At 39.2% G+C, this 57,671-nt stretch carries 50 protein-coding genes (1 of these 50 only partly in view); 25 read left to right on the top strand and 25 right to left on the bottom strand.

Annotated elements, in window-relative coordinates:
• Positions 1-345, top strand: partial view of a DUF6265 family protein gene (locus ACXACJ_RS07175; RefSeq protein WP_475133665.1) — the 3' portion only. Its footprint begins 114 nt before the window's first position; 345 of the gene's 459 nt are visible here — the last part of the coding sequence; its start codon lies beyond the left edge, outside the window; its stop codon occupies positions 343-345.
• 66 nt (positions 346-411) lie between these two features.
• On the opposite strand, the gene ACXACJ_RS07170 is transcribed toward ACXACJ_RS07175, so the two are convergent.
• Entirely contained in the window at positions 412-3,096 is a 2,685-nt protein-coding gene (locus ACXACJ_RS07170) for an ABC transporter permease (protein WP_475133664.1), read from the bottom strand.
• Positions 3,096-3,425, bottom strand: a complete 330-nt coding sequence (locus tag ACXACJ_RS07165) for a PadR family transcriptional regulator (RefSeq protein ID WP_475133663.1) — start codon at positions 3,423-3,425, stop codon at positions 3,096-3,098. Before ACXACJ_RS07165 ends, ACXACJ_RS07170 begins: the two co-directional genes overlap by 1 nt.
• A 195-nt stretch (positions 3,426-3,620) precedes the next feature.
• On the opposite strand from ACXACJ_RS07165, the gene ACXACJ_RS07160 reads away from it, so the two are divergent.
• Positions 3,621-7,007, top strand: coding sequence for a DEAD/DEAH box helicase (locus tag ACXACJ_RS07160; RefSeq protein ID WP_475133662.1), 3,387 nt, complete (start codon positions 3,621-3,623; stop codon positions 7,005-7,007).
• Between the two features lie 130 nt (positions 7,008-7,137).
• Here ACXACJ_RS07160 and ACXACJ_RS07155 read toward each other — a convergent pair whose 3' ends face one another.
• From ACXACJ_RS07155 to ACXACJ_RS07130, 6 genes are all read right to left on the bottom strand, one after another.
• Positions 7,138-8,529 (bottom strand): alpha/beta hydrolase family protein, encoded by a 1,392-nt coding sequence (locus tag ACXACJ_RS07155; RefSeq protein WP_475133661.1) that lies wholly within the window; start codon positions 8,527-8,529, stop codon positions 7,138-7,140.
• A 106-nt stretch (positions 8,530-8,635) separates the two neighbouring features.
• On the bottom strand, positions 8,636-9,220 hold the full coding sequence (locus tag ACXACJ_RS07150) for a hypothetical protein (protein ID WP_475133660.1): 585 nt from the start codon (positions 9,218-9,220) through the stop codon (positions 8,636-8,638).
• Positions 9,210-9,710: an RNA polymerase sigma factor gene (locus ACXACJ_RS07145; protein WP_475133659.1), complete on the bottom strand. Its 501-nt coding sequence runs from the start codon at positions 9,708-9,710 to the stop codon at positions 9,210-9,212. Before ACXACJ_RS07145 ends, ACXACJ_RS07150 begins: the two co-directional genes overlap by 11 nt.
• Before the next feature lie 180 nt (positions 9,711-9,890).
• Positions 9,891-11,036 (bottom strand): ABC transporter permease, encoded by a 1,146-nt coding sequence (locus ACXACJ_RS07140; RefSeq protein ID WP_475133658.1) that lies wholly within the window; start codon positions 11,034-11,036, stop codon positions 9,891-9,893.
• Between the two features lie 33 nt (positions 11,037-11,069).
• Positions 11,070-12,281 (bottom strand): ABC transporter permease, encoded by a 1,212-nt coding sequence (locus tag ACXACJ_RS07135; protein ID WP_475133657.1) that lies wholly within the window; start codon positions 12,279-12,281, stop codon positions 11,070-11,072.
• A 16-nt stretch (positions 12,282-12,297) separates the two neighbouring features.
• Complete coding sequence (locus ACXACJ_RS07130; protein WP_475133656.1) at positions 12,298-14,679, bottom strand: ABC transporter permease; 2,382 nt, start codon at positions 14,677-14,679, stop codon at positions 12,298-12,300.
• Positions 14,680-14,920: 241 nt separating this feature from the next.
• Here ACXACJ_RS07130 and ACXACJ_RS07125 point away from each other — a divergent pair, with 241 nt between their 5' ends.
• The 3 genes from ACXACJ_RS07125 (at position 14,921) to lspA (ending at position 18,277) form a co-directional block, all read left to right on the top strand.
• On the top strand, positions 14,921-16,291 hold the full coding sequence (locus ACXACJ_RS07125) for a sigma-54-dependent transcriptional regulator (RefSeq protein ID WP_475133655.1): 1,371 nt from the start codon (positions 14,921-14,923) through the stop codon (positions 16,289-16,291).
• Positions 16,281-17,633 carry a sensor histidine kinase gene (locus ACXACJ_RS07120; RefSeq protein WP_475133654.1) on the top strand — a complete coding sequence of 451 codons (1,353 nt, stop codon included), beginning with the start codon at positions 16,281-16,283 and terminating at the stop codon, positions 17,631-17,633. The genes ACXACJ_RS07125 and ACXACJ_RS07120 overlap by 11 nt, the downstream gene beginning before the upstream one ends.
• A gap of 122 nt (positions 17,634-17,755) precedes the next feature.
• Complete coding sequence (gene lspA, locus ACXACJ_RS07115) at positions 17,756-18,277, top strand: signal peptidase II (RefSeq protein ID WP_475133652.1); 522 nt, start codon at positions 17,756-17,758, stop codon at positions 18,275-18,277.
• A 7-nt stretch (positions 18,278-18,284) separates the two neighbouring features.
• On the opposite strand, the gene ACXACJ_RS07110 is transcribed toward lspA, so the two are convergent.
• The 4 genes from ACXACJ_RS07110 to ACXACJ_RS07095 form a co-directional block, all read right to left on the bottom strand.
• The gene (locus tag ACXACJ_RS07110) at positions 18,285-18,440 is read right to left on the bottom strand and encodes a hypothetical protein (RefSeq protein ID WP_475133651.1); all 156 of its coding nucleotides are present in this window, start codon (positions 18,438-18,440) and stop codon (positions 18,285-18,287) included.
• A 45-nt stretch (positions 18,441-18,485) separates the two neighbouring features.
• Complete coding sequence (locus ACXACJ_RS07105; protein ID WP_475133650.1) at positions 18,486-19,322, bottom strand: dienelactone hydrolase family protein; 837 nt, start codon at positions 19,320-19,322, stop codon at positions 18,486-18,488.
• Between the two features lie 225 nt (positions 19,323-19,547).
• The gene (locus ACXACJ_RS07100; protein ID WP_475133649.1) at positions 19,548-19,730 is read right to left on the bottom strand and encodes a hypothetical protein; all 183 of its coding nucleotides are present in this window, start codon (positions 19,728-19,730) and stop codon (positions 19,548-19,550) included.
• A 4-nt stretch (positions 19,731-19,734) separates the two neighbouring features.
• The gene (locus tag ACXACJ_RS07095) at positions 19,735-20,238 is read right to left on the bottom strand and encodes a hypothetical protein (RefSeq protein ID WP_475133648.1); all 504 of its coding nucleotides are present in this window, start codon (positions 20,236-20,238) and stop codon (positions 19,735-19,737) included.
• Between the two features lie 198 nt (positions 20,239-20,436).
• Here ACXACJ_RS07095 and ACXACJ_RS07090 point away from each other — a divergent pair, with 198 nt between their 5' ends.
• From ACXACJ_RS07090 to ACXACJ_RS07070, 5 genes are all read left to right on the top strand, one after another.
• Positions 20,437-20,706 carry a rhodanese-like domain-containing protein gene (locus tag ACXACJ_RS07090; protein WP_475133647.1) on the top strand — a complete coding sequence of 90 codons (270 nt, stop codon included), beginning with the start codon at positions 20,437-20,439 and terminating at the stop codon, positions 20,704-20,706.
• Positions 20,703-21,023 (top strand): rhodanese-like domain-containing protein, encoded by a 321-nt coding sequence (locus ACXACJ_RS07085; protein ID WP_475133646.1) that lies wholly within the window; start codon positions 20,703-20,705, stop codon positions 21,021-21,023. Before ACXACJ_RS07090 ends, ACXACJ_RS07085 begins: the two co-directional genes overlap by 4 nt.
• Positions 21,024-21,223: 200 nt before the next feature.
• A complete protein-coding gene (locus ACXACJ_RS07080; protein ID WP_475133645.1) occupies positions 21,224-22,594 on the top strand; it encodes a cytochrome ubiquinol oxidase subunit I in 1,371 nt (456 codons plus the stop codon).
• 4 nt (positions 22,595-22,598) lie between these two features.
• Positions 22,599-23,636, top strand: a complete 1,038-nt coding sequence (gene cydB / locus ACXACJ_RS07075) for a cytochrome d ubiquinol oxidase subunit II (protein ID WP_475133644.1) — start codon at positions 22,599-22,601, stop codon at positions 23,634-23,636.
• A gap of 96 nt (positions 23,637-23,732) precedes the next feature.
• Positions 23,733-24,533 carry a sulfite exporter TauE/SafE family protein gene (locus tag ACXACJ_RS07070; RefSeq protein ID WP_475133643.1) on the top strand — a complete coding sequence of 267 codons (801 nt, stop codon included), beginning with the start codon at positions 23,733-23,735 and terminating at the stop codon, positions 24,531-24,533.
• A 116-nt stretch (positions 24,534-24,649) separates the two neighbouring features.
• Here ACXACJ_RS07070 and ACXACJ_RS07065 read toward each other — a convergent pair whose 3' ends face one another.
• Together ACXACJ_RS07065 and ACXACJ_RS07060 are read right to left on the bottom strand one after the other, a co-directional pair.
• Positions 24,650-25,987 carry a dipeptidase gene (locus tag ACXACJ_RS07065; protein ID WP_475133642.1) on the bottom strand — a complete coding sequence of 446 codons (1,338 nt, stop codon included), beginning with the start codon at positions 25,985-25,987 and terminating at the stop codon, positions 24,650-24,652.
• A gap of 187 nt (positions 25,988-26,174) precedes the next feature.
• Positions 26,175-28,637, bottom strand: a complete 2,463-nt coding sequence (locus tag ACXACJ_RS07060; protein ID WP_475133641.1) for an ABC transporter permease — start codon at positions 28,635-28,637, stop codon at positions 26,175-26,177.
• Positions 28,638-29,049: 412 nt separating this feature from the next.
• Here ACXACJ_RS07060 and ACXACJ_RS07055 point away from each other — a divergent pair, with 412 nt between their 5' ends.
• Positions 29,050-30,273, top strand: a complete 1,224-nt coding sequence (locus ACXACJ_RS07055; RefSeq protein ID WP_475133640.1) for a DEAD/DEAH box helicase — start codon at positions 29,050-29,052, stop codon at positions 30,271-30,273.
• Between the two features lie 69 nt (positions 30,274-30,342).
• Here ACXACJ_RS07055 and dinB read toward each other — a convergent pair whose 3' ends face one another.
• The 5 genes from dinB to ACXACJ_RS07030 all read right to left on the bottom strand — a co-directional run bounded on the left by dinB (position 30,343) and on the right by ACXACJ_RS07030 (position 36,536).
• Entirely contained in the window at positions 30,343-31,554 is a 1,212-nt protein-coding gene (gene dinB, locus ACXACJ_RS07050) for a DNA polymerase IV (protein ID WP_475133639.1), read from the bottom strand.
• Positions 31,555-31,578: 24 nt separating this feature from the next.
• Positions 31,579-32,145, bottom strand: coding sequence for a 2'-5' RNA ligase family protein (locus tag ACXACJ_RS07045; RefSeq protein WP_475133638.1), 567 nt, complete (start codon positions 32,143-32,145; stop codon positions 31,579-31,581).
• Between the two features lie 105 nt (positions 32,146-32,250).
• Positions 32,251-33,459 (bottom strand): BaiN/RdsA family NAD(P)/FAD-dependent oxidoreductase, encoded by a 1,209-nt coding sequence (locus tag ACXACJ_RS07040; protein WP_475133637.1) that lies wholly within the window; start codon positions 33,457-33,459, stop codon positions 32,251-32,253.
• A 123-nt stretch (positions 33,460-33,582) separates the two neighbouring features.
• A complete protein-coding gene (locus ACXACJ_RS07035) occupies positions 33,583-36,210 on the bottom strand; it encodes an ABC transporter permease (protein ID WP_475133636.1) in 2,628 nt (875 codons plus the stop codon).
• Entirely contained in the window at positions 36,207-36,536 is a 330-nt protein-coding gene (locus ACXACJ_RS07030) for a PadR family transcriptional regulator (RefSeq protein ID WP_475133635.1), read from the bottom strand. The genes ACXACJ_RS07035 and ACXACJ_RS07030 overlap by 4 nt, the downstream gene beginning before the upstream one ends.
• Before the next feature lie 355 nt (positions 36,537-36,891).
• Between ACXACJ_RS07030 and ACXACJ_RS07025 the strand changes: the two genes are divergently transcribed.
• The 3 genes from ACXACJ_RS07025 (at position 36,892) to ACXACJ_RS07015 (ending at position 38,624) form a co-directional block, all read left to right on the top strand.
• The gene (locus ACXACJ_RS07025) at positions 36,892-37,083 is read left to right on the top strand and encodes a CsbD family protein (protein WP_475133634.1); all 192 of its coding nucleotides are present in this window, start codon (positions 36,892-36,894) and stop codon (positions 37,081-37,083) included.
• 103 nt (positions 37,084-37,186) lie between these two features.
• Entirely contained in the window at positions 37,187-37,747 is a 561-nt protein-coding gene (locus ACXACJ_RS07020) for a type 1 glutamine amidotransferase domain-containing protein (protein WP_475133633.1), read from the top strand.
• 166 nt (positions 37,748-37,913) lie between these two features.
• Positions 37,914-38,624 carry a flavodoxin family protein gene (locus ACXACJ_RS07015; protein ID WP_475133632.1) on the top strand — a complete coding sequence of 237 codons (711 nt, stop codon included), beginning with the start codon at positions 37,914-37,916 and terminating at the stop codon, positions 38,622-38,624.
• Positions 38,625-38,645: 21 nt separating this feature from the next.
• On the opposite strand, the gene ACXACJ_RS07010 is transcribed toward ACXACJ_RS07015, so the two are convergent.
• A complete protein-coding gene (locus ACXACJ_RS07010; protein WP_475133631.1) occupies positions 38,646-39,059 on the bottom strand; it encodes an OmpA family protein in 414 nt (137 codons plus the stop codon).
• Positions 39,060-39,160: 101 nt separating this feature from the next.
• On the opposite strand from ACXACJ_RS07010, the gene ACXACJ_RS07005 reads away from it, so the two are divergent.
• Together ACXACJ_RS07005 and ACXACJ_RS07000 are read left to right on the top strand one after the other, a co-directional pair.
• Positions 39,161-39,649 (top strand): gluconokinase, encoded by a 489-nt coding sequence (locus ACXACJ_RS07005; protein WP_475133630.1) that lies wholly within the window; start codon positions 39,161-39,163, stop codon positions 39,647-39,649.
• 32 nt (positions 39,650-39,681) lie between these two features.
• Positions 39,682-41,031: a GntP family permease gene (locus ACXACJ_RS07000; RefSeq protein WP_475133629.1), complete on the top strand. Its 1,350-nt coding sequence runs from the start codon at positions 39,682-39,684 to the stop codon at positions 41,029-41,031.
• Here ACXACJ_RS07000 and gndA read toward each other — a convergent pair whose 3' ends face one another.
• The gene (gndA, locus tag ACXACJ_RS06995) at positions 41,032-42,429 is read right to left on the bottom strand and encodes an NADP-dependent phosphogluconate dehydrogenase (protein WP_475133628.1); all 1,398 of its coding nucleotides are present in this window, start codon (positions 42,427-42,429) and stop codon (positions 41,032-41,034) included.
• A gap of 130 nt (positions 42,430-42,559) precedes the next feature.
• On the opposite strand from gndA, the gene zwf reads away from it, so the two are divergent.
• From zwf to ACXACJ_RS06975, 4 genes are all read left to right on the top strand, one after another.
• A complete protein-coding gene (gene zwf / locus ACXACJ_RS06990; protein ID WP_475133627.1) occupies positions 42,560-44,089 on the top strand; it encodes a glucose-6-phosphate dehydrogenase in 1,530 nt (509 codons plus the stop codon).
• A gap of 1 nt (position 44,090) precedes the next feature.
• The gene (gene pgl / locus ACXACJ_RS06985) at positions 44,091-44,801 is read left to right on the top strand and encodes a 6-phosphogluconolactonase (protein WP_475133626.1); all 711 of its coding nucleotides are present in this window, start codon (positions 44,091-44,093) and stop codon (positions 44,799-44,801) included.
• 71 nt (positions 44,802-44,872) lie between these two features.
• Positions 44,873-45,211 carry a PadR family transcriptional regulator gene (locus ACXACJ_RS06980; RefSeq protein WP_475133625.1) on the top strand — a complete coding sequence of 113 codons (339 nt, stop codon included), beginning with the start codon at positions 44,873-44,875 and terminating at the stop codon, positions 45,209-45,211.
• Positions 45,208-47,790 (top strand): ABC transporter permease, encoded by a 2,583-nt coding sequence (locus tag ACXACJ_RS06975; RefSeq protein ID WP_475133624.1) that lies wholly within the window; start codon positions 45,208-45,210, stop codon positions 47,788-47,790. Before ACXACJ_RS06980 ends, ACXACJ_RS06975 begins: the two co-directional genes overlap by 4 nt.
• 79 nt (positions 47,791-47,869) lie before the next feature.
• Here ACXACJ_RS06975 and ACXACJ_RS06970 read toward each other — a convergent pair whose 3' ends face one another.
• Both ACXACJ_RS06970 and ACXACJ_RS06965 read right to left on the bottom strand, forming a co-directional pair.
• A complete protein-coding gene (locus tag ACXACJ_RS06970; RefSeq protein ID WP_475133623.1) occupies positions 47,870-48,781 on the bottom strand; it encodes a hydroxypyruvate isomerase family protein in 912 nt (303 codons plus the stop codon).
• A gap of 88 nt (positions 48,782-48,869) precedes the next feature.
• Positions 48,870-49,778, bottom strand: coding sequence for an AraC family transcriptional regulator (locus ACXACJ_RS06965; protein ID WP_475133622.1), 909 nt, complete (start codon positions 49,776-49,778; stop codon positions 48,870-48,872).
• 247 nt (positions 49,779-50,025) lie between these two features.
• Between ACXACJ_RS06965 and ACXACJ_RS06960 the strand changes: the two genes are divergently transcribed.
• The 5 genes from ACXACJ_RS06960 to ACXACJ_RS06940 all read left to right on the top strand — a co-directional run bounded on the left by ACXACJ_RS06960 (position 50,026) and on the right by ACXACJ_RS06940 (position 55,343).
• Positions 50,026-51,549: an aldehyde dehydrogenase family protein gene (locus ACXACJ_RS06960; RefSeq protein WP_475133621.1), complete on the top strand. Its 1,524-nt coding sequence runs from the start codon at positions 50,026-50,028 to the stop codon at positions 51,547-51,549.
• 6 nt (positions 51,550-51,555) lie between these two features.
• Entirely contained in the window at positions 51,556-51,936 is a 381-nt protein-coding gene (locus ACXACJ_RS06955; RefSeq protein WP_475133620.1) for a DUF779 domain-containing protein, read from the top strand.
• 77 nt (positions 51,937-52,013) lie between these two features.
• Positions 52,014-52,793, top strand: a complete 780-nt coding sequence (locus tag ACXACJ_RS06950; RefSeq protein WP_475133619.1) for a hypothetical protein — start codon at positions 52,014-52,016, stop codon at positions 52,791-52,793.
• Between the two features lie 360 nt (positions 52,794-53,153).
• The gene (locus tag ACXACJ_RS06945; RefSeq protein ID WP_475133618.1) at positions 53,154-54,809 is read left to right on the top strand and encodes an amidase; all 1,656 of its coding nucleotides are present in this window, start codon (positions 53,154-53,156) and stop codon (positions 54,807-54,809) included.
• A gap of 66 nt (positions 54,810-54,875) precedes the next feature.
• Positions 54,876-55,343: a hypothetical protein gene (locus ACXACJ_RS06940; protein WP_475133617.1), complete on the top strand. Its 468-nt coding sequence runs from the start codon at positions 54,876-54,878 to the stop codon at positions 55,341-55,343.
• Here the strand turns inward: ACXACJ_RS06940 and ACXACJ_RS06935 are convergent.
• Together ACXACJ_RS06935 and ACXACJ_RS06930 are read right to left on the bottom strand one after the other, a co-directional pair.
• Positions 55,326-55,901, bottom strand: a complete 576-nt coding sequence (locus ACXACJ_RS06935; RefSeq protein ID WP_475133616.1) for a VTT domain-containing protein — start codon at positions 55,899-55,901, stop codon at positions 55,326-55,328. The genes ACXACJ_RS06940 and ACXACJ_RS06935 overlap by 18 nt on opposite strands.
• Positions 55,902-56,124: 223 nt before the next feature.
• Positions 56,125-57,474 (bottom strand): M24 family metallopeptidase, encoded by a 1,350-nt coding sequence (locus tag ACXACJ_RS06930; protein WP_475133615.1) that lies wholly within the window; start codon positions 57,472-57,474, stop codon positions 56,125-56,127.
• Between the last annotated feature and the right edge of the window lie 197 nt (positions 57,475-57,671).

Here is a 57,671-nt window from a genome sequence, read left to right as displayed (position 1 = left end):
ACCAATACAAAAGTTGGTTCTTCCGCTTTTGAAATTTGGAAGAAGGAATCGGACAGCCTGTTTTCAGGCATCGGTTTTTCAATGAAAGGTCAGGATACAACTTTTAAAGAATTGCTTAAACTGGAAATTAAAGAGGGTCAAGCTTTCTATGTAGCTGATGTAAAGGAAAATGCAGAACCCACTTTTTTCAAAATCAAATCAATAGATTCTCAAGGCTTTAAGGCCGAAAATCCGGATCATGACTTTCCAAAAGTTATAGAATATAGATTAAATGAATCAGAACTGACTGCCGTAGTTTCGGATGGCGCTGATCAGAAGTTGAGGTTTGTCTTTAGAAAACCATAATATTTTGAAAATCAGTACTTAAACAAAAGCCAGAGACAGCATTCTGATCTCTGGCTTTTTTTATTTCTACTCAGCTCTAAGAGCCCGAACTGGATTGATGCGAGAAGCACGAATGGCATGATATCCAATTACCAGAATCATCAGCAAAAATGCCAAAGCTCCGCTCAAAATAAATACCACAACTCCAATCTGAATCCGGTAGGCAAAGTCGCTGAGCCATTGATTCATAATATACCAAGTGGCAGGGATGGAAATGAAAAATGCCACTATCAGTTGCAAACTAAATTGCTTCAATAGAATATTCATAATAGTGACAGGCGAAGCGCCAAGCACTTTTCTAATTCCTATCTCCTTCACTTTTGTATTCACCATCAAAATAGTTAAACCAAGCAAACCAAAAGAAGCGATCAGAATACTGATTACGGTAGCTATCCCTGCAATTTTGTTTACCCTTGCTTCATTTTCGTATTGATGTCTAAGCTTTTCATCCACAAATTCATATACCAATTCTTCATTCTTAAAGGTTTTCGCCCAAGCTGTTTCTAGAGCAGTTTGAACATCTAAAAGGTTTTCTCCAGAATAGTTAAAGAATATCTTGGGAATTGGGTTACTACTAATGGTAATGTCTGAAATTCCTTTAAAAATCATTTCACCGTTTTGGGTGATAACCAAAGGCTCAACCTTCGTGTGCAACGATTGAAAATTGAAGTCTTCCGTTACGCCAATAATCCTGTGGTTGCTGAATTCAGAACCGGGCAATTTTTTACCAATCGGATCTTCTAAGCCAAAATAATCGGCTGCCGCTTGATTGATAATGATAGATTCGCGTTCGTCTAAATCCAATTCAGGATTAAAATCTCTTCCTTCTTTAATTTTGATATCAAAACCCGAAATGTAATAAGGGTCGGTAATCAATAAGTAAAACTGCCTGAACTGATCTTGATTGTCTGTAAAACCCGCATGCGTCCAGCCTGAGCTTCCGAAAATATGAGTTCCTGCGCCAATATGAGAAATTTGAGGATTCTGCTCCAGCTCAGCTTTCAACAATTTGGCATTTTCAAACCCTGAGTTGATCTGATCAAAAACCCTTCGTTCCGAAGAGCTTGGATATAGATTGACAGATACCATTGCATTTTGCTCATATCCCAAATCTTTCGACTGCAAAAAACCGAGCTGCTGTCTCATAATTAGCGTTCCAGAAATCAAGAAAATGGTGAGCAAAAGTTGAAAAACTACTAGTGATTTTCTTAACCAATTTGCTCCTGAAGCACTTTGCCCCCCTCCTCTCAATACAGCAGTTAATTTAAGTTTAGAAAGCACGAAGGCAGGATAAATGCCAGTAGCAAACCCAACGGTTAAAGCTATCGCTAAATAAAGTAAAACACTGCTAGAATTAAACGGGAGTACAAGTTCAGTGCTGGCTAAGTCGTTAAACGTTGGCAAAGCTAAATTTGCTAAAACCACACCTATGATGGTAGCAAAAAGTGCAATCAAGATACTTTCAGAAAGATATTGCCAAACCAAACCCGATTTCTGTGCTCCCACAACTTTACGAACGCCAACTTCTTTCGCTCTTTTAATAGATTGCCCGGTTGAAAGGGTTGTATAGTTGATACAAGCAATTACTAAAACCAATAAGCCTATGGTTCCCAATACATAAATGTATTTTGGGTTGCCCACAGGAACCTCCCCTGTTGGGAATTCTGGATTTAAATGAATATCCGTTAAGGGTTGCAAACCGAGTTCGAAAGTACCTTCTTCCAGTTCATCGCCTAAAACCGTTTCAATCATCTGGGGCAGTTTGGCTTCAACTTGCTGTGCGGCAGTGCCTTCTTTTAACAGCACATAGGTTTCGGGTGAAATATTGAACCAATTATTGAGCGCTCCTTTGGAGTAAAACAGCTCTTTATTTTCGTTGGAAATCACCATATCCAACTGAAAACCAGAATTGAGCGGTGGATTTTGAATAACAGCTGAAACGGTATAATTCCTTTTTTCTTCACCAATTTGAAGCACCAAGGTTTTACCTATAGCTTCTTGTTCTCCGAAATACTTGGTGGCGTAGCGTTCACTTAAAACAATCGAATTTCTGTCTTCCAACGGATTTTGCTGCCTTCCTCTAACCACAGGAAAACTGAAAACATTAAAGAAATCGGGACTGGTAAAAATCACCACTTCATTCAATCGATTTTCACCTTCACCCACCAAATACTGAGCTCGATCAAACTGAACAGCTGATTCAACTTCCGGCATATTGGCTTTAAGCGCTGGAGCTAAAGGCAAAGCCGATTCGGTGTAGAAGAAAGTTTGACCATGACCATAGTCTTCTCGAGCCCAAACCCTATAAATTCTATCGCCTTTTTCATGAAAAGCATCGTATGTCAATTCTTGCTGAACATACAATGAGATGAGAATAAAGCACGCCAAACCAATGGCGATACTTCCAATGTTTAAAATGGTGTTGGTTTTCTGCTTCCAGAGCACTCTGGCAGCAATTTTAAAATTGTTGCGTGTCATACTAATGATATTTGAGTTTAACCTTTGTGTTGTTTTAATATTCGACCATTTGAAAAACCGCAGCACATCCCAGATGAAAAGGAGACGCGCTTTTTGATATCCATTGGCATCGCACCTTACTTCGAAAAGCTCGTACAAGTCACCTTCAATTTCTTCGAGAAACTGAGGCTTGCAGTAGAACTTTAAAAAGCGCTGTGCCCAACTTGGTGGATTTATATTGACCTTATTATCCATCAATTGCCAAAAGATATGTCTGGTATTCTATCGTAAAGCTTCAACCTGAGTGATTGCGCTTCGTCCAAAGCTTTTTTACCGTATTGTGTAAGTTCGAAAATGCGCTTTCTCCGGCCTCCCCTTTCATTGGTTGCTCCACCCATATAGGATTTCACAAAACCCTTTTCTTCCAATCTTCTTAATGCTGAATGAATCGCACTGATATTCACTGTTCGGCTCGTCTCCTTTTTAATTTCATCCATAATGCCAACTCCGTAAGCTTCAGGATAAAGCGCGCCTGTGGTCAGTAATACCAGTTCTTCAAACTCACCTAAATATGTTCCTTTCATAGTATAAGGATTATTAGTTACACAAATATAAAAGAAATATTTCTTTCACTTATGTACAAGTAATAAAATTAACAATCTGAAGAAATTTGAACCGTTGAAATGTCCTTTTGATTCTCGCGCTAATTGATTTAGAATTGTAGTGATAATGGATTTCAATACTTAAGTTGCGGGTCCAAGTATTTTCTGCACCTGTTCATGACACAACCTTCGGATAATTCACTTTCTGAAACCTATAATCACCGATTTGCCTTTGCGCCAAATGGGCTTGAAAGTGCTAAATCCTATCTCAACCTTCATTTTTTGGGTTTTATTCATGATCATACAGGCGAGATTCTACGCGTGCATCCTGAGGCTATCGATATAGATTTGGCTTCTTTTCAAATCCATGATCAAGGTTCACTTCATCAGGTTACTGTGGTTCAAAACCAGCATAGAATCGAGCTATTTTGCGACTGTGACTCCACGAGTTCGCGGTTATGTGTTCACGAAGCCAAAGCATTAGCTGCCATTTTCAGAAATGAAGATTTCCTGATCTTCTTTGATGCTAAACTTAGATTTAATCAACTGAAACAAACCGCCAAACTCTACGGATTAGAAAATGAAACCGATTTGGATTCCTATTTCCAGGTTCGTTATTCTCAGTTTCAGTTGTCTATTCTACCGGTAGAAAAAGGTTTGATTCCTCTTTCGAAAGAAAGCCTCCAAGCCATGGAACAAAAAGTGGTTCCAGAATCGGATTCGCCATCAGAATTGAACAAGCCTAATCCCGAAGATTGTTTCATTCTGATAAAGCAGCACAAATATTATAAGCACCTTCAACTTGAAATTTGCCTTTCGCCTAGAACGAAAGAAGGGAAAATCAAAAATCCTGTAAATGCTCTGAACATTCAGGATTTTATATGGAACCTTACCAATCCCGATGAACTGAAATTTATGGTGGCTGTGGACCGTTTTAGAAGTAAGGCAGAAGCAGATATTGCAGAAGCGGATTTGATTGCTTTAAAAGCCTTGGTCAAGAACCCTTTAAGTTACCCATTTTTTGTTCATGACGCTGAAATTTCAGAGAACTTAGTAGCCAATGCCATTTCAGAAATTCATTTGGGTGAAACCCATTGTGAATTCGCACTACATGTAAATCAGGGAAAAGGCGTATATGAGTTATCGCTTCAAATTAAAATTGATAACAAACAATATGAGTTTAAAGATTTTGAAGTAAAGTACGCCTACTTTCTAAAAATGGGCAATCAACTGTTTTTGATAGACAGTTTGCCTGTGCTGAAGCTCATTCATATTCTGAAAGAAAAAGCAAGTAACCTGATTGTTCACGCTTCCAAATTCAAAACTTTTAAAGCAGAGTTTCTGGATAAAATCGATGAGAAAATCAAAGTAGAATATCAGCACATTCCCGTAGCCAACACCAAACAATTGACACGCTATGGCTTTGTTGATGACTTGGAACAGTTGGTTTATCTTTCTGATTTTGGCCGATATGTGATGATCATCCCCGTGATGCGGTACAGCGATGTTGAGGTTTCAATTCGCTCACATCGGCAGGTTTATGGTGTAGACGACCGTGGAAAGCAATTTTTGGTGAAACGGGATACAGAAAGAGAAATCGCATTTCTTTCCACTTTGGTGAAGCAACACCCTGAATTTAGAGAACAACTGGAAAATCCGCTTCAATATTTGTATCTCCATAAACGCGATTTTTTAGATGAGAATTGGTTTCTGAACGCCTTTGAAGCTTGGCGTGAAAGCGGCATTACCATTTTAGGTTTCAATCAACTAAAGAATAATAAGATCAACCCTTTCAAAGGCAAAATTGACATCAAGGTATTGAGCGGCCAAAATTGGTTTAATGTAGATGTGAACGTTAGCTATGGCAAAAAACACGCTTCTATTAAAAAAGTACATGTAGCGGTAAAAAATAAGAGCAAGTATGTTCAGCTAGACGATGGCACTTATGGCATTTTACCAGAAGAATGGATTGAGAAATTCGCGGAGTATTTTCAAGAAGGTGAAATTTTTGACGATGAAAACCTGATCATTCCAAAAGTTAATTTCACTGCGATAGACCGTCTTTTTGAAGCCCAAATGCTGGATGAGCCTGCTTTTGAAGAAGTTCAGCTTTATCGCTCCAAAATGGAAAATTTCAGTTCAATTGAAAATATCGATGTACCCGCTGAACTAAAAGGAGAACTCAGACCCTACCAACGCGAAGGGCTGAATTGGCTTAATTTTCTGGACAACTTCAACTTTGGCGGCTGTTTAGCTGATGATATGGGTTTGGGAAAGTCCATTCAGATTATTGCTTTCATGCTTTTACAAAGCCAAAAAGTAGAGCAAAACACTAACCTTTTGGTTGTCCCAACCACTCTTATTTTCAATTGGAAAGCGGAAATCAAAAAGTTTGCGCCTAACCTAAAAGTGCTGACTTTACAAGGGCCAGACCGAACAAAAGATTCTGACGAATTCAGCAAAAATGAAGTGGTTTTGATCTCGTACAATACGCTCATTACCGATATAAACTATTTAAAGAAATTCACTTTCAACTATATCTTTTTAGATGAATCTCAGCAGATTAAAAATCCAGAATCTCAACGATACAAAGCGGCTAGACTGTTGAAAGCCAGAAATAGAATTGCGATTACAGGAACGCCTGTTGAAAACAACACCTTCGATTTATACAGCCAATTTTCATTTGCTTGCCCTGGTCTTTTGGGGAGCAAGCAGCGGTTCAAATTCTTGTATTCTGTTCCTATTGATAAGTTCAAAAGCAGTAATAATGCGCGGGATTTGCAGCAAAAAGTTTCACCTTTTCTACTTAGAAGAACCAAGCAACAGGTAGCTCAAGAATTGCCCGAAAAGACAGAACAGGTGCTTTATTGCGAAATGGGCAAAGAGCAGCGAAAAGTTTATGATGCTTATGAAAAGGAATTCAGAGAGTACATTTCTGCCACAGCTGATGAAGAAATAGAAAAGCATCCTATGAATGCGCTGAAAGGGTTAACCAAATTGAGGCAAATTTGTAATTCGGCCAAACTGCTCAAAGCTGAAGATCTTTCAACCGAAGAAACTTCATCTAAAATTCAATCCCTTTTAGAACAGATAGAAACCAATGCTGAACATCATAAAATGCTTGTTTTCTCTCAATTCGTAAGCATGCTCGATCTGATTCAAACTGAATTAAATCAGCGTAATATTAAATATGTTGTGCTTACGGGCAGCACCAAAAACCGTGAAGAAGTAGTTGCTCGTTTCCAAAACGACCCCGAAATCAAGGTATTTCTGATCAGTTTGAAAGCCGGTGGAACAGGGCTTAATTTAACTGAAGCAGATTATGTTTATCTGGTTGACCCATGGTGGAATCCAGCGGTAGAAAATCAGGCGATTGACCGCGCACATCGTATTGGTCAACAGAAGAATGTAACCGCCATCCGTATGATTTGCCCAAATACTGTTGAAGAAAAAATCATGCAGTTACAAAGCCACAAGAAGGATTTGGTTGACAAATTGATTATCGATGAACCTACTTTTTTGTCGAGCTTTACAAAAGTTGAGCTTCTAAAATTGTTGAATTGAAATAAAAGACCGTCTCAAAAAAGTGGAATTGCTCGTATAAACCTCGATTCGTTTATTGCTAACTCGAAAAGCTTTTAAGGTGAAATCATTGCCGATCACTATGCAGCATTTTGAGACGACCTCTAACTATCTATTTCACACGCTTTAAAATCCAGTTAGAAATATCTTCTAAAACCACTGGGGAAAGCGTTTGATCAATCTTTGAATATTCATTCATTTGACCTGTTTTACTTTCTTGGAACATGTGATTTAATCCTGGATAAGTCTTAATGGTAAAATCCTCATTGCCTGCCTGTTCCAAGGCTTTGCGTATTCCATTTTGATTAGGCTCAGCTTCTACTTGAACATCGTTTGTGCCATTTAATGACAGTACAGGGATTTTCAATTTCGCATATTCATCGGCTGGGTTGTAGTTATAGAAATAGCGAATCCAAAGCGTGGTGCGGGCAGTGACCAAATCCGAAACAACCTTTTCGCGGCTCGCCTCAGGAACCATGGTTTGAATAAAATCAGAGTTCAGGTAAAACTCCTTTAGTTCCCTTCTCACTTCTTCGATTTCCCCGTCTTTTCTGGCAATTTCAATGGCTTCGCGAACATATTTTTCATAAGCAGCTTCATCAGCTACAGGAAAACCGCGCATTGTAATTCCTTGTCTGGTAGAAAGCTCAGCACCAGAAATACCTGTTCCGGCCATAGAAACTACGAATGCTACATCATGCGTTTCATTGGCTACTTTAGGTGCAATAATTCCACCTTCACTATGGCCAATAATTCCAATGTGCTTTGCATCGATTTCTTTTCTACCTTTCAAATACGCAATTGCATTTTCAGCATCCTCGGCAAAATCTGCTGTAGTAGCTTCTGTGAAATTCCCTGAAGAACCGTTCACTCCCCTATCATCGTAACGCAAAACTGCAATGCCTTTTCGGGTAAGGTAATCGGCTAAAACCAAAAATGATTTATGGCCGAAAATTTCTTGGTCTCTGTTTTGAGGACCGCTACCTGTGATTAAGAGTACTGCGGGAAATCTACCTTCTCCCTGAGGTAAAGTAAGTGTTCCCGCTAAAGTGACTTTTGCCTTTTCATTTCTAAAAGAAACTTCTTCTACACGGTAAGGAAATGGAGCTTCTGGTTCTTGAGGTCGCTTTTTTCTTGGTGCCACCTCAATTTCCTCATTCCTTAAGGATAAAGGAACCGAATTCACATTTTCAAAGAAATGACCTTTAAACTCACCCGTTTCTGAATTTAGAATGCCTTTGTACTCAAATCCAAAAGTGGTGCCGTCAATGTGTAAACTATCGTTTTTGAAACTTGTAGACTTTGTTTTAACACCTTTTACTCCCTGCGTTGGAATGTCCATTGTGCTAGAATAGAACGTTCCTTCCTTCTGGATATGGAAGATGAAAACCATCTCACTTTCTCCCAATTGAACCTTTCCACTCCAATCGCCTTCGATATTCTGTGCTTTTAAACTCAGGCTCAAACTTATACTGAGCATGATGATGCATATTATTCTTCCCATAATTGTGTTGTTTTGATTTTATAATTCGGGCATAGCTTCGCCAGCATGGCCAAAAGCAGCCTTGATTTTAATTGATAAATAAGATTTTGAAATTGACTAGAGCGCTTTAGTCGATATCGAGTTCGTTAACAAGCTTTTCTCTCATTCTCACTAACTGATTCTTTTTGCCCATATGAACCTTGCGGTGTTCCCAACGGGAAAGGAAAAGGCCCAAAACGAAAAACGCGGTTACTAGTATGAGCGAAGTTCCGAATCCATTTCGCTCGTATATTGTGTAGATGGAAAATCCAGCCACAAATATGTAATACCCCAACATTGACTTTGAAAGCTTAACTCTGTAGTTAATGTTCTCGATGGCGTTGTCCAAATCTCCTAAAATAGATAAATCCGTTTGCCGATCGTTTTTAATACGCTTGATACGTAACCCAAGAATATAGAAGCCAACCAGAACCATTGCCATTCCAAAAGCCATCCCAAGATAGTTTTGGCTATTTTTCATGTAATGAGTAATTATAACGAAGCTTCCTGAAGCCATATTTACCACGATGAGCAAAAGCTCAATCCAATTTGTGGTACGCTTGGTGCCCTGCTTTTTAGCCATAATTCTTCGATGTAAGCCCTCATGATCAATCGCATAAAGCGTTTGATTATTCTGAGCATCCCATATTTTTTTCATCTCTTCAAACTCCATGTTTTTCAGATTTTTTGATCAAATGTTTTTTGATACGGTTAATTTTTACGCCCACATTACTTTCTGAAATCCCCATCATTTGGGCCATTTCTTTATAACTGAAACCATCGAGCAACAGTAGCGTAAGCGAGCGATCTACCGCATTGAGTTGGGCAATTTGTTCGTAGAGCCACGATAATCTCGGATCTGGATGATCCATTTCCTTCAATAAACCGTGATCTTCCACCATAGGCTCATGGGTATCGTGGTACCGTCCCACCCTTGTTGTCCATTTGATGGCTACATTGAGCGCAATCCGATAAAGCCAAGTACTTACTGCAGATTGTTCTTTGAAATTGGGCACCGACCTCCAAATCTGGATGGTTATTTCCTGAAAAAGGTCTTCTCTATCTTCCGCAGTAAAGGCGTAAGCCCTTATTACTTTAAAGAGAAGCCCTTTATGAAGGCTTAGCCAATGATCGAATATTTGATTGCGTTCGTGTTCTGTCATTTTGCTTTCACTCACTTATACTAGTACCTGCAAAGCGGTGAATTCTTACATGAGGAAGAAAAAAAGTGAAAAATATGAAAAATGAATTAATCCAAAGCATGAGCAAGCCCTGAATTCGGGCAATAAAAAAGGCTCAAGAATAATCCTGAGCCCTTCAAGGTTAAGTAATCAAAACAGCAACTATTCGCTTCTCAATGATTTTATTGGATTGCTGTTGGCCGCTTTCATGGTTCTGTAACTCACCGTAAGAATGGAAATGATGAGTGTACCCACGCCTGCCAAAAGAAATACGCCAATGCCAATGCTTACGCGATATTTGAAATTTTCTAACCAATTGCTCATAATGAAATATGCCACAGGAGCCGCCACCAGAAAAGCCAGTAAAACTTGCTTTGTAAATGAGCTGGAAAGCAGGTAGAAAATCGTCCATTCGCTGGCACCCAATACTTTTCTGATGCCTAATTCTTTTACTCTTTTTTGAACAGTGAAAGAAGCCAAACCAAATAAGCCCAAACAAGCAATGAAAATGCTGAGGCCCGCTCCCGCTTTGAAAATATCCATAGCGCGTGATTCAGTTTGGTAGAATAAATCGAGCTGCTTATCTAGAAAATGGTATTCCATGGCGGTTCTCTGATCGAACTGCTCGTGAACTTTCATGGCGCTTGCGATTACATCATCAGCATTGCCAGAGAACTTCAAAGTGAAGTAGTCAATCACAGAAGCCTGATTGTTCCAAGCTCCAATGATGATCGGCTCAATTTCCTCATGCAATGATTTAAAGTTGAAGTCTTTAAATACGCCAATCACGGTATAATTCCCGGCTCCATCTCCATTAAACTGAATTGTGCTGCCTATTGGATTTTCAAGCCCTAAGGTTCTTACTGCGGTTTCGTTCAGCAAAATTTTAGTACTATCGGACTGGTCATTTCCTGAGAAATATTCACCATCCACCAATTCAAAGTCATAAGCTTTCACCATGTTTTCATCAAAGCTCATGTAGAAAACCTTAGTAGAATCGCTCGACCCCATTTTACTTACGGTAAAATCATCAATGCCTTTCCAATCGCCAGGCACTTTTGAAGAAACTCCTGTAACCTGAACACCTGGGATTTTTTCGAATTCAGAACGCATGGTTTTAAACACCGGACGAACCGCACCATTGTTGATGTCAATCACCAGAAGATTATCTTCATTGAAACCAAGGTTTTTACTTTGAACGAAGTTCATTTGTTGGGTTACCACAATCGTACAAATCACCATAACTATGGAAAGGAAGAACTGAAAAACGACCAACATCTTTCTTAAGTTAACCGAACCACCAGCCATTTTTTCGCCTTTGAGAACATCCGTTGGCTTAAATCAAGTCATGAAAACTGCAGGGTAAATTCCAGATAAAATTCCCACAGCACCGGTTGTAATCAGCAATAATGGAAGATGTTGATTCAAGTTGCTCCAGCTAAATTCAAAAGTCTTTCCTGTTAAATCATTGAACAAAGGCATAATCAAATCGATTAACCCAATGCTAATCACCAAAGCGATAAGGGCAATCATGAATGATTCCACCAAAAACTGAAAAACCAATTGTTGCTTCACCGCACCAACTACTTTTCTAACACCAATTTCTTTTGCCCTGAAAACTGATTTTGAAGTAGCCAAATTCATGTAGTTCACGGCAGCAATAACCAAAAGGAAAATGGCAATAAATGTAAAAATGGTGCTGTAACTTTTATCTCCTCGATTATCATCCACAGCATATTCAACTCCTTTTGAACCAAAGTGAATATCGGCCAAAGACTGCAGTTTAAAGTTCACCAAATCCTTCATTTGAGGCCCCATTCTTTCATCTGAAATAGAATTCAGTTTCGATTCAACCGCCTTTAAATCTGCATTAGGAGACATCAGTAAATAAGAACTGCCGCCAAAGCTATTCCATGAAGTCTGTTTGTTTTGCCAACCACGGTTCGTAAGGTTAATTGTAATCAGTACATCAAATTGAAGATGTGAGTTCTCTGGAACATCTTCAGCAATACCCGTAATTTGAAATTCTCCCGCAAAGGGAGCTTTAACGATTGTACCAATTACGTCTGTTGTGCCGAAAAGCTTAATGGCTTCAGATTCGGTTATGACCATTGAATTGGGCTGAGCCAAAACTTGTGAACGCTCTCCCCTAAGCAATTCGAAACTGAAAATCTTGAAGAAATTATTATCGACTATATAATAGCCTCTTTCCGAAAAGCGTCTTCCTTCAATGTTTAAATCCAAATGCCCACCAACCTGTTGAAGCGTGGTGTAGTTTTCAACTTCAGGCAGTTCTTCAGCCATCGATTTGGCTTGAATTACAGGATTAGCACCAAAGAATCTATCTCCTTCACTTTCTTTTTGAACGGTAAGAATTCGCGCAATCCTGTCTGAATCTGCGTGAAACTTATCGAAGCTATTTTCATCATTTACATAAGTAAAAAGTAGTGTAGCCCCAGTGATACCAATAGCCAGACCAAGGATATTGATAAGAGCATAGCCTTTGCTTCTCCAAAGGGTTCTAATTGCGATTTTAAAGTAGTTTTTGAACATAGTATTGTTGTTTTGATTATTCTGATCTTAATGAATTGATTGGGCTCGCTTTTGCAGCTTTTATAGCCTGAAAACAAACGGTGATTAGCACTATCAAAAGTGCGAGGCTCACTGCCAATAAAAAAGGTAAAACTCCTATTGAGATTCGATATGCGAAGTCTGAGAGCCACTTTTGTCCCGCTACAATAGCCAAAGGAATCGCCACGAATAATGAAACGGCAAGCACCATCAAGAATTCCTTCAATACAATAAACCCGATGTTGGATTGTGATGCACCAAGCACCTTTCTAATCCCTATTTCTTTCACTTTTCTTTCGATTACAAAGGTCACCATTCCGAAAAGCCCTAGAGCCGTAAGCACAATACTTATTACTGAAAAGAAGCTTGTCGCCTTTACCATTCTGTTTTCGTTTTGATAGAATCTGGCAAAATCGTCATTCACAAAACTGTACTCGAATGATGTTTCTGGCTCAAATTCATTCCATTTACTCTCAAGGTAAGCCAATGTCTGCTCAATGTTTTCTGCCTTCAATTGCACAGACATATTCCAGAAATTCCTAACTCCAATTCTAAAAGCAACAGGATTGATTTTCTGGTGAAGCTTTTGAAAATGAAAGTCTTTTACCACACCGATAATCCGCATGCCCGGATACTTATTACTGTACAAAGCCACTTCATCTTTCAAAGGATTTTCCAGCCCCAGCTGATTGACAAAAGCTTCATTGACAATCAATGCACTGGAATCCGAAGCGGTGTTTATATCAAAATCGCGACCTTCTAAAATTTGTAAATCGTAGGTTTTGATAAAGTCGAAATCAACACCAAAAATCGTGGTGACCGCACTTAAATCTGGATTGGCTTTTGAAAGCATCGGCCCAGAATTATTCGTTCCTCCAGAACCCAACACATCTGTACTGACCGATGATGATACGATACTAGGGTATTGATTGATTTCCTGCTGAAATGCTCGGTAATTCTTCCTCAAGTTTTTGGTTTGAATATCGAAAGTGATGACTTGATCCTTATTGAAACCCAAATCCTTATGGTGCATAAAGTTATTTTGTCTGTAAGCAATCGCAGTTACAGCCACCAGAAATACAGAAATCACAAACTGAATCAGCATTAAGGTTTTTCGTGCTCTTCCTCCTTTAAGCGATTCTCTGGCTGAAGACTTTAAAGCTTTTGATGGCTGAAAAGATGACAGCACAATAGCAGGATAAAGCCCTGAAAAAAGAGCGGTGAACAAAGCGATAAGCGCTAAGAAAGGAATAAGTCCTTCTTCAAAAAGCGTTGTTATCTCAAAATCCTTACCTGTAAGTTGATTGAAAGAAGGTAAACTTAAATCGATTACCAAAACGGCAAGAACAGCAGACACAAAAGTGATGAGAAAAGCTTCTCCCAAAAATTGGCGAATCAATTGGCTTCTTTGAGCGCCCAAAACCTTCCGTACGCCAACTTCGAGCGAACGCCTTGCTCCTTTGGCTGTTTGAAGATTTACATAATTGATGCAAGCGACCAACAAGATGACAATGGCAATGAAGAAAAGTGTTTTGGTGGAATTGGCATTGCCAGAACGAAAAGACATAAACTGAATATCGCTAGTACCCAAATACATATCGGAAATGGGTACGAAACCATAACTGAATTCTCCATCGTAATCTGGTTCTTCCTTTAGTTTCTCGTTTTTAAGCGTTTCAATTTGATTGATGTCTGCCCCATTTTCAGTTTTCACATAGGTATAAACCGAATACTGATAGCCTTTCGATAATTGAGTACCATCGGAAAGGCGCATTTTCCATGGAATAATCGCTTCAAATTGAATGTGTGAAGTTTTAATGTCTTGAGCAATTCCTCTTACGATCAGATCTGTTGAAAAGGAAGAACCTGCCATGGTCAGCGTTTTGCCCATCGCGTCTTCGTCTCCAAAAAGGGCTTTTGCAGTCTTTTCAGTAATCACTACCGCAGAAGGATCTGAAAGCACAGTTTCGGCATTCCCTTCGACCAAAGGAAAACCGTAGAAACTGAAAAAATTCTCTGTGGCGAAAAGATAATCCAAATTGATCTTCTTCTCGGTTTGACCTTCGGGCACGAAATCGGCAGCTGAATTTCTGATCATTGCTGCTTCTTTTACTCCTGAATAATTAGCCGCTAAATCCTGAAAATCGCTCTCAATAGAAAGCCCTACTTTTCTTTCATTAGCCCCGGTTTGCTTTCCATATAAGAAGTAAATATTCTCTCTGTCAGGCATAAACTGATCGAATGAATATTCATACTTAACATAAATAAGCAGAAGCAAACTACACGAAATCCCCAAGGTTAAGCCAATCAGATTGGTAGCTGTAACCACCTTATTCTTGGTGAGATTTCGGATAGCGAGTTTAAAATAATTCTTGAGCATGGCTTAAAGAATTTAGTTGTGTTGTTTTGAGTTGTCCACCTGTGTGCCATTCCAATACCAACTTATAAAATCCCTGATTGGAAGCGATTAACACGGTTTTAAGCAAAACATAAAATTAGTTTTTGTCCAGCCGTAAAACATCAATGCCCAAAAATGGGCACTTTTCAATAACTTCGACTAGCCTTGTTGGCGAGAAATCCGCATTTTTCGACTTGGCACAATTATCTCCAAAAAGCCAGATATGAAAAACAAAGGGCGCATACTGATTGTAGACGATGATAACTACGTAATGCTTTCCATCAGAATTCTGTTGGAACAGCAATATACCGATGTTCGAGGTATCAATAATCCCGAACAGATTCCTTCGGCCCTTTCCGAAAATCAGTATGATGTCATCATTCTTGACATGAACTTTCAGCCAGGCGTAACCACTGGCAACGATGGACTCAAGTATTTAAAACTCATTAAAGAATTATCGCCCGAAACTTCCGTTGTTTTCATAACCGCCTATGGAGAAATCAATTTGGCAGTTGAAGCCATTAAAGAAGGCGCTTTCGACTTTATCATAAAACCTTGGCAGAACGAAAAACTATTGAGCACGGTAGCTGCCGCTTTCAGACTGCATGAGTTGAACGAAAAAATCAAACAGCTTACTTCTCAAAAAACGGTTTTGAAATCGATGCTCGATGCACCATTTTCTGAAATCATTGGAGAATCGGAAAGCATTAAAAAAGTCTTCAACCAAATTGAAAAGGTTGCCGCAACTGATGCCAATGTTTTAATTACGGGCGAAAATGGAACGGGAAAAGAACTGGTAGCCAGGGCCATTCATAGAGCTTCTATGCGTTCTCAGGAAGTTTTTGTGAGTGTGGATATGGGCGCTATCACCGAAACGCTTTTTGAAAGTGAGCTTTTCGGGCATACTAAAGGAGCCTTTACCGATGCAAAAACCGACCGAATGAGCAAGTTTGAAGCGGCTCATCATGGCACTATATTTTTGGATGAAATCGGTAACCTTATCAAGCCATTGCAAGCCAAAATGCTGCGGGTTATTCAGGACAGAAAAATTACGCCAGTAGGTTCGAATGACAACCGAGATATTGACATTCGATTGATCTGCGCTACCAATGCAAACCTTTCTCAAATGGTTTCTGAAGATGAATTCAGGCAGGATTTATTGTTTCGAATCAACACGGTGGAAATCAAACTTCCTCCGCTTCGCGAACGTATTGAGGACATTCCATTGTTGGCCGATTATTTTCTGAATTCCTTCAAAACGAAATATGGGAAGAAAGGCCTTTTTGTACCAGACTATGTACTCAAAAAGCTTCAGAAGTACGACTGGCCTGGCAATATCCGTGAACTTCAACATACCATAGAAAGGGCTGTAATCATGAGCGATGGCAAACAGCTTCATGTTCAGGATTTCAGTTTAATGGATCAAAATCAAAGCAACGACATGGATTTTGAAAGCTTCAATCTTGAAGAACTTGAGAAATGGGCTGTTCAGGAGTGTATCAAAAAGCATCAAGGTAATATTAGCAATGCAGCTCAGGAATTAGGCTTGAGTAGAGGTGCGATGTATCGAAGAATGGAGAAATATGAGCTATAAAAACTTCGCCCTGCAAATCATAATTAGGCTAATACTCGTTACAGCAGGCCTTTTTGGAATTCTATATTTCACACTGACTTTCACTAATTATATTCGGCTATTTTTTACCGTTCTATTTACACTCATAGCCATTATTGAGCTTTTCTATTACTTGCTGAAAACCAATAGAGATACTACTCAATTTTTAGAGGCTATTATACATAACGACTTCACACAAAAGTATTCAGCGGCCAACAAGGGCAAGAGCTTCGGAAAGTTATACGAGACTTTTAATCGGGTGAACGAAAAGTTTCATGAGGTTTCCCAACGTGAAGCTTCTGAATACCATTACATCATAACTTTAATTCAACAGCTCAAAATTGGAGTACTTTCTTATGATGAAAAAGGAAGAATCCATTTGGCCAATGAAGCCTTGAAAAACATGCTTGGCAAAGATGAATTGATCAATTTGGACAGTATTCAAAAGGTAAGCTCCAATTTGGTTCAAACTTTTAGTGGATTAAAAGTCAATGAATCGCGAGTTGAAAAAATTCAAATCAACGGTAAAGAGTATCAGCTTTCCATCAGTGTTTCGGAATTTAAACTTAGAATGAAGCATTACCGCTTGGTTTCTATTCAAGACATTCGAGGCGCTCTTGATAAAAACGAAATGATGGCCTGGCAAAAGCTGATTCGTGTTTTGACCCACGAAATTATGAATTCAGTAGCGCCTATCACTTCCCTCTCTTCTACCCTCAACATGATGATAGCCAATGCTCAGAAAAACCAAGAGGCTTTGACAGAGCAGCAACTTCAATCCATTCATGATGGTTTGGATGCCATTGAAAACCGAAGCGGTGGTTTGATGAATTTCACCCAAGCCTACAGAAGCCTGACCCGAATTCCTTTGCCGAACATCAAACCTGTGAATGGCCAAATTTATTTCCAAAGAATCGTTTCGCTTTTTCAACCTACACTCGCCTCTACTGGTATTGATTTTCAAATCTCAATTCCTAAAGGTGACTTTACTTTGAACTTCGATCCAGATTTGATGGAACAAGTCATCATCAATTTGCTAAAGAATGCCAAAGAGGCTTTAGAAGGAAAAGAAAAGGCTTTCATCAGATTAACAGCTGCTCCACTAAACCAACCATCAAATTGGGAGATTCGAGTTGAAGACAATGCAGGTGGAATGACCAAGGAAGTTGAAGAAAACTTGTTCATTCCGTTTTACACAACCAAGCAAAATGGCTCTGGCGTTGGGCTCAGTTTGGTAAAACAAATTGTTCATGCTCATCATGGAGAGATTGAGTTGAACATTGATGAGAAGCAGGGAATTACCTCATTTACCATCATTCTATAGGTAATTTTCAACAGCTGAGGAGTGTCAGAATCGAGGTTTCAATTATTTGATTCGAACTTTTAGAAGGTTTAGCTCGAAACATGACCTCTGATTGATTAGTTTAGCAGCCATAAAATTATTGCATGAAGTCGAATACCACCCGTATCATAGCCATTTTAGCCATTATCATTCTCAATATCGGTTGCGATCAAGTAACAAAAGTGATTACCCGAAAAGAAATTGCGGAACACGAAAGAATTGAGGTAATCGGTGAAAACTTGATTCTGACCAAAGTGGAAAATACAGGAGCATTTTTAGGAATGGGTTCTTCCCTTTCTCCCTTCATGAAGCAATTGTTGCTTTTAGGGCTTCCTGCTGCGGTAATGATCGGGCTTTTCGTTTTCTTATTGAGAAAGCAAAACCTTACCAAACTTTCCATTGTTGGCCTATCATTTATTGTTGGAGGCGGAATCGGCAACCTTTACGACCGCATTTTATATGGTTCGGTTACTGATATGATTTTCATGGATTTTGAATTTGCGCATACTGGCATTTTCAACATGGCCGATGTATCGGTTATGGTGGGAACTGGGCTTATTTTGTTAGAACAATTTTTAACAAGAAAGGAAAATAAGAACCCTGAAGAAATCAGTACCCAAGGCTGATTAAGGTTTAAAAAATCATCCAGAGCAATAACGCCACAATTAGAATTATTGCCAGCCAACTGAACGCTTTGGGCTGGGAAGGAAATTCATACTGACAGATTGGGCAAACTTTGGCTTTGGCATCAATTTCCATAGCGCAGGAAGGGCATTCTTTTTTCTTCATAAGAAAATGGCTTGGAAGAAATTCTCCCAAGCCCAAGTAAGCTTTTTATTTAAACGATTCTTTCAAAAAAGCCTTCATTCTTTCCCAAGAATCTTCATCAGCCTCTTTGTTATACTTCAATGGCAAATTGAATTTTTCGCCCAAAGAGTTTGCAGCTTTACTGGTATAAGCATGCACAGCTCCAGGATAATCAATGTACTCATAGTCTGCATTTGCAGCATCCATACTTGCCTTAAAAGCCTCAACGGTTTCTTTTGGAACAAATGGGTCATCCGCACCATTCATTACCAAAACGCGAGCTTTCAACTTTCCTTCTTCTGGTTGAATTGGCAATTGAACACCGCTATGGAACGCAACAACAGCATCAAGATCGTAACCAGCGTTGGCCATGCTTAGCACCACGCTTCCACCAAAACAATAGCCGATGGCAGCAATTTTCGATTGATCTACATGTGGATCGTTTTTAAGCGTTTCGATTGCCTTTTCAAAACGGGCTTTCGCCTCATCTAGGTTAGCAAACACCTGCCCTGAGAATTTACCAGCGTCATTTGGATGCGCAGCTTGCTTACCATCACCATACATATCGACAGCGATTGCCACATAGCCCAATTTGGCAAGCATATCGGCTCTTTCTCGAACGTATTCATTGTGTCCCCACCATTCGTGAACCACGAGCACACCAGGTCGTTTGCCTTCTATATCAGCATCGTAAGCGATGTACCCCTTCATTTGCGTAGAATCTGTAGCGTAAGTAACCTCTTTACCTACAATCCCCTTTGGCTCAGCTTCAGTAGCGGTTTTCTCCTTTTTCTCCGCGCTTCCGCAAGAAGAAAGCAGAAGGATTACTGCCAAAAATTGAAGTTTAGTTTTCAGTTTGTTCATATGTTTTGATTTGATTTCTGATGATTTAATAAGGACCATTCGAAAATATTATCCTCTCGATCGTGTAACCGCAAAATTAGTAGAAGGTTTATGCATCCGTGTTATCAAAACAATTTCAGTTTATAAAATTTTCCGAAAGCCAAACACTTTGAAGATCTTATTCCTTTATACCAAAGGGCACCTAAAAAACCTAAAAATCAAATTCATAACGATTAGCAGATAGAACTATTTATTAAAGTCGCTTCCTTTGGATTTACTGCTAATCGTTGGTTTTGGTGGCGGTGGTGTGGTTTTTCCGAAATCGCTAATCGCATTTAGCTTGTCAATTCCTTCAAAATCCTGATCAGATATATGTTTTTTTGATAAATCAGGTTTCAGCTCCTTTTTTGGGTTGGTTTCCTCTTTCATAATTCTAAAGATTTATATCAACATCGTAATTCAATTTAAAGAAGGTCTTTGTCTTCATTTCTGCATTTTTTATCACGCCTTTGGTATTCTGAATGGTTACATCCTCTTCAAAAAAATACACTTTCTTCATTCTTTCTCTTAATTGAAAAAACAGTTCTAAGCTTTGTTCTTCATTAATTTGTTCAGAATCGTACCTATACCATAGCTTTTCAAATTCAAGGTTAAGCTCGTTGGATTCGATATATTTATCTCTTGCCTCCTTAATGTACTTGGAGTAAGGGAAATAGGGTTTTAAAACCAAAATCACATTCGAAATGGCCACTATGCCTGCCCATACATAAGAAAACTTATTCCAGACAGCCCAAGTAGCCACACTACCTGACGATGCAAAGGCAAGTATGATATTAATGACTCTTTCTCTTTCTTGAAGAGCCTTCATCATTTCTTCAAGCACAAAATTCTTATAAATAGAATTCTGAAAATTTCTCCAAATCTTATCCCTTGTCATAAGTATTAAAAATCTATTTGGGTCAAATCAAAAAATACTACTTTCTAAAATACACAATACCACTCATTAAATTCAATTCCAATCAATTCTTCTTCGTTTGGATTCCTTTTCACTTGACATTTCTATGTAACAATTGTTACGCTTGATTTTTAAAAAGCAAGCTTCATTTGTGTGTTGAAATTGAAAAACAAGAGAAAAATGAATCATAAATCATCTAATCAAAACGTAATTGATGTTCGCACTTTAGGTGAATATTTAGGTGCTCATGCTGAAGGAGCAATCAATATTCCTTTGAATGAAATTGAAAGTAGAGTTGAGGAAATTCGAGCCATGGAAGGTCGAATTTTACTTTGCTGTGCTTCTGGAAATCGCAGCGGAATGGCCCAGGCTATTCTTTCACAACACAATATTGAATGTGAAAATGCTGGTCCTTGGTATACTGTTCAACCTTCATTTCAAGCCTTATGATTGCCACTATCAAACAGCTCTTCGGTTTAAAACCTGCAACAGATTTTAAAGCTTTAGTAAATGAGGGAGCCATAATTCTTGATGTAAGAACCAAACAAGAATTCAGTAGCGGGCATGTTAAAGGTGCTGTCAATATTCCTGTTGATCAGCTTTCTCGAGAATTAAAAAAATTGAAGAACAAGCAACAACCCATTATTACATGTTGTGCCTCGGGTATGAGAAGCTCAAGGGCCAAATCATATTTAGCTTCACAAGGCTATACAAATGTGCATAATGGCGGGGCTTGGCAAAGTTTAAATCAGCGATTGCAAAAGTAGAGTTATCAATTCTTTCGGAGTAAAACCGAAAAGTTATGTCCACAATGATGCCGACTAAATCGGCATCATTGCTTTTTATTTTCATCCAATTCTTTTTCTTATTTAGCCGAAAAGCAATTGCCCAAAAACTATCAATTGCAAACAATGGAGGGTATATTTGCTAACGGTTAAACCGAACGCTCACTCAAAAACTGCCCTTTATGGATACTGAAATTTTAGCCAGAATCCAATTTGCCTTCACCGTAGCTTTCCACTACATCTATCCCCCACTTAGCATTGGTTTAGGCATCATTCTCGTCATCATGGAAGGTATGTATCTCTATACTAAAAAGGAGATTTATCATACCATGACAAGGTTCTGGGTCAAGATATTTGCCTTGATTTTCGGTATAGGTGTAGCCACAGGAATTGTAATGGAATTTGAGTTCGGAACCAACTGGGCTACTTATTCGCGTTATGTAGGCGATATTTTTGGAAGTGCCTTAGCTGCCGAAGGTCTATTCGCTTTTGCCTTAGAATCGGGTTTTCTCGGTATTTTACTTTTTGGCTGGAACAGAGTAAAACCTGCCGTTCATTTTATGGCAACCATAGGTGTGGCTTGCGGTTCTATGTTTTCGGCAGTTTGGATTGTGGTGGCTAACAGTTGGCAACAAACCCCAGCAGGGTTTAAAATTGTAGGTGAAGGCTTGGAGCAAAGAGCTGAAATCACTGACTTCTGGGCCATGGTTTTCAATCCTAGTTCAGTAGATCGACTTTCACATGTTTTAATTGGGGCTTTTTTGGCTGGAGCTTTTCTTGTATTAAGCGTAAACGCCTATTATATTCTCAGAAATAAGTTTTTAGAAATAGCCAAGCCAGGCTTCAAAATCGCGCTAGTGGTGGCCTTAGTAGCTTCATTAGCCCAATTATTCACAGGCCATAATTCATCTAAAGGTGTTGCCGAAAATCAGCCCGCTAAACTCGCTGCCTTTGAAGGTCATTACGATAGCCTAGCCGTTGCTGATTTGTATCTTCTAGGTTGGGTAAATCAAGAAGAAAGATCCGTTACAGGTTTATCAATCCCTAAGTTTCTTACTTTCCTTATTCATGAAGATTTTGAAACTCCAGTTACGGGATTAGATGCTTTTCCCGATGAAGATGTTCCGAGCCAGATCAATGCCGTTTTCCAATTCTACCATCTTATGATCTCCATAGGAATGATATTGATTGGCTTGAGTTTATTAGGCGCGTTTTTATGGTGGCGCAAAAAATTATTTAAATATAAATGGGTAATGTGGCTATTTGTCTGGGCTGTTTTTCTGCCACAAATTGCCAATCAAGCAGGCTGGTTTGCTGCTGAAATGGGAAGACAGCCATGGGTGGTTTACAGCCTTTTAAGAACAAGTGACGCGCTTTCTAAAGCCGTAACGGCCAACCAAATCGTATTCTCATTGGTTTTGTTCACCTTGGTTTACATGCTTCTTTTCGCATTGTTTATTTATCTGTTGAACAAAAAAATCAAACATGGACCTTACGATTTGCATTTAGAAGATAAGCGTCCGAGACAAGACGAATCAATACCAAAGCATTAAAATTATGGAAACGTTTCTGGGCATTGAATATACAACATGGTGGTTTCTCATTTTAGGAGGAACAGTAACGGGTTATGCCATTCTCGATGGTTTCGACCTTGGCGTGGGAGCCATTCACCTCTTTTTTAAAAACGATGAAGACAGGAGAATTGCACTAAATTCTATCGGCCCCGTTTGGGACGGAAATGAAGTATGGCTCATCATAACAGGAGGTGTACTTTTTGCGGCCTTCCCCCCTGTTTATGCAACGCTATTTTCTGGCCTATATATACCGCTAATGCTTTTCTTGGTCATGATCATCTTTCGGGCTATTTCCATAGAATTCAGGGGAAAAGAACCCATGCATTGGTGGCGAAAAACTTGGGATATTTCTTTTTGTGTCGCCAGTACTTTAATGGCGCTTGCTTTAGGAATGGTTTTGGGAAATGTATTACAAGGTTTGCCAATTGGCCAAGAAGGAGAATTCGAATCTGGCACGGGATTCTTCTTTGTAAATCCTTTTTCTGTACTTACCTCTATTACCACGCTTTCGCTTTTTATGCTTCACGGAAGCCTTTACTTAGGTATGAAAACCGAGGGGAAACTTTTTGCTCAGTTAACTTCAATTATAAAAAACAGCACCATCTTTTTTTCTATAAGTGTATTATTATTAAGCTTTTATACACTCTTATATATACCTCATCTTTCAGAAAATATAAGAAACAACTCATGGCTATTTATACTGCCTGTCATTCTGGTTTTGCTCATCGCGAACATCACTCGGCAGGTAGCAAAAAGGCATTATCGATGGGCTTTCTTGATGTCAACCGGTGTTATTTCGGCCCTATTGCTGTTGGTTGCTTTTGAGCTTCATCCAGTAATGCTTTTCTCTTCCATTGATCCTGCTTACAGCTTGACTCTAGAGAACGCCACAGCTTCAGAGAAGTCATTGGGTATCATGCTCACTATCGCCATGATTGCCGTTCCATTAGTTGCTTTTTACACTGGTTTTGTATTCTGGACATTCAAAGGAAAAGTAAAATTAGACGAGCATAGCTACTAATAACATCATGGCATATTTGCCAGCGCTTCGGTAACTTTTGTTACGCTGCGGCCCATTTGCACCATCTACTTTTGTCGATATATAATTGAAGATATCATGACAGAAATATTTGGCTTTATTAGCGCAGCAATCATAGGCATTTCATTGGGTTTAATTGGTGGCGGAGGTTCTATCTTAACTGTACCCGTTTTGGTTTATTTGTTAGGAATTGAACCGGTAATGGCCACAGCCTATTCTCTTTTTATCGTAGGAATGAGCTCACTAATTGGAGGTGTAAACTATGCTAGAAAAGGTTTGGTCAGTTATAAAACCGGAATTGTCTTTACCATCCCTGCATTTATTGCCGTTTACCTTACTCGCTTAATGATTGTGCCTGCTTTGCCAGAATCATGGTTTAGCCTAGGTTCATTCGAAGTCACCAAAAACATTGGTATTCTCTTGATTTTTGCGATACTGATGGTTGTAGCTTCTTTTTCAATGATAAGATCGAAGAAAAAGGTTGATCAAAATGAAGATTCCGAACAAAAGTTCAACTACCCAATGATCATCATTGAAGGATTAGTAGTAGGCACTTTAACAGGTTTAGTGGGTGCTGGTGGAGGATTTTTGATTATTCCTGCCCTTGTAGTTTTAGCCAAACTTCCCATGAAAATGGCTGTCGGAACTTCTCTACTGATCATTGCCGCCAAATCCCTCATAGGCTTTATTGGAGATGTTCAAGCCGGCAGCCATATCGATTGGAAATTCCTGATCATATTCTCTGCTATTGCGGGGTTAGGTATTTTCTTAGGAAGCTTTTTATCTAATAAAATCGATGGTCAAAAACTAAAAAAAGGTTTTGGCTATTTTGTGCTTATCATGGGCTCTATTATGATTTACAAAGAGCTTTTTCTTTGATTTCCAGAAGTATAGCTATTTTCATTGTGTTTCATTTTGAAACAAAAAGGCTAGCTTAGTAAGAAATTAAATTCCTTGCTAAGCTAGCCTTTGAGCTATTCAAATATTACTAATTCTTATTCTCCAGACTGGATTTGCTTCGCAATTTCTTGAACTTCGTCCAAAACTCTTAGCAAGTTTCCGCTCCACAACTGGCCGATTTCTTCTTCAGAATAACCTCTTTTAACCAATTCTAAAGTTACGTTGAAAGATTCTGAAGCATCAGACCAACCTTCAACTCCTCCGCCTCCATCAAAATCAGAACTAATACCAACATGCTCCAAACCTATCTTCTTCACTAAATAGTCAATATGATCTACAAAGTCGGCCACATTTACTGCAGGTGCTGAGCCATTCACTTCGTTGGCAATTGCATCAGCTTGCTTTTCTTGAAAACCACTATAAGCAGAGAAATACGCTTCGCGATCGGCATCGCTCATACTTCTTAATTCAGAGCGTTCTTTCAATTCGAAACCATTCTCTTCAGCAATTCTTCTTTCAATTTCTCTTCGCTTTTCGCTATTCAAATTGTTCTTTTCAGTATTTACATAGCTTTTGAAAGCAACAGTTTGAACAACCCCTCCATTTTTCTTCAACATCATAAGTTGCTCATCATCAAGATTTCTACTTACATCATTCAAAGTTCTTGCTGAAGAGTGTGAAGCAATTACAGGTGCTTTAGAAAGTTTCATCATTTCCATATTTGCCTCTTTACTTGGGTGTGACAAATCGATCATCATTCCCCATTTGTTCATTTCAGCAATCACCTGACGACCCAAATCACTTAGACCGTGGTGCATCCAAACAGAATCACGTTCACCAGTATTCGAGTCACTCAATTGACTGTGGCCGTTATGAGCTAAAGACATATATCTGGCGCCTCTATCATAAAACTCTTTAACCCTTTCAATATTGGTTCCGATAGGATAACCATTTTCAACTCCAATCATCGCTACTTTTTTGCCCGAAGCCACAATTCTTCGTACATCATCTGAAGTAAGCGCGAGTTCAATTTTATCTGGAGCAATCTCTTCGCAAAGCCTGTGAATTGCCTTGAATTTATCATCGGCATTTTCATAAGCTTTGGCATAACCTTCTTCGGTTAAATCTCCTTGGCCCGTGTACACCACAAACCAAGCAACATCTAAACCGCCTTCTTCCATTTTCGGCAGGTTTACCTGTGTAGTAAGTTCTTGAGTGTAATTTTTGTCTCCCGTAAAGTTGGAGGTGTTGATGTCATCGTGGGTATCTAAAGTGATGACACGATCGTGAATACCTCTAGCGTATTCAATCAATTCTTGTTCTGTCATAGAAGAAACATCTTTGGTTTCAGTCTCCGATTCTGTTTTTTTACTTCCGCAGGCCGACACTAAAAAAATGGTCATAAGCGTGAATAAGGAAAGTTTTGTGTTCATAGTAAATCATTAAGGTGATGGTTAATCTAATTCAATTAATGACTTGGCCGAAATGAAATGATGTAAATGGTAACCGTTTGAAGGAAAAGGTTAAGCCATGAAATCAGAAATGGGCTTTGTCATGGAATATAAACCCAACAGACAAAGCCCATTTTAGTTTAGCCACTGAACAAATTATGGGATTCTACTACTCGTACCTCAATGAATCGACAGGATTTATTTTGGCCGATTTGACCGTTTGAAAACTTACCGTGACCAAAGCCACTGCCAAAACAATTAAAGTAGCCAATACAAAAACCAAAATATTCATGCTGGTTCGGTACTCAAATCCTTGAAGCCAACTTTCCATCACCCAATAAATCAGTGGCCAAGCGATGAGGTTTGAAATTAGGATGAGCACCACAAACTCCTTTGAAAGCAACAAAAACAAGCTAGAAACGGAAGCACCAAGCACTTTTCTCACTCCTATTTCTTTAGTGCGCTTCATGGCCGTAAATGCTGAAAGGCCAAACAATCCCAAACATCCAATCAGAATGGCTAAAACAGCAAATACTGAAAATAGAGACTGAAATTGATCATCGGAACGATATTGTTGATTGAAATAATCTTCTAGAAAGAAATACTCGAAAGGGTTGCCAGAAAAGGCCAAATTCCACTGCTTTTCAACGGCTGCTATCGCCTCTGAACTCTGCTGACCTTTGAATTTAATCATGTAATATTCAGAACCGTACGGACTATAAAAGAAGATGGAAGGAATTGTTTTTTCCTTTAAAAACTCGTGATTGTAATCTTTCACCACACCCCTCACCAATGCAGTGAACTCAAAATTCTCAATCACAATGGGCTTGTTTAAAATGCTCTCAGCATTATTATAACCTAAAAGCCTGAGGGCACTTTCGGTTACCAAAAGAGTGGTATCGTTGGTGGCATCTCCGAATTCAAAATTCCTTCCTGCTGCCAATTCAAGCTCCAAAGTTTCAAGAAGATCCTCGTCCACTCCTACAGCATTCATTGGATAAGTTTCGCCTCTCGGCTGAACATAACTGCGAACATCTCCTTTGAAGCGAATTTTCTTTCCAGGAACCACTCCGGAACCTGCGACAGATACAATATTCGGATCATTATTCAACTCACTTTTGAAAGCATTCATTTGTGCACCTCTATCGTCCCGATTGGGAGAAGCGATCGCTGGGCGTTCGACTACAATCGTTTTTTCTGGATCAAAACCCAAGTCTGCTGACTTAACAAACTTCATTTGACGGTAAACCGTGAAAGTTCCTATGATCAATGCCGCAGAAGCCGCAAACTGAAATACCACCAATATTTTTCTGAGCACAATGCCCGAACCAGAGGTTCTGAATTTTCCTTTTAAGGTGCTCACAGGTTTAAAGGAAGAAAGCACCATAGCCGGATAAAAGCCACTCACAAATGAACCTGCTAGAAAAATCGAGGCAAGAGTAATCCAAACTTTAGAATTCTCCCAAATATTCACCTCAGGAGGAATTCCACTCACTTTATAGAAAGAAGGTAAGGCTAAAACCACGATTACTAAGGCCAGTAAGCTGGCCAAAAAATTGATGGCTAACGATTCAAACATAAACTGTTTGACTAGTTGAATTTTTTGAGAACCCAGAACCTTGCGAATACCGACTTCCTTAGCGCGATCTAACGACCGAGATGTGGCCAAATTCACATAGTTTACCCAAGCAATCAGAACAATAAATACTGCAATAATGGAAAGAAATGTGATGGGTTCGGTATTGCCATTCAATTCCGCTTCATCGCTCAAGTGAGAATCCAAATGAATTCTTTCTAAGGGTTGAAGGTGGAAAATATTTTCACCTCCAGCTTCTTTCAATTCGGGTTTGAACTTATCGACAAAGGCTGGAAACTTAGATTCAAGTTGATCAAGGTCAGTTCCTTTAGCCACTTTTATATACGTGTAAAAGTCCTTTCTAATCCATCCTGTTTTGTATCGTAACAGAGCGCCCTCAAATCGGCTGTACAAGGTTGGCGTTGAAATGAGCACATCGTACTTCAAATGCGTGTTGCTGGGCAAATCCTTAAAAACCCCTGTTACTACGCAGTTTTCATCATTATAATCATCGTCTTTCAAACGCAAATGCTTACCAATGGCATTTTCATTTCCGAAGTATTTCTTTGCCGTAGTTTCAGAAATTACCATGCTGAAAGGTTGTTCCAAAGCTGTTTTCGCATCGCCAGAAATCATTTCTACTCCAAAAAATGAGAGGAATGTTGGGCTGGCATACAGAAACTTTCGGTGTTTGAACTTAACAGGTTGGCCCTGCCCTTCTTCATACGTAATCACCACATTGTTTTTGGAGCCCATGTTGTATAAATGTGCCCAATCGACTACCTCAGGAAATTCATCGACCATAGCTGGACCAACGCCCGGGTAATTTTCCGCACTATGAAAAACCTGTTCGTTGTTTTGGTAAATATCTAAACTGACCCGATAAACCTGATCTGCATCCTTCTGAAAGCTATCGTAGCTGAGTTCAAAAGTTACGTAATGCAAAATGAGCAACGCTCCGGCAATGCCAATGGCTAGCCCACTAATGTTAATAAAAGAGTAGACTTTATTTTTTAAAAGTGCCCTTAGGGTAATGGTGATGTAGTTTTTGAACATAATGAGTTGACCTTTATTTTTCCTACTTCGAGATAACCAAATGGTTACATCCATTAGAACTTTAAAAGTAAAAGCCATCACTTTTAAGGGTATTGCAGTTTATCAAGCTTTTTCACTACCTTTGCGGCCATATTCTTAGCAGACGTTTAGTCAAGGCGATTTTCCTCTTTACAGAGTTCCTCTCTTCACTTTCTGATTCGGCTAAGATTGATGGTAAAAAAAACCGTCAATGCCTGCCACTTCACATAATGGATTTGTGATTAAGCCAGCAGGTCCAGTATAAAATGAGACATTCTCTGATCAGCGCTTTAGTGAGTAGTTTCAATCCATGTTAAATTATTTTGAATAAAACCGCCAGCGCATGGTAGGTTTTCAAACATGATGTGGGCTATGGAGTCTACATTGATTATTTATGCAGAATACCCATTTTAAAAAGAAAAGAAAAAACAAACCTGAAGCAGCAGCTTCAAAACAAAAACCGTTTAAGAAAATTGACAGAAGGAGAACGGCCAAAAAGAACCAAAGAGTTTCGAGCCTAAAACCTGAGCAGTTGATTCAAAAAGCGGTTGTTACTGAACAGAAAGAATACGTTTCAGAAAGACGCATTCAGGACTTACCGATCAGTGCTAATTTAAAAGAATGCCTTTTTTCTAAAGGATTCAACAGACCTACTGAAATTCAGGACAAAACTTTGGAAACGCTTCTAAAGGGTCACGATCTTTTAGGCATTGCACAAACCGGAACGGGCAAAACTGGCGCTTTCTTAATTCCAATTATAGAACAACTTCTTCATAATAAAAGAAGATCATACGCTTTGATTGTGGTGCCTACTCGCGAGTTGGCCACACAAGTAGAAGATGAATTCCGTAGCATGACCAAAGGACTTGGTTTGTATTGCGCAAGCTTTATTGGCGGAACAAGCATTAACCGCGACATGCAAAACCTAAAAAGGCAAAGCCATGTTGTGATTGGTACTCCTGGACGCTTGCTTGATTTGACCGACAGAAGATCTCTTAACCTAAGCCAATTCAACACTTTGGTACTCGATGAATTCGATCGTATGTTGGACATGGGCTTTGTGCACGATGTTAAAAGACTGATTGCAGCTATGGATAGTAGAAAGCAAACTTTGTTGTTTTCTGCTACGCTCGACAAAACCCAAGAAACGCTAATCAATCATATTCTTGAAAACCCAGTTACAGTAAAAGTAAGTAGCGGAGAAAGCACTAACGAACATATAGAACAGGACATTATCAGAGTGAAATCACCTGAGGAAAAAATGAGTATTTTGTTGAATATGCTTCGCGATAGCGAGTTTCAGAAAGTGGTTTTGTTTGAAGAAACGAAACATAAAGTAAGTCGTCTTTGCGACAAACTGAACAAAGCGGGCATTAAGGCTGATCAGATTCATGGCAATAAAACCCAAAATCAGCGACAAAGAGCATTGAATGCTTTTAAAGAAGATAAAGTTCAGGTTTTGGTAGCGACTGACGTTGCCGCAAGAGGTATCGATGTTTCTGATGTTACTCATGTAATCAACTACCAAATGCCGCTAACTTTCGATAGTTACATTCACCGAATTGGTAGAACTGGCCGTGCTGGAAAAGTAGGTAAGGCCTATACGTTTGTAGATTAATATTTTCGAAAAACATAAAAGAGAAAAACCTGCCTGATTTCAAGCAGGTTTTTTTGTTTTTACAGCCACTCACCTTCTTCTATTCGGCAACAGCGGTGGCGGTTCTCCAGAAAATGGATTAAATCGGCTTATTGTTTTTGCTTCCATACCAAAGGCTCGCAACACGCTCCGATCACCAAACTTATCCCGAATTTTATCCATAGCATGGTAAAGGCTTATCATTTCTTCAGCATCATCAAAAAGATTGATCTGATAACCGCCTTCTACCAAATGGCTAAACCGCACACCAATAAGCCTCACCAACAATCGCTTGTTATACAGCTTATTAAAAAGCTCCAAAACCTTGGGAATAAGCACATGGTCTGCTGAAGAATAAGGAATCCGAGATTGCAAAGTGTATGTATTGAAATCGGAATAGCGAACTTTTACCGTAACGCAAGCCGTCAACTTTAAGCCTCTGCGAAGCTGAAAAGCCAGGTTTTCCGCCATTGCCAACAGAATTCCTTTGAGCTTCACTGTGTCAATCGTATCGCGGTCGAAAGTACGTTCTGTAGAAATAGACTTTCGTTCGTTGTAAGGCACCACAGGCGAATTATCCAACCCATTTGCCTTTTTCCAAATAGAAATTCCATTCTGCCCTAGCACTTTCTCCATCATTTCAACAGGCATTTCCTGAATCGTGAGAATCCTTTTCACACCCAAACTGAAAAGTGTTTGTTGTGTTTTTTGCCCCACCATTGGAATTTTACTTACCGAAAGCGGAGCTAAAAACGGCTTTTCCGTTCCGTGTTCAATCTTCAGCTGATTATTGGGTTTGGCCTCACCTGTAGCTACTTTAGATACTGTTTTATTTTTAGACATTCCGAAGGAAATCGGCAAACCCGTATCTTTTATAATACGCTGCCTCAGTTCGGTAGCCATCTGATAGCTATTGTGAAACCTGTCCATTCCCGTTAGATCTATATAAAACTCGTCAATGGATGTTTTTTCATATAGCGGAACGGTTTCCTTAATAATTTCTGTCACCCAATTGGAATGCTCTGAGTACACAGCAGAATTTCCTTTAATTTGAATCGCATCAGGGCAAAGTTCTCTAGCTCGCTTCATAGGCATAGCAGAATGCACTCCATAAGCTCTAGCCTCATAACTGCAAGCCGCTACTACGCCTCTATCCGTTACTCCGCCAATCAGTACAGGTTTTCCATTCAGTCTGCTGTCCAACTTTCGTTCTACGGACACAAAAAATGTATCCAAATCCATATGCATGATTGTGGTTTCCATCGCCTCTTCCCTCCTGCTTTTGGTTTATTTTCTACCGATAGGAATTTCCACCAAAGGCATCCATGGAGTATCCACGTGAGTCCTCTTGAGAATAGTGATAGCATTCACTCTAAAATTTTTAGTATATTGCCAATTACTAAATTGATGATGAGCATTTACATACTGCGAATCGGACAACGTTCTGCCAATGGTTATATGAGGCGTGAAAGAAGGTTTTAAATACTTCTTAGGCATATGGTTTAGCCAGAATTCTACCAGTAAGAGTTGGTACAGACTTATTATAGAACATTCATCTTCCAGCTTTAAATAGAAAGTGTTGTTGCTTTCAAAAAAGCCCATTCCAGAAATAGAAACATCGAATGCATGGATTTTAGCAGCAATATTAACCACTGACTGTATTATTTTCTCTTCGCGCTCTTCTCCCTGAGGAAAATTCATTAAGGTAATATGAGCTTGGGAATGTAAACCAGGATAGCTTCCGTTACTATGCGAAAACTGATTTTTCAACTGCTTTACATCTTCGGAAATAAACGATGGCGGACTTATTAAAATGAAATAGCCACAGAGATCAGGCTTGCTAAACAATTCCATAGACTTTCGATTTTTGAACAATCAAAAATACTAAATTATTTAGCTAAACCAATTATTTTAGTCAATCGAAACTAAAATTTATAGCCTGTTTTCTGACTAAGAGATTCAGACCTTTCCAGCGACAAATCCGGTACTCCATGCGGCTTGGAAATTAAAGCCACCTGTTACGCCATCTACATCCAATACTTCGCCAGCAAAGTAAAGATTTGGGCACTTCCGGCTTTGCATGGTATTGAAGTCTACATCACTAAGCGCTACGCCACCGGCCGTTACAAACTCTTCTTTAAAAGTGGTTTTTCCTTTTACCTGATATACATCATTGGTGAGAATATTGATCAATCGGTTTAGGTTTTTCTTACCAAGTTCATTCCATGGAGCATCCAGATTGACTTCTACTTTCTCCAGCAAAAACTCCCACAAACGGTTAGGCAATTCAAAAGGGTTTCGGTTACGAACCTTCCGCTTGGCCAAATCAGGCATAGCTTGGTTCAATCGATCGCGCAAATCATTCTCGGTAACTTCTCCCAACCAGTTAATCTGCACTTTAAAATCATAGCCCATTTCTTGAAGCAATCGTGCGCCCCAAGCCGAAGTTTTAAGTACAGCTGGCCCACTCATGCCCCAGTGCGTAATCAACAACGGCCCCGACTGCTGTAGTTTTGTGCCTTGAACGCGCAACATCGCATTAGGCACCGAAAGCCCCATTAAGCTTTTGACATGCTCTTGAGGCATATTAAAGGTGAAAAGCGAAGGCACTGGCTTTACGATTTCGTGGCCCAATTCCTTAAGCCAATTGAAACCTTCTACTTTAGGACTTCCTCCCGTAGCCACAATCACCTTGTCAAACTGGAGATTTTTATCGCCTACCTTCAATCTGAAACCCGCATTATCAGGAGTAATTGAATGAATAGTGCTGTTCAAGCGGATGTCTATTTTCAGCTTGCTTGATTCTTTCAGAAAACAATCGATAATCGTTTGGGAACTGTCCGTAACTGGAAACATTCGATTATCGGCTTCAGTTTTAAGCATTACCCCACGTTCTTTAAACCAATCGATGGTATCGGTAGTGGTAAACTGGCTAAAAACCTTTTTCAGTTGTTTGTTGCCTCTTGGATAGAACTTTACGAGTTCGCCATTGCTGAAACAGGCATGAGTTACATTGCATCGGCCACCACCAGAAACCTTTACTTTAGACAGCAGCTTTCCTGTTTTTTCAAAAAGCACCACCTCACTTTCGGGTTCATGAGCTTTGCACGAAAAAGCCGCAAAAAAACCTGCAGCCCCACCTCCTATAACAGCAATCTTCCGGTTCATAGCCTGTAAAATTAAGAGGCTTTTTGATAGTAATTGCTTATTGAGATTTTTAAAGTCGGCTTGAAGGAGTAATTCTCAAAAGTGAATTACTCCTTCAAGTGTCATAAGAAATTCAAAACTGACTTATTCAATTCTCAACGTTTCCACAGGATTGGATTTAGCCACCTTTAAAGACTGAACACTCACGGTAAGCAGAGCAATCAACCACGAACCTACACCCACTAATAGGAATATCCCAAAGCCAATAGAAATACTGTAAGCGTAACCTTGTAGCCAATTATTCATCAAATAATAAGTTAGCGGAGCAGCAATTACAAAAGCAATGAGTACGAGAAGCGTAAAACGTTTGGAAAGAATTATAACGATTTGCTGAACCGAAGCGCCAAGCACTTTGCGAATTCCCATTTCCTTTAGCCTTTGGCGAACCGTAAAAGAAGCCAAACCGAACAATCCAAGCGAGGCAATGATAATGCCCAGTATAGAAAGAATACTGATAACAGACGTAAGCTGCTGTTCAGAGCGGTACATTTCATCGATGTGTTCTTCCAGAAACTTATATTCGAACGGGCGATTTGGAAAAAGCTCATCCCAAACACCTTCAATTTCAGCAAGTCCTTCTTGAATTTTTCCACCTTTAACCTTCACGTTAACCTCATTCCAGCCTCCAAAACCAAGTCCACTCTTAATCTGATTGCTCATAAAAAGGGGCTCAACTTTCAGGTTCAACTTGTTGTAATTAAAGTCTTTAACAACCCCCACTACTCTCCCAAGGGTATCCACTCCGCCAAAATGGAAAGGCATTCCTATCACATCTTTATCGCCAGCGCCTAATTCTTTAGCCAGTGCTTCGTTTATCACAAAACTCATTCCTTTGGCATCATCCGCATAATCTTCACTCAAAGCCCTTCCTTCTTTCATCTCCATTTTATAGAAGTCGAAGAAATTATTCTCAACCACAACAAATGAACTCGAGCTGTAAATCATAGCCGTATCTGCTCGGTATTGCATGCTTGTTTGATGAAGGTTATTTCCCAGCCTTTGACTGGTTGCCGTAACTCCTGCTATATCTGGTAAGTTGTTCAGCTCAGACCTCAGCAAATCATATTTTTCATTTGTATCAGGATACATTTGAATGGCCACAACATTGTCTTTCTCAAAACCAAGATTGAGATTTTGCATATAATTCAGCTGGTCGGTTGCAACAACTGTCCCTATGATAATAGCGATGGCAATGGCGTACTGAAAAACCACCAAAGTATTTCTGAAAAATGAAGCACCTGATTTGATCATACTGCCTTTCAAAGCAGTAACTGGATTGAATCCGCTCATTACCAAAGCCGGGTAGATTCCCGAGAAGAAACCAATGATAATGGTGGTGCCCAAAATCAGTAAAAGATTGAGGGGTTGAACGAAAAGTGTGAGGCTTAATTCTCTATCAATAATATGATTGAGCGGTTTGATAGCCAAAAAGCATAAACCGAAAGCCAATAAAAGTGCTATAAAAGTGAGCAGAATAGACTCGATCATAAATTGACCTGTAATTTGGCTTTTGAATGCCCCTATTGACTTTCTCACCCCAACTTCTCTCGACCTTGTAGCGGCCCTTGCCGTAGAAAGGTTCATAAAGTTGATACTGGCGATTAGTAAAACAAAAAATGCCAGTATGAGGAAAATATTCACCGAGCTTCGAGCAAACTTATTGTAGTTATTGTAATCATGGGTAATATCCATTGACCCAAGGTGAACATCCGTTAAAGGTTGTAGAAAAAGTGTATATGACTCCAAAACATCATCACCCATATATTTCACCAGAAAATCATCAAACTTAGCATCGAGAGCTTTTGGATCTGCACCAGGAGCCAATTGCAGATAGGTATTCAGATAATTACTACCCCAACTATTTTGTCTTCCTTCATCATCCCAAAGCCTAGTACTCATTAACGCATCGAACTGCAAATGAGAACTTTCAGGTATATCTTCGAAAATACCAACTACTTTAAGCTGGTTGTCAGCACTCATTTTAATAGTCTTGCCTATCGGATCTTCAGTGCCAAAGATTCTTTTAGCCAAGGTTTCACTCAAAAAAGCATCGAAGTTATCTTGAAAAGCATTGGCTCTGCTTCCTTCAATAAGCTTGAAATCGAACATCTGCAAAAACGAAGTATCCACTCTCACCAGATTTTCCATGTAAACTTGCTTATTGTTGTACTCAACAAGTGCTCTTCCTGCCGTCCAATAGCGTGTGAAATTCACCACTTCAGGGTAATCGGCCATGATATTTGGCCCCATAGGAAACATGGAGAGCGCCACCTTCTGCTCTGATACCGCGCCAAAGCGTTGCACTTCATCCAAGCGATAGATATTAGCTTTCTTTTCATGAAATCCATCAAAGTTCAGCTCGTTATTTACAAAGAGTAGAATCAACAGACAGGCAGCCATACCAAGAGCAAGCCCTGTGATATTGATAAACGAGTAACTTTTGTGTTTCAGTAAGTTGCGAAAGGCGATTTTGAGATAGTTTTTATACATGACCAGTGGATTATAAAATTTGAATTTTCTTCTTAAATGTGCGTTGCGGAGGGAAAGTAAAACATCAATGTAAAAATGGGCTTTGGCTCTAAATGGCCCTTTTTCTTCCACCCTTGCGTGAAAAAGTTCTAACAAGTCGCCTTCAAAATCATCGAGAATGGCATCGGCAACGATAATGCGCAAAAGCTTTTGGGCCAACTTAGGTGGAGCTATGGTTTTCATTCTTGAGTTGAAAGTTGTGGAATTACATTCCAGAAAGATTGACGGATATTCTGAGCTTCTCTAAGTGCTTTAAAGCCGTAGGCGGTAACTTTAAAAAAGCGTTTGCTCTTGCCCCCACGGGTTTTGGTTGCCCCTCCTACACTAGACTCCAAAAAGCCTTTGTCTTCGAGCCGATACAATGAAGAATGGATTGCACTAATATTCGTTTTTCTATCGGCCCTCTCCTCTATTTCTGCTTTTACTGAAACCGCATAAGCATTGTCGAGCAAAGCGGCCACAGCCAACAAAACCAGTTCTTCGAATTCGCCCAGATTATCTCCTTTCATTCTATTATCATCAGTTTTGTAAACAATATACTTGAAAGTTTCAGAATGGTAACTAAAATATTAGGTATTTTTATAGGTGGTTGAAATTTGAGAATCCTTGAGCGTTGGATTCTACCGAGTTTGAGAATCTCAAAGAACTCCTTTCAAACCAAATCAGAATATTTCTCCCCTGTGTGAAAAAATATTCATGGGTTTGTGGAAGAATCTCTCGGTTTTGATGATTTCATTCTGAAGTCCAGTCTTTATAAAACCCACTCAAAACACTACATATCAATCAATTACAATTTCAATATGAATTGTTACTCACTTTGGTATTCGAATTGAACCTTAACAGGCGAACCAAATTTTAAATACCATGAGTGCAACAACAGATAAAATGAAAGGCAACTGGAATATTGTAAAGGGTAAGTTGAAACAACAATATGCTGATCTTACTGATGATGACCTTACTTATGCAGAAGGTCAAGAAGACGAAGTATTGGGTCGTATTCAGAAGAAAACTGGTAAGGCCAAGAGCGAGATTAAGGACTTTATTGATTCTATTTAAGTCCTATTTCTGGCAAAAAAATCCAGACTTACCCACACAATAACCGATTTGAATTGAATTAGGCCGGCACAGAAGGTGTCGGCTTTTAAACATTAAAAACATTATGGAAAATCTAAAAAATAAGAAGGTTGCGATTTTAGCAACCAACGGTTTTGAAGAATCCGAACTCATTTCACCTAAACATGCTCTGGAACAAGCCGGAGCAAAAACCGAAGTAGTATCTATCGAATCTGGAAAAATCAGAGGATGGGCCAATGGAAATTGGAGCCACGATGTTACGGTAGACGTCCTTTTGAACGATGCTAAAGCAGAAGATTACCATGCACTGGTTTTACCAGGAGGTGTAATCAATCCCGATCAATTGCGAAGAGACGAAAAAGCGGTAAGCTTTGTGCGCGATTTCTTTAAAGCTCATAAGCCAGTAGCCGCAATTTGCCACGGTCCTCAAATGTTAATTGAAGCGGATGTGCTTCAAGGAAGAAAAGTAACTTCATTTTCTTCTATTAAAAAGGATGTTGAAAATGCAGGCGCCACTTGGGTAAATGAATCCGTTGTGGTAGACGAAGGACTTGTGACTTCGCGAAGCCCGGAAGACCTTGACGCTTTTAATTCTAAAGTGATAGAAGAAGTAGCCGAAGGCAAACACGAAGAACAGACAGTTTAAAATTAACTGATCATTAGCAGAGGCTGAATTATAAGAAGTCTGGTAACTGAACTCGCTTCAGACCACTAATCCAGACAATTGAATCTTTTAATTCAGCCTTATTTTATTCCCTTCTAACATAGCCATCTCAAAATGGTTAGTCTTATATCACCCTAACTTTAAAGCCATGGAAACCAATCAGTTTAGTCATTTAAAGGCCATCTACATCAATTGTACTTTGAAGAAATCTCCAGAAAAAAGCCACACACAAGGTTTGATGGACGTTTCTCAGCACATTATGAAAAAGGAAGGTGTGTCATTTGAAAACATTCGTTTTGTAGATCACGAAGTGGCCAACGGGGTTTATCCTGATATGACCGAATATGGTTGGGAAAAAGATGAGTGGCCTGACTTAGTTAAGAAAATTCTGGAGGCTGACATTCTCATTATAGGTACGCCTATTTGGCTTGGAGAGAAATCTTCAATTTGTCAAAAGCTGATAGAGAGGCTTTATGCAATGAGCGGAAAAATGAATGACAAAGGCCAATACCTTTTCTACGGAAAAGTTGGAGGTTGTATCATTACGGGAAATGAAGATGGCGTAAAACATAATGCCATGTCTATTCTATATGGCCTTCAACACGTTGGCTATTCTATTCCGCCTCAGGCCGATTGCGGCTGGATTGGTGAAATTGGCCCTGGCCCTAGTTATTTAGACAAAGAATCGCATGCGGCTAAAAATGAATTCACAAACAGGAACACCACTTTCATGACTTACAATATTCTGCATTTAGCCCGAATGCTAAAAGCTGAGAACGGTTATCCCGCTTACGGAAATTCAAGAAAAGATTGGGATAATGGGGAACGTTGGAGTTTCGAAAACCCAGAATATCGTTAAAACGAATTTCAGAAAACACAGCTAAATGGCCAGCCAGAAAATAATATCGACCCGCCTATTCATTCTGCGGCCATAAGAGGTTGAATTGTCGTAAGTAGGATTGAAAAGTCCAAAATCTTTGATTTCGATAGATTCCTTCTTCACTTTTTTGCAAGCCAGCAAAACTTCTATCACAGATTCGCTTCTTCTTTCAGAAAGCATTTCGTTAAACTCCTTCCCTCCTATATTATCAGTGTGGCTATGCACAGTAATAATATAATTGTGCACGTTAGGAATGGAATCTAAAAAATGAAGCAATTTTTCGGATTGCTCACGATCTACATAAGAACTTCCACCACCAAAATAAACGCTTTTAATGTAAGAAGGCTCTCCAAAGCTTTGCGCATGAGCGGAAAACACTAAACCCAAAAACAAACTGATCAGTAGCGGTTTCATTTCTATTAAGTTATGCCTTTCCCATCATTAAATCATGTTTCGATTTGAAAAACACTTCCGTCCATTAATTTTTTATGATATTCGGCAATAATCCATTTAAAATGAAACACCTTATTGTGGTTATGGGCATTTCCGGTTCCGGAAAAAGCACTGTGGGAAATCAGCTGGCAAAATCTCTTTCTATTCCCTTCTTAGATGCCGATGATTTTCACCCAAAAGCCAACGTAATGAAAATGAGTAGCGGGCAGGCATTAACTGATGAAGATCGTTGGCCTTGGTTGGCTGCCATTGTAGAGCATGTTTTGAATTCGCACAGAGGTGAATTTGTATTGGCTTGTTCTGCATTAAAACAGAGCTATCGGGATTATCTGTCTCAAAGGTTAAAAACTGACTTTGTGTTTCTGGAAATCACTGAACAAGAAGCCTTCAACCGACTTTCCAAACGCAGTAGCCATTTTATGCCTTCTTCTTTAGTAAAATCTCAAATAGAAACATTAGAAGTTCCCGAAGTGGCCATCACGGTTAAGGCGACTACAGAAATTCAAGAAATCATCAACTTTGTAAGCTCTCATTTTCAAGGAAAGAAATAATAGTATATCTTCTGGACTGATTTTTTGAGACCATGAATGAAGCCCAATTGATTTTTGCCATAGTTTCTGGCATTGCCCTACTTCTTATTATGATTATGAAAATGAAGCTCAATGCATTTTTGAGCTTATTGGCAGCCAGCATTTGGGTTGGGCTCTGGGGTGGTCTTTCTTTCGATATGGTTATTCAATCGATTTCAGACGGCATGGGCGGTACGCTCGCTTTTGTGGCTACAATTGTTGGATTAGGCGCTATTTTCGGAGCTTTATTGGAACACTCTGGCGGAGCCCAAGCCTTGGCGCAGTTTTTACTGAAGAAAGGTGGAATGCAAAAATCGCGTTTAGCTCTACTGATTACAGGTTTTATCGTTTCTATTCCCGTGTTTTTCGATGTAGGCATCATCATCCTCTTCCCTATTGTAAAAGCTTTAGCAAGAAAAATAAAAAAGAACGTACTATACTTCGCCCTACCTCTTTTAACAGGACTGGCTATTACTCACAGCTTTATTCCTCCAACACCCGGCCCAGTAGCCGTGGCCAACATTCTAAAAGTTGATCTTGGCTATGCCATTGTAGTGGGATTAATTGTAGGGTTGCCCATAGCACTGTTTTGTGGGCTTTTCCTGAGTAAATTCATAACACCCAAAGAATATATTGAATCAGAAACTGAGACTTCAGTTTCCGCCAAACAAGATTATGATGAGAATTTAGTGAAAATCATTTTTCTAGTTTTAGGCTTGCCAATTGGACTGATCCTTAGTGGCTCACTCTTCAAAACTTTGGCTGAACAAAACATAATAGCCGACAGTACTTGGGTAAAAGCATTAGGCTTTATTGGACATCCATTTGTTTCACTCTTGATTGCCACATTCTTGGCGCTTTATTTTCTAGGCGTCAAAAAAGGGATTGGGAAACAAGAACTTTTCGAAGTAAGTAATAAATCCTTAGCTCCTGCGGGTTCCATTATTTTAATTACTGGAGCAGGTGGCGTTTTAAAGCAAATGATGGTGAATACAGGGATTGGCGAAATGATAGCCAACTCTATGCAAGGTTCGGCCTTTTCGGTTGTGCTTCTAGCCTATATTGTAGCTGCGCTGGTTCGTGTAATGCAGGGCTCTGCAACGGTTTCTATGCTTACAGCCGCGGGAATTGTAGCCGCTGTAATTGTAAATATGGATTTGGCCATGCTGAATAAAACCTTGATTATGATGGCTATTGCGGCTGGTTCCATCATTCTATCGCATGTAAACGATAGTGGTTTCTGGTTGGTGAATCGTTATTTAAACCACAACGTTCAGCAAACACTGAGATCATGGACAATTCAATCGACCATGATCTCAGTAAGCAGTTTTATTTTAATTTTTGTACTCTATCAGCTGATTTAATTACCACTCTGTGTGGAAAATGCCTTCACGATCCGTACGCTCATAAGTATGAGAACCGAAATGGTCGCGCTGCGCTTGAATCAAGTTCAAAGGTAATCGGCCAGAAGTAAACGCTGAGAAGTAATTGAGTGAAGCTGCAATTGCAGGAATTGGCAAACCTGCTAAACTTGCTTCGCTAACCACTTTTTGAGCTGTTTTCACTAAAGGTTTTACTTTTTCAGCAATAGCAGTATCGAGTAAAATGTTTTTCAAATCAGGCTGTGCATCAAATGCCTTTCTGATATCTTCCAAAAGCGCAGCTCTGATGATACATCCGCCACGCCAAATTTTAGCGATGGTTTCCAAGTGCAAATCATACTTATACTCTTTCGATGCTTCAACCAATTGCTGTAAACCCTGAGCGTAAGTCACAATAAACGTAAAGTAAAGCGCATCCTTCACTTCTTGTTCTGTAAGAGAAACAGTATGCCCCTCGCCTGCTGCATATAGGCTTTCAGCTTCAGTTCTATCACTTTTGAAAGAAGAAATTTCTCTCATGCTTACTGCCGAATCTACAGTAGGAATAGGAATCCCCAAATCCATGGCATTTTGAGAAGTCCATTTACCTGTTCCTTTCTGCTTGGCTTTATCTAGAATGACATCAACCAAATCAGCATCGCTCAAATCATCTTTCTTAGTGAAAATCTCAGCAGTGATTTCCACCAAAAATGACTGCAATTCCGATTTATTCCACGCATCAAAAGTTTCATGAAGTTTGTCATTAGAGAAACCCAGCCCCTTCTTCATCACAAAATAACTCTCGGAAATCAGCTGCATCAGTCCATATTCTATGCCATTATGAACCATTTTCACATAGTTTCCGGCAGAGCCATTTCCTAAATGTGCCACACAAGGTTCGCCTTCAACTTTAGCGGCTGCCGCTTCAAAAATCGGTTTGATGTGCTCATAAGCCTCGCGGTCTCCTCCAGGCATAATGCTTGGCCCTCTTCTGGCTCCTTTAGCACCACCAGAAACTCCTGAACCAAAAAAGTGAATACCCGATTTGGCCAAATATTCAAATCTTCTATCCGTATCGGTAAAGAATGAATTACCACCATCAATGATAATATCACCTTCTTCTAGTAAAGGCAAAAGATCTTCAATTACATGATCTACCGGTCCACCTGCTGGCACCAAAAGCATAATTTTTCGTGGTTTGGCCAATTGGCTTATAAATTCGCTTTTGTCTTGGGTAGCTTTAACTTTCTTCTCTTTTCCTTCTTCCTCCAAGGAAGCTACCTTTTCGGCATCTAAATCAAGTCCGATAACAGAAAAATCATGGTCGGCAACATTCAGAATAAAATTGCGGCCCATTACACCAAGGCCTACTAGGCCGAAATCGTATAGAGTTGAACTCATTTAATCAATATTTTAGAAAAGCTTGTCTCAGACTTGGTCAACATAAGTCTGCTTTGATTAGTTTTGGAACTAAACCGAAATTCAACGGTTTTTACAAAGAAAAGAACCTTATACATTCCCAACAATATAAATGAAGAAAACTGACAATCAGGTGCTGGTAATTTTTGGGGCATCAGGAGACTTAACCCAAAGAAAATTAATACCAGCAGTTTTCAACCTATTCACAAGAGGCTTTCTACCAGAATGTTACGCCATTTTAGGGGTTAGTCGCACAGAATATACAGATGAGGAGTTCCGAAAGAAAGTGGTGTTTGACAATGAGCATCTGAAATTGGCTGGAAATGAAAAGCCTGAAGCTATTGAGGCCTTTTCTAAACTCGTTTTTTATCAACCATTAGACACAAAAGACCCTGAGCATTACAATCAGCTGAAGCAAAGGCTGAATAAAATTGATACAAATACTCAAACCTGTCACAATTATATTTTCTATTTATCCACCCCCCCAAGCCTTTATGGGACCATTGCCGAAGGACTTACCAATGCGGGATTAAACAATAGATCTGACAGTTGGAAAAGGTTAATTGTAGAAAAACCTTTCGGTTATGATTTAGAATCTGCTAAAAAACTGAATCAAGATTTACTTAACCATTTTGATGAAGAACAGATTTATAGAATCGATCATTACTTAGGTAAAGAAACGGTTCAAAATATGTTTGTAACGCGTTTTGCAAATAGCATTTTCGAACCACTTTGGAACAGAAATTATATTCACCGAGTAGAAATTACCGCTGCGGAAAGCGTTGGTGTTGAAAAACGAGGCGGTTATTACGATGGCTCTGGTGCCTTGCGCGATATGGTTCAAAACCACTTATTGCAAGTATTTGCGCTTGTGGCCATGGAACCACCAGTTAAGGCCGATGCCGAATCCATCAGAAATGAAAAGCTGAAAGTATTCCAATCTCTTCGCCCTTTAAGTTTAGATGACATCAAAAACAATGTCATTAGAGGCCAATACACTGAAGCGAATATTAAAGGTGAGAAAGCAATTTCTTACAGAAATGAAGAAGGCGTAGATCCTGAATCAAAAACGGAAACCTACGTAGCCATGAAATTCTTTGTGGACAATTGGAGATGGTCAGATGTGCCTTTCTATATCCGTACTGGCAAAAAACTTCCAACTAGGGTTACAGAAGTAGTGATCCATTTTAAACCAAACCATCATCATTTGTTCAAAAACCATAATCACATTGCGAACAATCAGAATAGCTTGGTGATTAGAATTCAACCTAACGAGGGTATTTTGCTCAAGTTCGCCTTGAAAATTCCTGGGGCTGGTTTCAATACTGAGCAAGTAAATATGGATTTTCACTATGATGATTTAACGGACGTTTACGTGCCAGAAGCATACGAGAGGTTGATTTTGGATTGTATGCAAGGCGATGCAACCCTTTACGCTCGTGGCGACAGTACCGAAGCAGCTTGGGAGTTCATCAATCCAATTCTAGAAGCTTGGAAAAACGATGACAGCATTCCGGTTTATGGTTATCCTGCTGGAACCTGGGGGCCAGAACATGCCGATGATTTAATTGATGGCGAAAACATGATGTGGCGCTACCCATGTAGCAACTTAACTGACGACAGTAACTATTGCGAACTGTAAAATGAAGACTGAAATATTCAAAAATCCTGAGGCAACTGCTAAGGCCTTTGCCGACCACTTGGTTGAAAAACTAACTCAGGTTAATAGATTAAATATTGCCCTATCGGGCGGAAGTACCCCTAAATTACTTTTCAGCCTGTTGGCTGAAAAGTATGCTGATAAAATCGATTGGACCAAACTTCAATTTTATTGGGGAGATGAGCGTTGCGTTCCCCCTACCGATGACGACAGCAACTTTAAAATGACTCAGGAGCGATTGTTTTCTCAGGTTAATCTTCCAGAAGAAAACGTCCACAGAGTATTGGGAGAAAATGATCCAACAGAAGAAGCTCAACGATATGGCGAATTGATTAATGACAATTTACCTTCCGTAAATGGTTTGCCTCAATTCGACATTATTATGTTGGGAATGGGTGAAGATGGCCACACGGCTTCCATTTTCCCTCACCAATTGGAATTATTGAAAGATTCGAACACTTGTGCCGTTGCGGTTCATCCGGAAAGTGGTCAAAAAAGGGTTACACTGAACGGACCCGTGATCAACAATGCCAAAGAAGTTTGCTTTTTGGTTACGGGAGAAGGTAAGGCTGAAAAGATTGAAGAGATTTTCAATTTCAATGGCAAGTGGCAAAGCTACCCTGCCGCCCATATTAAACCAGAACATGGAGATTTGATTTGGTTTATGGACAAAGCTGCCGCTTCAAAGCTCTAACATCTTCTTTTTAAGGGAATTTGCTTGCTTTTATTTTTCGTTTCTATTTAATTGACATTATTGTATAATATATGAAACGAACTGGAATAGGTGAATTTGAAGAGTTGGTGCTTTTAACCATCTGCGTTTTGAACAATGAGGCTTACGCCTTTAGTATCAAAACGGAAATTGAAGAAAGAACAGAGCGCGATCTTAATATTAGCGCCATTCACACCACGCTTTATCGCATGGAAGAAAAAGGATTACTGACTTCACATATGGGCGATTCGAACAGTGTTCGTGGCGGAAAAAGAAAAAGGCTGTTTGCCGTAACTCCTTTTGGCATCAAATCACTCGCAGAGATCAATGCAATGCGATCTCAACTTTGGTCTGACATACCCAATGTAGTTTTAAACGGATTGGGCTCATGACAAACATTCAACCTCCCAAATTTTTTAATCACATCCTCGAACGCATGTTTCCCTCTTCCCAAATGGAAGAGATTGAAGGCGATTTGCGAGAAGACTTTTACTATAATCTTAAGCGAAAGGGACCCACAAAAGCCAAACTCAAATATGCTTTTGATGTAATCAAGCTTTTTAAACTCTATTGGCGCACCAGAAGGCAAAAACGAAAAACTCAATACATGAAAACGCTATTTTTTACCCATCTCAAATTTGGTTTCCGCTCTATTCTGAGGCAGAAGTTCTACCAACTACTCAATATCACAGCCCTAACACTGGGTTTCAGTTGCTTCGCCTTGATCTTTCTTTTTGTCTATAATCAAAAGCATCTTGACGACTTTTTGGAACATCCCGACCGCATTGTAAGGTTGAGCACCTATACAAAAGACCGCGAAGGTTCAGGGATTCATATTGGCCTACCGGTAGTGTTAAAAAACGAAATGCCCGAAATTGAAGGATATAGCTTTATAAGTAAATCTACCGGTGAAATTCAAACCGAGGACTTAAAAGAGACTTTTGAAGAAACAATAACAGCTGCCAATGAAGATTTTCTAGATATTTTTGAATTGAAACTATTACTGGGCAGGAACTTCAATCCTGAGTTAAAAGAAGCTATTATTTCGAAAGGAATTGCTGAAAAACTGTTCTCCAAAATCGATGTTATCGGAGAAAAAATCCTTATTAAAAGAGGACAAACTACTACTGAATATACAGTTTCAGGAATCATCGAAAACGTCCCGATCAATTCAAGCTTTAAAGCCAATGTTATAACACCACTCAAAACCAATTCAACTTATTCGGATCTCAACTCAAATTTGATTCTTTCACAATTGGCTTATTTAAAACTCAGCCCTGGGGCCGACAAAGAAGAGGTAGCACAAAGAATACCTTCAGTACTAAAATCACATTCGAAAAATGAGACCGTTCTTTCTTATAATTATATTTTTAGAGATATAAATGAAATCAAATCAGATATCCGAATTTCTGACAGCTTCATAGCCAGTATCGATGGACAAGTAATGAATATCTTCTCACTTGTAGGATTGGTTGTTTTGGTACTCACAATTGCCAATTATGTGAATCTTTCGGCTGCCATTGCACTTAAAAAGACTCAGGAAATGTGCGTAAAGAAAGTGATGGGAGCTTCGAAAAAGAACCTGATTTCTCAACAATTAATCGAATCTTCCCTTGTCTGCTCGATTGCTCTTTTTTTCACTTTTGCAATCGTTAGGTATTCAGTAAGCCCAATCGAAAGCTACATTAATTTAAAACTCTTGTTCACATTGACCACTTCGGCTAATGTAATTGGCATTCTTATAATGATATTATTAGGGCTAACTCTATTGGGAGCCCTTTACCCTGCAGTTATTCTTTCTAGCATTAAATTCAGTGAATATCTGAAAGGAAAAACCTTGTATTCCCCTAAGAGCAAATGGATAAGAAATGGACTTCTATTGATACAATTTTCAATTTCTACCTTTTTGATTGTGGGTTCATTAACCTTTATCAAACAGTTCCATTTTATCAATGAAAGCCATCACTTAAATGATGTTAGCAAAGTATTGATCGTATCAGGAAAAATTGGAACAGAATCATCAGTACTAAAAAATGACCTTTTGACTTTAGGAGAAGTGGAAAGAGTAAGTGTTACCACATTGGCTCCTGGTCCGGGTTACAATAAAAGAGGAAGTATAGGATTACCAGATTTTGACAAGACTTTTGACTTTCACATTATAGATCAAGATTTTGTTGATGTGATGGGACTTCAGATTGTAACCGGTGAAGATATTCACAAGGATGAGAGTCACAGTAAATATCACGTTTTAGCTAATGAATCTCTTGCCAAAATAACAGATAAAGAAATAGTTGGCATGCAAATGAAAGTGTTTGGAGACGAAGAGAGTAAGATCATTGGGATTGTTAAAGATTTCCCAACAGGAAGCATTAAATCTAAAGTTGAGCCAGCCATTTTTATACAGGCAGAATTAACTGAAGAGATGAAAAATTCCATCAACAAAGTGGCGATTAGGTTAAAGTCTGGTGATGTTAAAACAGCTTTGAGTAAAATTGAAGAGGTTTGGAATAAAGATTTACCTAACGAACCTTTCGATGCCGAATTCTTAGATGATCGGATAGAACGCATTTACACCGCGGACATGAAAATGGGGCAAATATTCGGCATGTTTACCACCATTGCGGTTATCATTTCGTGCCTCGGAATTTTCGGGCTTCTCACCTATTTGGTACAAGTAAAAATGAAAGAAATAGGTATAAGAAAAGTATTAGGTGCCAACCTACTTTCATTAACCAAATTGCTTACAGCCAACATTTGGAAAGTATTGATTGTGGCCAGTTTAATTGCCTTTCCACTCTCTTATTATTTCTTGAAAGATTGGCTAGCATCATTTGCGTACCAAACTGAAATTGATGCCTCACTATTTTTAGGCACATTAGCAGTTTTTTCCGGTATCATCCTTTTAACTGTATTGTTTCAAATTGGCAGGGTAAGCCGATTAAATCCAACAGATGTTTTAAGAACTGAATAAAGGGCTTGAAAATAAAAACTCTCCAAAATCTCGATCAATTCGTTAAGGTTTTGGAGAGTTGATTTCTTCTTAGAAAATACTAAAAACTATCCGAAGCTTTATAGGCTTCTATTACAGCTTCTTCGCCTTCTTTACCCGATTTCGAATTGCCATGTTCCATTCCTACAATGCCTTTAAAGCCTTTCGAATGAATATGACCAAAAACGTTTTTATAGTTGATTTCTCCGGTAGTTGGTTCTTTTCTTCCAGGATTATCCCCCACTTGGAAGTAAGCAATCTCTTCCCAAGCAGCATCGATATTAGGAATCAAATTGCCTTCAGTAATTTGTTGATGGTAAATATCGAACAAGATTTTACATGATGGACTGTCTACCGCTTTGCAGATTTCATAACCTTGAGCTGCTTTAGAAAGGAACAAACCTGGGTGGTCTCTCCTATTCAATGGCTCCAAAACCATTATCAATCCATGAGATTCTAAAATATCTGAGGCTTGTTTCAGGCTTTCTACCACATTAGCAGTTTGGTAGCCCTCATCTTTTCTTAAATCCACAAAACCAGGCACTACAGTCATCCATTTGGCATTAACGCGTTTCGCGACTTCAACTGAAGCTTTTACTTCTTTCAAAAACTGATCTCTGTAATCTTGTTTTCCACTCGTTAAATTCGGTTCCGTCCAAAAAATAGTATGCGCCACAAAAACACCCATTGCCATACCGTGTTTTTCCATTCGAGCGGCTATTTGCTTTTGATCTTCCAAAGGACGGTTTCGCATTTCATTGTCTTCCAAAGATTTGAACCCTCTTTCGGCCATAAAATCAAGTTCGCTCAAGAAACCTCCTGGCGCTGAATTTCTGAACATCCCAAAATGCGGGGCATAATTCAGCTTAAAGCTAGTTTGTTCTTTTGACGATGTAAATGCGCTTGATTTTGGAGCCATACTAAAGCCAGCAGCGGCAAGTGCTCCCGTGTTTAAAAAATCTCTTCTTTTCATTTTTCTGAATTGCTGATCTACAAGATAATCATTTCATCTTTCCGCACCAGCCCGACTTATGCGAGCTTAAAATAGAAACAAAATTCAGCTAATGAATGGCAACTTTCATTTGATATTCCCTTGGTGAAAGGTCGTTCTCTTTTTTAAACACGCGATTGAAATAAGAGATGCTGTTGAACCCACATTCCATGCACACTTCTTTAATGCGTTTTTTAGGATCATTCAATAAACTGGTTGCCCTTTTTATCCTTTCATTGTTAATGAAATGGACTGGAGAAATGCCTAATTCATTTTTAAAAACTCTATGGAAGTTAGACTCACTCATGTAAGCCATTTTGCTCAAATCATTGATTGTAAGTTGTTGGTCAAGATTTTCTCTAATGTACCTGATGATGTACGCCAACCGATTTTGATCACTTAAATTAAAGGCCTGTTCACTGTAGATTTTTCGGCTATCGGCCTGAAGTGTTCTTACGATCAGTTCGCGTAGCATATTCTCAACAAACATATCTTTTGAAGGGTGATTCTCCGTGAACAAGAACAGCAAACGCTGAATAATCTGATAAATCGCGATGTCATTCGTAAAGTGAAAATTGTAATTCATCATGCTCCATTCTCGATCATCGGCTTTAGGCATCAGTTCATTCATTTGCCCAATTACTTGATGAATCTTGTCGTCATCAATGCTCATCGCCAAACATTTGGTTGGATTGTCCATTTCTGCTTCAGGAAAGTCAATGCACATCAATTCATTGGAAGGCAGAATCAGAGATTCACCCGGCAGAAACTCAAAGGCCGGTTGCTTTCTTAAATGCATCACCTTTTTGCCCATGAGCATACTGGCTAAAACGGGTTGATCGAATCGAAGTAGAATTTGCTCAGCTTGTTGGTGCGTTTCAAAAACGTGCATTTCTGCATGCTGCAAAGTGTAAGTAGTTTGGTTTTCCACCAAGGTCTCTAATCTTCTTCCTTTGTAAAAACTATCCGACAATTCCATAACTCAACTTTTATTTAGAAGCTCTTTCAGCCAATTCTGATTGAATCAAATTAACTAATAATTAGACAGTTAGAGTCTACATACCCTGTCTTAGTCTACAATTGCAAGTATTGTTCAAGCAATTGAGAGTATAGGTCAAGCAAACGATTTCCACAATATATAATTTTGATTGAAAGGCTAACAACAGAAGTTAAACAATCATTAATAGCCTGAACAAAAAATTTGTTAAACCATAAATAATCAGACGATGAGCGAGATATTAACCACTGCCAGTTCGGTAGTAGAAAAACCAAAATTCAAGGATCAGTACGAAAACTTTATTGGTGGAAAATGGGTGGCTCCTGTTAAAAGAGAATACTTTGAAAATATTTCTCCAGTAGATGGAAACAGCTTCACCAAAGTGGCCAGGTCTACTGCCGAAGATGTTGAGTTGGCGATAGACGCAGCCTGGGAAGCTGCCAAAACTTGGAATCACACCTCGGCTACAGAACGAAGCAATATTCTGCTAAAAATTGCCGATAAAATGGAAGCCAATTTAGAGATTTTGGCAAGAGCCGAAACTTGGGACAACGGTAAAGCTCTCCGCGAAACCCGAGCAGCTGATATGCCTCTAGCAATTGATCATTTCAGATATTTTGCAGGCGTAATACGCGCAGAAGAAGGAACAGTAAGTGAACTCGATTCCAATACCGTTTCCATGAATATTTTAGAACCATTAGGTGTAGTTGCGCAAATTATTCCGTGGAACTTCCCTATTCTAATGGCTGCTTGGAAGATAGCTCCCGCCCTTGCTGCTGGAAATTGCGTGGTTTTAAAACCTGCTGAACAAACCCCTGTTGGTATTTTGATTTTGATGGAACTGATCGAAGACATTCTTCCTGCTGGAGTTCTCAATGTAGTCAATGGTTTTGGTGTGGAAGCTGGCAAGCCCTTGGCATCTAGCCCAAGAGTAAAAAAAGTTGCCTTTACTGGAGAAACCACCACAGGCCAGCTGATTATGCAATATGCTTCTAAAAACATTGTGCCTGTTACGCTAGAATTAGGTGGAAAATCACCGAATGTCTTCTTCGAAAGTATCATGGATGCCGATGACGACTTCTTTGATAAATGTTTGGAAGGAGCTGTAATGTTTGCCCTAAATCAGGGCGAAGTTTGTACTTGCCCTTCGCGCATGCTGGTTCAAGAAAGCATTTTCGATGCCTTTGTAGAAAGGGTTGTAGAAAGAACTAAAGCCATTAAGCTCGGCCATCCGTTAGACCCAAACACTATGATGGGCGCACAGGCTTCAAACGATCAGTACGAGAAAATTCTAAGCTATATCGAATTGGGGCAAGAAGAAGGTTGTGAGGTGCTGACTGGTGGCAAACCAGCTATCAACGATGGACTTGAGGGCGGTTTTTACATTCAACCGACTATTCTGAAGGGCAACAATAAAATGCGCGTTTTCCAAGAAGAAATCTTCGGTCCTGTGGTTTGTGTCACTTCTTTCAAAGATGAAGCAGAAGCCATTGAAATTGCCAATGACACTCTCTATGGTTTAGGTGCAGGCGTTTGGACGCGTGACACTCATCAAGCATTTCAAATTTCACGGGCTATTGAGGCAGGAAGAGTTTGGGTGAATTGCTATCATGCTTACCCTGCTCATGCTCCATTTGGAGGTTATAAAAAATCAGGGATTGGTCGCGAAACTCATAAAATGATGCTTTCACATTATCGTCAAACCAAAAACATGCTGATTTCCTACGACAAAAAAGCTCTAGGCTTCTTTTAATAATTAATGGTTGAACGGGTAAACATATCGCCAGAAGCCAGAAAGGTGATCGATAAATTAAAGCAAAGCCATCCCGCTCTGATTTTCCATCAGAGTGGTGGCTGTTGCGATGGCTCCTCTCCCATGTGTTTTCCCAAAGATGAACTGATGCTGAATGAAAATGACATTTGGTTGGGCAAAGTACATGACTGCAATTTCTACATGTCTAAAGATCAATTCGAATACTGGAAACATACACAACTCACTCTGGATGTTGTTAAGGGCAGAGGTTCAAGTTTTTCGCTTGAAATCCCATTAGGAATTCGGTTTATCATTCGGTCAAGGATGTTCACCGAAGAAGAATTAAAAGATTTACACCCCATTAAAATGGCTAATGAAGTATATTAAAGATTTTCAATTAAGAATTGAAGCAAGCAATAAAGAATGATATTCATATGTTTGTAGTTAAAAGCAAAAAACGAACTATGAGATTCACATTCTTCTTTCTTTTCACTTGTCTATCTATTCAAACTTTGATTTCTCAAGATTCACTAATTACAATCAAAGGAGACACAATCAGCGGCAAAATCAAACTTTTGAATTCTAATAATAAGGTACCTTATGCGTTGATAGACAATGAGGAGGGTAAAAGTAGAATTCCAATTTTAGGTATAAAAGAAATAGAGCACTCAGAGCACGGTATTATTGAACCAATAAAAGTTGGAAGTCAATACAAATTAGCTCAGCGTATTAGCGATGGATATCTTAGCCTTTTCAAATTCTCTTCTTCAGACAATGTAGACAAATTCGACACGGAACTGTTGCAGAAGGAAACTGGCGAGAACTTGATTGTCCCTGGCTATTTTGGCTTTAGAAATCGAATGACAGAATTTTTGATAGATTGCATTAACATTTCTTCCAAAATTGACAGCAAAGAGCTGGGTAAGGACGATCTTACACAAATAATTGATGACTACAATGGTTGTATTGCCAGTAGAACACAAAAAAAATCAATAGCTGAACCATCTGACTCTCAACAAACAGATACTATTCTTGCCTTATTGAACGACTTTGAAACTCTTCTAAAATATTCCAATAAGATAGATAATAAGGAAAATGTTAATAAGATTTTATTGGAAATTAGAACAAATCTAAGTCAAACAAATTCCATTCCTACATACCTTATAAATACGCTAAAAACAGCGGTTTCTCAAGATGAAAATCTTCTTTCAATAGTTGAAAAACTTGAAAAGCAAACCCCATAGCAGATCAGTGATTTTCTAATCACTGATCTGCTATCCTAATAAATAATATTCTCATTCTATTTAAACAAGAAAATTCATTGCGAGATTCATCATTAAACTTGGTGTAGAGTTATAGAAATTTTCAGATCAAATTAAGGAGTATTCTCAAATAACTATTCTAAGATGTGCAGTGAGAAAATTTTCATCTACTAAACTAACTAATCAATAACTATTCAAGGAAGTCTAATCGGTTTCACAACATAGACATACTAGACTTCCTTAACCTTTTATAAAATCTGATTTGGCTCATTCGGCAGTTGGTGGTACTTTCCTAGCAAAGTAAATAGTTAGCGCCATATACTTTAACCAAACATCAGCCGAATGACCAAACGATCATTATCTTTTGCCGCAATTGCTTTGTTGGCATTTTCCTGCCAATCTTCCAATGTTCCTTTCTCAAAAAAAGATGTTAAACATGCCCAAAAGCTCTATGGGTTAGAATTTGACAAGGAGAACATCAAAACCATGCACAATTACTTGGGCAGAAACTTAACAGGCTACGATTCAATTAGAAAAGAATCAATTGACATTAATGTAGCACCTGCTCTCAGTTTCGATCCGCGACCAAGCAGCTTCAATGCTCCTTCTGCCCCTTCAACTTATACATGGGAACCTGAGGCCATTGATTTGCCTGCAAACAAAGAGGAACTCGCTTTCTTCTCCATAAGACAGTTGGCCTACTTGTTGAAAAATCAAAAAATCACTTCGGAAGAGCTGACCGAAATCTACCTGAACCGCATTGAAAAGTATGATCCGAAATTACAGGCAGTCATTACCGTTACCAAAGAACTCGCTCTAAAGCAAGCCAGAAAGGCCGATCAAGAAATAAAAAGTGGAAACTATAAAGGTCTTCTCCATGGAATTCCCTACGGAACCAAAGATTTAATGGCGGTTGAAGGTTACCCAACAACATGGGGTGCCGAGCCTTACAAAAATCAGCAGTTCGACTACACAGCTTCGGTTGTAAAACAATTAGAAGAAGCCGGAGCAGTATTAATCGCAAAGTTAGTATCAGGTACTTTGGCCCGTGGCGATGTTTGGTTTGGTGGCCAAACCAAAAACCCTTGGGATTTATCTCAAGGAGCTAGTGGTTCTTCAGCAGGTTCAGGGTCAGCTACTTCAGCAGGTTTGGTGGCCTTTTCTTTAGGTACCGAAACTTTAGGCTCCATCGTTTCACCAAGTACAAGATGTGGCGTTACAGGGTTGAGACCATCTTACGGAAGAGTAAGCAGAACGGGCGTTATGACACTCTCATGGTCCATGGACAAAGTGGGGCCAATTTGTAGATCGGCCGAAGATTGTGCCATCGTTCTATCCCACATTTTGGGCAAAACTTCTGATGACCCTTCCGTTATGGAATACCCCTACGGAGTAAACCCAACTAAAGACATTTCAAAATTAAAGGTTGCCTATTTAGGTTCCGACTTCGCCAGAGATTCCAGTGCAGTAGGTAATAATGCCCGATCTGCGATGGAAAAGCTAAAAGCTATGGGTGTGGAAATGAAGAATGTAAGCTTGCCTAATCCAACACCAAGCAATATTTACGACATCGTTTTAAGAGCAGAATCTGGAGCCTTCTTTGATGAACTGATCCGAAGCGGTGATGTAGATAAACTGGTTGAACAAGATGAAAGATCCCGAGCCAATTCGCTACGCCAATCTAGGTTTATTCCTGCCGTGGAATATTTACAAGCTAACAGAGAGCGTAAAATTTTAATTGAGGCCATGCACAAGTTGATGAAAGAATATGATGTGGTCATAGCGCCAACTTTTGGCAGCAGGCAAATGCAGATTACCAACCTCACTGGTCACCCAGCCTTGGCAGTACCTACAGGTTTTGATTTAAAAGGTAGACCAACGAGTATTACTTTTTTAAGCAATCTGTTTGAAGAAGATAAAATCTTAGAATTGGCTATGGCCTTTCAACAAAAAACTGAATTTGACGATTATCAACCGCCAACTTTTGCCGTAAAATAACATACTGAAAAATCAAAATAAACCTTTGATAAAGCATATTCGTATGTTCTAAAAAACAATTAGAACATGGAGAATGTAATTGAACTCAGGAAGATTGATAGGTTATTAACCGAATTGAAATTGACCTGCGGAAGATTAAAGAAGGGCCATTTGAATTATAAGGACTTCTACTCCACTTACCATAAACAATTGGCCTTTCTTAAAAATATTCGATTTCCAGAGTTTATCGATCAGCGAATCAACTTGTTACCTCACTTTCCTAAACCATCTCTTTTTACCCAAAAACCCAATAGTGAATACTTTCTTACTTTCGGAATTTATGCTCCTTACGTTTCGATGATCCTGATTGTGATAACAGCTCCAATAAGCATTCCTTTACTTATTTTGAACACAACTAGAAGACAGCAAATACAAGCGAACCTTGAAGAATCTATTGAAGCCTTTTCTTCCATCAGCTTTTTAATGAAACACCCCGCGCAAGTGGTAAAACCAATGGCTGATTCTCAAATGAACTTACTAGATCACCCCCTCTAAATTCCAAATTACGATTCCGTAAGCCACAAATCGCAGAATTCTGAAAGAAGCATAAATAAAGTATTTATGAACGGGATAGGCCATTGAACCCGTAAGCAGACTAATAAGAGCGAAAGGAAGCGGAGTAAGTGCGGCTACAATAATAAAACCACCACCATACTGCTCGTAGCGTTTCTGATACTTTTTAAGACGTTTCTTAAACATCCTCTTAAAAAATTTCTTCGTACTGATTTGCTTTCCTATGTAGAAATTAATCCAGCCAGCGGCTATTGAAATCAAGGCCATAACCGCTACAATAATGACATAAGCAGTTACGGGGTCGTCAATAGACCAAATCATAAAGAGTTCTGGCGGCAGAATACCAACAAAAATTTCTGAGATCAGAAATATGACCAGCATGAGCAGGTAATTATCAGAAACCAAGTGTTCTAAGGCATCATACTGACTTTTAAAATAGCTTTTAAATACCAGAAGTGCAGCTATGAGAATAGCTAGATAAATAAACCCTTTGATAAGGTTTTGAGAGAAGTAATTGTAGAAATCCCTTTTATCTTCCATTAATTAAGGCTGATCGGCAGTAGAGCGAATATAACCAAAGGCTAACAAGGATGTATTCTTTTTAATTCAAATAGTTTGAATGTTTTTGACTTCGCTTTTGAATTTTATTCGCAATACACATTCAAATAAAAATGAACCTCCTAATCCTCAAGTAAACTGTAATGCAACACTTGATCTAATTCACTTCTCAATTGAAAACAGTCTAAAATCCCTTTTCAGAAAATCAATTCCCTTTTGCTGGAATTCGAGGTATGGTTACAATTTCCATTTGTCTACCATCGATATACCAAACACCCGACTTATCGAAGAAAGCCTCTTCTTCCAACATAATTCTGATTTCCTTGCCCCATTCTTCAATGTAAGTTGCTGCGTTAAGCTCAATTGAATACGCAGTATTGAGGTGAAGTGGATAATCCCCTGTGAAAGGAACACCGCCTTGAGAATCCCACATGCCCAAAGTGGTGCCTGAAGCATGGCCATGATATCCAATAGGATGCGTGTAAATAGATGGTTTAATTCCTTCTGTTATCGCTTGTTCTCTGGACATCTTCAGAACTTCGTTTCCTGTTCTACCTTCTTTAAAGTTTGAAGTGAAAATATCTTGCAGGCGATTCCCGTTGTCAAATGCCTCTTTCAAATAAGCTGGCACCTCTGTTTCACCCGGTTTCAATACGTAAGCGTGCTGTTGTTGATCTGTATTCAGCCTTAAATATGTGATTCCAAAATCGCAGTGAAGCAAATCTCCTGGCATAATCACATTCGGTTCAGGCCTTTTTGAGAAAGTTCGTAAGTGATCGAAATTTTCAGGGTCAGCCCTCTGCACATCAATTGTTGGATGAAACCAAGTTTGAAGTTTGAGTTCAACAATACGCTCCCTCATCCACCAAACCACATCGTCAGTTGTGGTGACTCCAGGGGTTATTACCTGGTCAGAAAACGCTTCTTCGATTATACTGTGTGAGAGCCTCACAATATGAGGATAAAGAGCCATTTCCGCTTCTGTACGTGTTTCCAGCCATCCAATAGCCACTTTTTCTGCGGATACAATTCTGGATTGGAACTTCTTATCCAAAGCAGCGGTAAATTCTTCTAAATCCGTAGCTACAACGCCATCGGTAATTCCAAAATACTTCGATTTATTCACCCCGATTTTCTTTGGGTTTCGTTCACGAACCAACTCTGCAACTCTGGCCCACTGGTCAGGCTGCTCTTCCTTATTCCATGAACTCTTGAAACTTGAACCAACATCATATCGTGAAACAGCCAAAGATTCAATTCCCTCCTCTCCCTTATCAAACATAATTAAGATCGTTCTTCTTCTGGCAGCCAGCCAAGTAGAGGGAAGCATAGTTTTTATAACCGGATCTTCATTGTATTCCCTCGACATCACAACCCACATATCAATCCCTTCCCTTCTCATGATTTCGGGTAAATAATTCTGAATTTTATCCTCCAAAAGTCGATCAATCACTTCAGACCTTTCTTTCATGGAAAGCACTTGTGGAACATTATTTTGTGCGCGTGCCAGAACTGCCAAAAAAACAAAAAGTATTGAAATGTAGAAGGTTTTCATATTGGCTCTTTTAGTCATAAAATTTGATATACTACTTTCTTAAATTATTGAAAGAATTCAGAATTCACCAAGATGACGAGTTAAAAATATTCAAGGACAGCCAGTATAGAACCAGGTAGTTAATGAAGTCCATTCAAACTTGATTTGATCACAACCAACCCTTACCAATAGAAAAATTGAATTTTACATGAAATAAA

This window comes from Roseivirga sp. AWQ4_251 (assembly GCF_056158225.1).
This window is presented reverse-complemented; position numbering and strand designations above follow the sequence as displayed.

Excerpts from the sequence above, each read along its gene's own strand:
- ACXACJ_RS06940 (WP_475133617.1), top strand. The coding sequence starts at position 54,876 with ATGGAGAATGTAATTGAACTCAGGAAGATTGATAGGTTATTAACCGAA.
- lspA (WP_475133652.1), top strand. The coding sequence starts at position 17,756 with ATGAAGTCGAATACCACCCGTATCATAGCCATTTTAGCCATTATCATT.
- ACXACJ_RS07010 (WP_475133631.1), bottom strand. The coding sequence starts at position 39,059 with ATGAAACCGCTACTGATCAGTTTGTTTTTGGGTTTAGTGTTTTCCGCT.
- ACXACJ_RS07085 (WP_475133646.1), top strand. The coding sequence starts at position 20,703 with ATGATTGCCACTATCAAACAGCTCTTCGGTTTAAAACCTGCAACAGAT.
- ACXACJ_RS06980 (WP_475133625.1), top strand. The coding sequence starts at position 44,873 with ATGAAACGAACTGGAATAGGTGAATTTGAAGAGTTGGTGCTTTTAACC.
- ACXACJ_RS07000 (WP_475133629.1), top strand. The coding sequence starts at position 39,682 with ATGAATGAAGCCCAATTGATTTTTGCCATAGTTTCTGGCATTGCCCTA.
- ACXACJ_RS06960 (WP_475133621.1), top strand. The coding sequence starts at position 50,026 with ATGAGCGAGATATTAACCACTGCCAGTTCGGTAGTAGAAAAACCAAAA.
- ACXACJ_RS06950 (WP_475133619.1), top strand. The coding sequence starts at position 52,014 with ATGAGATTCACATTCTTCTTTCTTTTCACTTGTCTATCTATTCAAACT.
- ACXACJ_RS06930 (WP_475133615.1), bottom strand. The coding sequence starts at position 57,474 with ATGAAAACCTTCTACATTTCAATACTTTTTGTTTTTTTGGCAGTTCTG.
- ACXACJ_RS07030 (WP_475133635.1), bottom strand. The coding sequence starts at position 36,536 with ATGAAAGGAGATAATCTGGGCGAATTCGAAGAACTGGTTTTGTTGGCT.
- ACXACJ_RS07150 (WP_475133660.1), bottom strand. The coding sequence starts at position 9,220 with ATGGAGTTTGAAGAGATGAAAAAAATATGGGATGCTCAGAATAATCAA.
- ACXACJ_RS07160 (WP_475133662.1), top strand. The coding sequence starts at position 3,621 with ATGACACAACCTTCGGATAATTCACTTTCTGAAACCTATAATCACCGA.
- ACXACJ_RS07035 (WP_475133636.1), bottom strand. The coding sequence starts at position 36,210 with ATGAAAACCATAGCTCCACCTAAGTTGGCCCAAAAGCTTTTGCGCATT.
- ACXACJ_RS07145 (WP_475133659.1), bottom strand. The coding sequence starts at position 9,710 with ATGACAGAACACGAACGCAATCAAATATTCGATCATTGGCTAAGCCTT.
- ACXACJ_RS07130 (WP_475133656.1), bottom strand. The coding sequence starts at position 14,679 with ATGCTCAAGAATTATTTTAAACTCGCTATCCGAAATCTCACCAAGAAT.
- ACXACJ_RS07135 (WP_475133657.1), bottom strand. The coding sequence starts at position 12,281 with ATGTTCAAAAACTACTTTAAAATCGCAATTAGAACCCTTTGGAGAAGC.
- dinB (WP_475133639.1), bottom strand. The coding sequence starts at position 31,554 with ATGGAAACCACAATCATGCATATGGATTTGGATACATTTTTTGTGTCC.
- zwf (WP_475133627.1), top strand. The coding sequence starts at position 42,560 with ATGAAGAAAACTGACAATCAGGTGCTGGTAATTTTTGGGGCATCAGGA.
- ACXACJ_RS06965 (WP_475133622.1), bottom strand. The coding sequence starts at position 49,778 with ATGGAATTGTCGGATAGTTTTTACAAAGGAAGAAGATTAGAGACCTTG.
- cydB (WP_475133644.1), top strand. The coding sequence starts at position 22,599 with ATGGAAACGTTTCTGGGCATTGAATATACAACATGGTGGTTTCTCATT.
- ACXACJ_RS07100 (WP_475133649.1), bottom strand. The coding sequence starts at position 19,730 with ATGAAAGAGGAAACCAACCCAAAAAAGGAGCTGAAACCTGATTTATCA.
- ACXACJ_RS07095 (WP_475133648.1), bottom strand. The coding sequence starts at position 20,238 with ATGACAAGGGATAAGATTTGGAGAAATTTTCAGAATTCTATTTATAAG.
- ACXACJ_RS06945 (WP_475133618.1), top strand. The coding sequence starts at position 53,154 with ATGACCAAACGATCATTATCTTTTGCCGCAATTGCTTTGTTGGCATTT.
- ACXACJ_RS07055 (WP_475133640.1), top strand. The coding sequence starts at position 29,050 with ATGCAGAATACCCATTTTAAAAAGAAAAGAAAAAACAAACCTGAAGCA.
- ACXACJ_RS07065 (WP_475133642.1), bottom strand. The coding sequence starts at position 25,987 with ATGAACACAAAACTTTCCTTATTCACGCTTATGACCATTTTTTTAGTG.
- ACXACJ_RS07105 (WP_475133650.1), bottom strand. The coding sequence starts at position 19,322 with ATGAACAAACTGAAAACTAAACTTCAATTTTTGGCAGTAATCCTTCTG.
- ACXACJ_RS06970 (WP_475133623.1), bottom strand. The coding sequence starts at position 48,781 with ATGAAAAGAAGAGATTTTTTAAACACGGGAGCACTTGCCGCTGCTGGC.
- ACXACJ_RS07070 (WP_475133643.1), top strand. The coding sequence starts at position 23,733 with ATGACAGAAATATTTGGCTTTATTAGCGCAGCAATCATAGGCATTTCA.
- ACXACJ_RS07110 (WP_475133651.1), bottom strand. The coding sequence starts at position 18,440 with ATGAAGAAAAAAGAATGCCCTTCCTGCGCTATGGAAATTGATGCCAAA.
- ACXACJ_RS06975 (WP_475133624.1), top strand. The coding sequence starts at position 45,208 with ATGACAAACATTCAACCTCCCAAATTTTTTAATCACATCCTCGAACGC.
- ACXACJ_RS07025 (WP_475133634.1), top strand. The coding sequence starts at position 36,892 with ATGAGTGCAACAACAGATAAAATGAAAGGCAACTGGAATATTGTAAAG.
- gndA (WP_475133628.1), bottom strand. The coding sequence starts at position 42,429 with ATGAGTTCAACTCTATACGATTTCGGCCTAGTAGGCCTTGGTGTAATG.
- pgl (WP_475133626.1), top strand. The coding sequence starts at position 44,091 with ATGAAGACTGAAATATTCAAAAATCCTGAGGCAACTGCTAAGGCCTTT.
- ACXACJ_RS07155 (WP_475133661.1), bottom strand. The coding sequence starts at position 8,529 with ATGGGAAGAATAATATGCATCATCATGCTCAGTATAAGTTTGAGCCTG.
- ACXACJ_RS06955 (WP_475133620.1), top strand. The coding sequence starts at position 51,556 with ATGGTTGAACGGGTAAACATATCGCCAGAAGCCAGAAAGGTGATCGAT.
- ACXACJ_RS07005 (WP_475133630.1), top strand. The coding sequence starts at position 39,161 with ATGAAACACCTTATTGTGGTTATGGGCATTTCCGGTTCCGGAAAAAGC.
- ACXACJ_RS07165 (WP_475133663.1), bottom strand. The coding sequence starts at position 3,425 with ATGAAAGGAACATATTTAGGTGAGTTTGAAGAACTGGTATTACTGACC.
- ACXACJ_RS07040 (WP_475133637.1), bottom strand. The coding sequence starts at position 33,459 with ATGAACCGGAAGATTGCTGTTATAGGAGGTGGGGCTGCAGGTTTTTTT.
- ACXACJ_RS07015 (WP_475133632.1), top strand. The coding sequence starts at position 37,914 with ATGGAAACCAATCAGTTTAGTCATTTAAAGGCCATCTACATCAATTGT.
- ACXACJ_RS07080 (WP_475133645.1), top strand. The coding sequence starts at position 21,224 with ATGGATACTGAAATTTTAGCCAGAATCCAATTTGCCTTCACCGTAGCT.
- ACXACJ_RS07120 (WP_475133654.1), top strand. The coding sequence starts at position 16,281 with ATGAGCTATAAAAACTTCGCCCTGCAAATCATAATTAGGCTAATACTC.
- ACXACJ_RS07125 (WP_475133655.1), top strand. The coding sequence starts at position 14,921 with ATGAAAAACAAAGGGCGCATACTGATTGTAGACGATGATAACTACGTA.
- ACXACJ_RS07020 (WP_475133633.1), top strand. The coding sequence starts at position 37,187 with ATGGAAAATCTAAAAAATAAGAAGGTTGCGATTTTAGCAACCAACGGT.
- ACXACJ_RS07140 (WP_475133658.1), bottom strand. The coding sequence starts at position 11,036 with ATGGCTGGTGGTTCGGTTAACTTAAGAAAGATGTTGGTCGTTTTTCAG.
- ACXACJ_RS07045 (WP_475133638.1), bottom strand. The coding sequence starts at position 32,145 with ATGGAATTGTTTAGCAAGCCTGATCTCTGTGGCTATTTCATTTTAATA.
- ACXACJ_RS06935 (WP_475133616.1), bottom strand. The coding sequence starts at position 55,901 with ATGGAAGATAAAAGGGATTTCTACAATTACTTCTCTCAAAACCTTATC.
- ACXACJ_RS07170 (WP_475133664.1), bottom strand. The coding sequence starts at position 3,096 with ATGGATAATAAGGTCAATATAAATCCACCAAGTTGGGCACAGCGCTTT.
- ACXACJ_RS07090 (WP_475133647.1), top strand. The coding sequence starts at position 20,437 with ATGAATCATAAATCATCTAATCAAAACGTAATTGATGTTCGCACTTTA.
- ACXACJ_RS07060 (WP_475133641.1), bottom strand. The coding sequence starts at position 28,637 with ATGTTCAAAAACTACATCACCATTACCCTAAGGGCACTTTTAAAAAAT.